At 47.1% G+C, this 57,671-nt stretch carries 57 protein-coding genes and 1 riboswitch (2 of these 58 cut by a window edge); of the genes, 39 read left to right on the forward strand and 18 right to left on the reverse strand.

What is annotated here, in order from left to right:
• From VJ374_RS01215 to VJ374_RS01235, 5 genes are all read left to right on the forward strand, one after another.
• On the forward strand, window positions 1–135 hold the 3' portion of the coding sequence (locus tag VJ374_RS01215) for a solute:sodium symporter family transporter (RefSeq protein WP_308102241.1). Its footprint begins 1,626 nt before the window's first position; 135 of the gene's 1,761 nt are visible here — the last part of the coding sequence; its start codon lies beyond the left edge, outside the window; it ends in the stop codon at window positions 133–135.
• A gap of 60 nt (window positions 136–195) precedes the next feature.
• Window positions 196–378, forward strand: a complete 183-nt coding sequence (locus VJ374_RS01220; protein ID WP_035411695.1) for a hypothetical protein — start codon at window positions 196–198, stop codon at window positions 376–378.
• A 69-nt stretch (window positions 379–447) separates the two neighbouring features.
• A complete protein-coding gene (gene msrA, locus VJ374_RS01225; RefSeq protein ID WP_056064465.1) occupies window positions 448–1,395 on the forward strand; it encodes a peptide-methionine (S)-S-oxide reductase MsrA in 948 nt (315 codons plus the stop codon).
• 68 nt (window positions 1,396–1,463) lie between these two features.
• Window positions 1,464–2,759 (forward strand): DUF2252 domain-containing protein, encoded by a 1,296-nt coding sequence (locus tag VJ374_RS01230; protein ID WP_290748398.1) that lies wholly within the window; start codon window positions 1,464–1,466, stop codon window positions 2,757–2,759.
• Between the two features lie 225 nt (window positions 2,760–2,984).
• A complete protein-coding gene (locus VJ374_RS01235) occupies window positions 2,985–4,421 on the forward strand; it encodes a branched-chain amino acid transporter BcaP (protein ID WP_035411480.1) in 1,437 nt (478 codons plus the stop codon).
• Between the two features lie 47 nt (window positions 4,422–4,468).
• On the opposite strand, the gene VJ374_RS01240 is transcribed toward VJ374_RS01235, so the two are convergent.
• Window positions 4,469–6,130: a glycerol-3-phosphate dehydrogenase/oxidase gene (locus VJ374_RS01240; RefSeq protein WP_035411477.1), complete on the reverse strand. Its 1,662-nt coding sequence runs from the start codon at window positions 6,128–6,130 to the stop codon at window positions 4,469–4,471.
• 33 nt (window positions 6,131–6,163) lie between these two features.
• Window positions 6,164–7,132 carry a Gfo/Idh/MocA family oxidoreductase gene (locus VJ374_RS01245; protein WP_035411475.1) on the reverse strand — a complete coding sequence of 323 codons (969 nt, stop codon included), beginning with the start codon at window positions 7,130–7,132 and terminating at the stop codon, window positions 6,164–6,166.
• A gap of 57 nt (window positions 7,133–7,189) precedes the next feature.
• On the opposite strand from VJ374_RS01245, the gene VJ374_RS01250 reads away from it, so the two are divergent.
• The 3 genes from VJ374_RS01250 to VJ374_RS01260 all read left to right on the forward strand — a co-directional run bounded on the left by VJ374_RS01250 (window position 7,190) and on the right by VJ374_RS01260 (window position 8,953).
• Window positions 7,190–7,456, forward strand: a complete 267-nt coding sequence (locus VJ374_RS01250; RefSeq protein ID WP_035411472.1) for a DUF5327 family protein — start codon at window positions 7,190–7,192, stop codon at window positions 7,454–7,456.
• Between the two features lie 60 nt (window positions 7,457–7,516).
• On the forward strand, window positions 7,517–8,167 hold the full coding sequence (locus VJ374_RS01255; protein ID WP_035411468.1) for an SDR family NAD(P)-dependent oxidoreductase: 651 nt from the start codon (window positions 7,517–7,519) through the stop codon (window positions 8,165–8,167).
• Window positions 8,168–8,242: 75 nt separating this feature from the next.
• Window positions 8,243–8,953: a thermonuclease family protein gene (locus VJ374_RS01260; protein ID WP_214856257.1), complete on the forward strand. Its 711-nt coding sequence runs from the start codon at window positions 8,243–8,245 to the stop codon at window positions 8,951–8,953.
• 41 nt (window positions 8,954–8,994) lie between these two features.
• Here the strand turns inward: VJ374_RS01260 and VJ374_RS01265 are convergent, their stop codons facing one another.
• The 4 genes from VJ374_RS01265 to VJ374_RS01280 form a co-directional block, all read right to left on the reverse strand.
• The gene (locus VJ374_RS01265) at window positions 8,995–9,969 is read right to left on the reverse strand and encodes a cation diffusion facilitator family transporter (protein WP_329469811.1); all 975 of its coding nucleotides are present in this window, start codon (window positions 9,967–9,969) and stop codon (window positions 8,995–8,997) included.
• Between the two features lie 32 nt (window positions 9,970–10,001).
• Window positions 10,002–10,787 (reverse strand): glucose 1-dehydrogenase, encoded by a 786-nt coding sequence (locus tag VJ374_RS01270; protein WP_308102239.1) that lies wholly within the window; start codon window positions 10,785–10,787, stop codon window positions 10,002–10,004.
• 18 nt (window positions 10,788–10,805) lie between these two features.
• Window positions 10,806–11,657, reverse strand: coding sequence for a GRP family sugar transporter (locus VJ374_RS01275; RefSeq protein ID WP_197026242.1), 852 nt, complete (start codon window positions 11,655–11,657; stop codon window positions 10,806–10,808).
• Window positions 11,658–11,798: 141 nt separating this feature from the next.
• Window positions 11,799–13,427, reverse strand: coding sequence for an ABC1 kinase family protein (locus VJ374_RS01280; protein ID WP_035411453.1), 1,629 nt, complete (start codon window positions 13,425–13,427; stop codon window positions 11,799–11,801).
• A 165-nt stretch (window positions 13,428–13,592) separates the two neighbouring features.
• Here VJ374_RS01280 and VJ374_RS01285 point away from each other — a divergent pair, with 165 nt between their 5' ends.
• Window positions 13,593–14,198, forward strand: a complete 606-nt coding sequence (locus VJ374_RS01285; RefSeq protein ID WP_023466752.1) for a trimeric intracellular cation channel family protein — start codon at window positions 13,593–13,595, stop codon at window positions 14,196–14,198.
• Window positions 14,199–14,200: 2 nt separating this feature from the next.
• Complete coding sequence (locus tag VJ374_RS01290) at window positions 14,201–14,569, forward strand: DUF423 domain-containing protein (RefSeq protein WP_023466753.1); 369 nt, start codon at window positions 14,201–14,203, stop codon at window positions 14,567–14,569.
• A 96-nt stretch (window positions 14,570–14,665) separates the two neighbouring features.
• Here the strand turns inward: VJ374_RS01290 and VJ374_RS01295 are convergent, their stop codons facing one another.
• Together VJ374_RS01295 and hemQ are read right to left on the reverse strand one after the other, a co-directional pair.
• Entirely contained in the window at window positions 14,666–14,815 is a 150-nt protein-coding gene (locus tag VJ374_RS01295; protein WP_023466754.1) for a hypothetical protein, read from the reverse strand.
• A 92-nt stretch (window positions 14,816–14,907) separates the two neighbouring features.
• Window positions 14,908–15,684, reverse strand: a complete 777-nt coding sequence (gene hemQ / locus VJ374_RS01300; RefSeq protein ID WP_035411450.1) for a hydrogen peroxide-dependent heme synthase — start codon at window positions 15,682–15,684, stop codon at window positions 14,908–14,910.
• Between the two features lie 344 nt (window positions 15,685–16,028).
• On the opposite strand from hemQ, the gene pta reads away from it, so the two are divergent.
• The 15 genes from pta (at window position 16,029) to VJ374_RS01375 (ending at window position 34,107) form a co-directional block, all read left to right on the forward strand.
• Window positions 16,029–17,015: a phosphate acetyltransferase gene (gene pta / locus VJ374_RS01305; RefSeq protein WP_056064431.1), complete on the forward strand. Its 987-nt coding sequence runs from the start codon at window positions 16,029–16,031 to the stop codon at window positions 17,013–17,015.
• A 70-nt stretch (window positions 17,016–17,085) separates the two neighbouring features.
• A riboswitch (purine riboswitch) is annotated at window positions 17,086–17,185 on the forward strand.
• 76 nt (window positions 17,186–17,261) lie between these two features.
• Window positions 17,262–17,846 (forward strand): xanthine phosphoribosyltransferase, encoded by a 585-nt coding sequence (locus tag VJ374_RS01310; protein ID WP_035411444.1) that lies wholly within the window; start codon window positions 17,262–17,264, stop codon window positions 17,844–17,846.
• On the forward strand, window positions 17,843–19,144 hold the full coding sequence (locus tag VJ374_RS01315; protein WP_056064425.1) for a nucleobase:cation symporter-2 family protein: 1,302 nt from the start codon (window positions 17,843–17,845) through the stop codon (window positions 19,142–19,144). Before VJ374_RS01310 ends, VJ374_RS01315 begins: the two co-directional genes overlap by 4 nt.
• Before the next feature lie 220 nt (window positions 19,145–19,364).
• Entirely contained in the window at window positions 19,365–20,741 is a 1,377-nt protein-coding gene (locus VJ374_RS01320; RefSeq protein WP_056064422.1) for an amino acid permease, read from the forward strand.
• A 294-nt stretch (window positions 20,742–21,035) separates the two neighbouring features.
• Window positions 21,036–21,887 carry a BglG family transcription antiterminator LicT gene (licT, locus tag VJ374_RS01325; RefSeq protein WP_329469820.1) on the forward strand — a complete coding sequence of 284 codons (852 nt, stop codon included), beginning with the start codon at window positions 21,036–21,038 and terminating at the stop codon, window positions 21,885–21,887.
• Window positions 21,888–21,992: 105 nt separating this feature from the next.
• Entirely contained in the window at window positions 21,993–23,822 is a 1,830-nt protein-coding gene (locus VJ374_RS01330; RefSeq protein WP_035411432.1) for a beta-glucoside-specific PTS transporter subunit IIABC, read from the forward strand.
• 24 nt (window positions 23,823–23,846) lie between these two features.
• Entirely contained in the window at window positions 23,847–25,292 is a 1,446-nt protein-coding gene (locus VJ374_RS01335; protein WP_329469822.1) for a glycoside hydrolase family 1 protein, read from the forward strand.
• A gap of 218 nt (window positions 25,293–25,510) precedes the next feature.
• Window positions 25,511–25,810 (forward strand): rhodanese-like domain-containing protein, encoded by a 300-nt coding sequence (locus VJ374_RS01340; protein WP_023466762.1) that lies wholly within the window; start codon window positions 25,511–25,513, stop codon window positions 25,808–25,810.
• 153 nt (window positions 25,811–25,963) lie between these two features.
• A complete protein-coding gene (locus VJ374_RS01345) occupies window positions 25,964–27,943 on the forward strand; it encodes a methyl-accepting chemotaxis protein (protein WP_329469825.1) in 1,980 nt (659 codons plus the stop codon).
• Window positions 27,944–28,111: 168 nt separating this feature from the next.
• Window positions 28,112–29,299: a DUF2157 domain-containing protein gene (locus VJ374_RS01350; RefSeq protein ID WP_308102236.1), complete on the forward strand. Its 1,188-nt coding sequence runs from the start codon at window positions 28,112–28,114 to the stop codon at window positions 29,297–29,299.
• Window positions 29,296–29,739: a GDYXXLXY domain-containing protein gene (locus VJ374_RS01355; RefSeq protein WP_329469827.1), complete on the forward strand. Its 444-nt coding sequence runs from the start codon at window positions 29,296–29,298 to the stop codon at window positions 29,737–29,739. The genes VJ374_RS01350 and VJ374_RS01355 overlap by 4 nt, the downstream gene beginning before the upstream one ends.
• Before the next feature lie 373 nt (window positions 29,740–30,112).
• Entirely contained in the window at window positions 30,113–30,970 is an 858-nt protein-coding gene (locus VJ374_RS01360) for an SAM hydrolase/SAM-dependent halogenase family protein (RefSeq protein WP_329469828.1), read from the forward strand.
• Window positions 30,967–31,518 (forward strand): ECF-type riboflavin transporter substrate-binding protein, encoded by a 552-nt coding sequence (locus VJ374_RS01365; protein ID WP_056064409.1) that lies wholly within the window; start codon window positions 30,967–30,969, stop codon window positions 31,516–31,518. Before VJ374_RS01360 ends, VJ374_RS01365 begins: the two co-directional genes overlap by 4 nt.
• A 70-nt stretch (window positions 31,519–31,588) precedes the next feature.
• The gene (locus VJ374_RS01370; protein ID WP_290773747.1) at window positions 31,589–33,292 is read left to right on the forward strand and encodes an energy-coupling factor transporter ATPase; all 1,704 of its coding nucleotides are present in this window, start codon (window positions 31,589–31,591) and stop codon (window positions 33,290–33,292) included.
• Entirely contained in the window at window positions 33,283–34,107 is an 825-nt protein-coding gene (locus VJ374_RS01375; protein WP_056064403.1) for an energy-coupling factor transporter transmembrane component T family protein, read from the forward strand. Before VJ374_RS01370 ends, VJ374_RS01375 begins: the two co-directional genes overlap by 10 nt.
• A 61-nt stretch (window positions 34,108–34,168) precedes the next feature.
• On the opposite strand, the gene VJ374_RS01380 is transcribed toward VJ374_RS01375, so the two are convergent.
• The 4 genes from VJ374_RS01380 to folE2 all read right to left on the reverse strand — a co-directional run bounded on the left by VJ374_RS01380 (window position 34,169) and on the right by folE2 (window position 39,559).
• The gene (locus VJ374_RS01380; protein ID WP_035411402.1) at window positions 34,169–35,962 is read right to left on the reverse strand and encodes a carbon starvation CstA family protein; all 1,794 of its coding nucleotides are present in this window, start codon (window positions 35,960–35,962) and stop codon (window positions 34,169–34,171) included.
• 139 nt (window positions 35,963–36,101) lie between these two features.
• Entirely contained in the window at window positions 36,102–36,797 is a 696-nt protein-coding gene (locus VJ374_RS01385; RefSeq protein WP_035411399.1) for a LytR/AlgR family response regulator transcription factor, read from the reverse strand.
• Entirely contained in the window at window positions 36,778–38,544 is a 1,767-nt protein-coding gene (locus VJ374_RS01390; protein ID WP_290748314.1) for a LytS/YhcK type 5TM receptor domain-containing protein, read from the reverse strand. Before VJ374_RS01390 ends, VJ374_RS01385 begins: the two co-directional genes overlap by 20 nt.
• Before the next feature lie 109 nt (window positions 38,545–38,653).
• Window positions 38,654–39,559, reverse strand: a complete 906-nt coding sequence (gene folE2, locus VJ374_RS01395) for a GTP cyclohydrolase FolE2 (protein ID WP_035411393.1) — start codon at window positions 39,557–39,559, stop codon at window positions 38,654–38,656.
• Between the two features lie 324 nt (window positions 39,560–39,883).
• Here folE2 and VJ374_RS01400 point away from each other — a divergent pair, with 324 nt between their 5' ends.
• The 8 genes from VJ374_RS01400 to VJ374_RS01435 all read left to right on the forward strand — a co-directional run bounded on the left by VJ374_RS01400 (window position 39,884) and on the right by VJ374_RS01435 (window position 46,726).
• The gene (locus tag VJ374_RS01400) at window positions 39,884–40,741 is read left to right on the forward strand and encodes a TerC family protein (protein WP_035411391.1); all 858 of its coding nucleotides are present in this window, start codon (window positions 39,884–39,886) and stop codon (window positions 40,739–40,741) included.
• Window positions 40,742–40,905: 164 nt separating this feature from the next.
• Complete coding sequence (locus tag VJ374_RS01405; RefSeq protein ID WP_035411388.1) at window positions 40,906–41,670, forward strand: TerC family protein; 765 nt, start codon at window positions 40,906–40,908, stop codon at window positions 41,668–41,670.
• A gap of 51 nt (window positions 41,671–41,721) precedes the next feature.
• The gene (locus tag VJ374_RS01410) at window positions 41,722–42,855 is read left to right on the forward strand and encodes a YfbR-like 5'-deoxynucleotidase (RefSeq protein ID WP_308102233.1); all 1,134 of its coding nucleotides are present in this window, start codon (window positions 41,722–41,724) and stop codon (window positions 42,853–42,855) included.
• Window positions 42,852–44,054 (forward strand): multidrug effflux MFS transporter, encoded by a 1,203-nt coding sequence (locus VJ374_RS01415; protein ID WP_035411382.1) that lies wholly within the window; start codon window positions 42,852–42,854, stop codon window positions 44,052–44,054. The genes VJ374_RS01410 and VJ374_RS01415 overlap by 4 nt, the downstream gene beginning before the upstream one ends.
• 151 nt (window positions 44,055–44,205) lie before the next feature.
• On the forward strand, window positions 44,206–44,433 hold the full coding sequence (locus VJ374_RS01420) for a hypothetical protein (RefSeq protein ID WP_035411379.1): 228 nt from the start codon (window positions 44,206–44,208) through the stop codon (window positions 44,431–44,433).
• On the forward strand, window positions 44,423–44,944 hold the full coding sequence (locus tag VJ374_RS01425; protein ID WP_035411376.1) for an NfeD family membrane protein: 522 nt from the start codon (window positions 44,423–44,425) through the stop codon (window positions 44,942–44,944). The genes VJ374_RS01420 and VJ374_RS01425 overlap by 11 nt, the downstream gene beginning before the upstream one ends.
• The gene (locus VJ374_RS01430) at window positions 44,941–46,461 is read left to right on the forward strand and encodes a flotillin lipid rafts scaffold protein FloT (protein WP_029343201.1); all 1,521 of its coding nucleotides are present in this window, start codon (window positions 44,941–44,943) and stop codon (window positions 46,459–46,461) included. Before VJ374_RS01425 ends, VJ374_RS01430 begins: the two co-directional genes overlap by 4 nt.
• 49 nt (window positions 46,462–46,510) lie before the next feature.
• Entirely contained in the window at window positions 46,511–46,726 is a 216-nt protein-coding gene (locus tag VJ374_RS01435) for a hypothetical protein (protein ID WP_290773752.1), read from the forward strand.
• Window positions 46,727–46,788: 62 nt separating this feature from the next.
• Here VJ374_RS01435 and VJ374_RS01440 read toward each other — a convergent pair whose 3' ends face one another.
• Together VJ374_RS01440 and VJ374_RS01445 are read right to left on the reverse strand one after the other, a co-directional pair.
• The gene (locus VJ374_RS01440; RefSeq protein WP_056064391.1) at window positions 46,789–47,637 is read right to left on the reverse strand and encodes a DegV family protein; all 849 of its coding nucleotides are present in this window, start codon (window positions 47,635–47,637) and stop codon (window positions 46,789–46,791) included.
• A 16-nt stretch (window positions 47,638–47,653) separates the two neighbouring features.
• The gene (locus VJ374_RS01445) at window positions 47,654–48,475 is read right to left on the reverse strand and encodes an octanoyl-[GcvH]:protein N-octanoyltransferase (RefSeq protein WP_329469843.1); all 822 of its coding nucleotides are present in this window, start codon (window positions 48,473–48,475) and stop codon (window positions 47,654–47,656) included.
• A gap of 145 nt (window positions 48,476–48,620) precedes the next feature.
• Between VJ374_RS01445 and VJ374_RS01450 the strand changes: the two genes are divergently transcribed.
• The 3 genes from VJ374_RS01450 to VJ374_RS01460 all read left to right on the forward strand — a co-directional run bounded on the left by VJ374_RS01450 (window position 48,621) and on the right by VJ374_RS01460 (window position 52,083).
• A complete protein-coding gene (locus tag VJ374_RS01450) occupies window positions 48,621–49,928 on the forward strand; it encodes an HD domain-containing protein (protein ID WP_308102231.1) in 1,308 nt (435 codons plus the stop codon).
• Window positions 49,925–50,782 carry a phosphotransferase family protein gene (locus VJ374_RS01455; protein WP_329469845.1) on the forward strand — a complete coding sequence of 286 codons (858 nt, stop codon included), beginning with the start codon at window positions 49,925–49,927 and terminating at the stop codon, window positions 50,780–50,782. The genes VJ374_RS01450 and VJ374_RS01455 overlap by 4 nt, the downstream gene beginning before the upstream one ends.
• A gap of 122 nt (window positions 50,783–50,904) precedes the next feature.
• Complete coding sequence (locus VJ374_RS01460) at window positions 50,905–52,083, forward strand: NupC/NupG family nucleoside CNT transporter (protein ID WP_035411361.1); 1,179 nt, start codon at window positions 50,905–50,907, stop codon at window positions 52,081–52,083.
• A 55-nt stretch (window positions 52,084–52,138) separates the two neighbouring features.
• On the opposite strand, the gene VJ374_RS01465 is transcribed toward VJ374_RS01460, so the two are convergent.
• Window positions 52,139–52,783 carry an NAD(P)-dependent oxidoreductase gene (locus VJ374_RS01465; protein WP_329469846.1) on the reverse strand — a complete coding sequence of 215 codons (645 nt, stop codon included), beginning with the start codon at window positions 52,781–52,783 and terminating at the stop codon, window positions 52,139–52,141.
• 72 nt (window positions 52,784–52,855) lie between these two features.
• On the reverse strand, window positions 52,856–53,041 hold the full coding sequence (locus VJ374_RS01470) for a 2-hydroxymuconate tautomerase (RefSeq protein ID WP_023466792.1): 186 nt from the start codon (window positions 53,039–53,041) through the stop codon (window positions 52,856–52,858).
• A 169-nt stretch (window positions 53,042–53,210) separates the two neighbouring features.
• On the opposite strand from VJ374_RS01470, the gene VJ374_RS01475 reads away from it, so the two are divergent.
• Together VJ374_RS01475 and VJ374_RS01480 are read left to right on the forward strand one after the other, a co-directional pair.
• Entirely contained in the window at window positions 53,211–53,735 is a 525-nt protein-coding gene (locus VJ374_RS01475) for a hypothetical protein (RefSeq protein ID WP_329469847.1), read from the forward strand.
• A gap of 65 nt (window positions 53,736–53,800) precedes the next feature.
• On the forward strand, window positions 53,801–54,295 hold the full coding sequence (locus tag VJ374_RS01480) for a YwhD family protein (RefSeq protein WP_308102229.1): 495 nt from the start codon (window positions 53,801–53,803) through the stop codon (window positions 54,293–54,295).
• 35 nt (window positions 54,296–54,330) lie between these two features.
• Here VJ374_RS01480 and VJ374_RS01485 read toward each other — a convergent pair whose 3' ends face one another.
• Together VJ374_RS01485 and VJ374_RS01490 are read right to left on the reverse strand one after the other, a co-directional pair.
• Complete coding sequence (locus VJ374_RS01485; protein WP_329469848.1) at window positions 54,331–55,176, reverse strand: metallophosphoesterase; 846 nt, start codon at window positions 55,174–55,176, stop codon at window positions 54,331–54,333.
• Window positions 55,177–55,266: 90 nt separating this feature from the next.
• The gene (locus VJ374_RS01490) at window positions 55,267–56,823 is read right to left on the reverse strand and encodes a BCCT family transporter (protein ID WP_329469849.1); all 1,557 of its coding nucleotides are present in this window, start codon (window positions 56,821–56,823) and stop codon (window positions 55,267–55,269) included.
• A 376-nt stretch (window positions 56,824–57,199) separates the two neighbouring features.
• Here VJ374_RS01490 and VJ374_RS01495 point away from each other — a divergent pair, with 376 nt between their 5' ends.
• A protein-coding gene (locus tag VJ374_RS01495) for an NAD(P)H-dependent oxidoreductase (RefSeq protein WP_290773765.1) crosses the window boundary here: on the forward strand, window positions 57,200–57,671 show its 5' portion. Its footprint extends 200 nt past the window's final position; the window shows 472 of its 672 coding nt (coding positions 1–472); the start codon lies at window positions 57,200–57,202; the stop codon falls past the right edge of the window.

Below are 57,671 nucleotides of genomic sequence, written 5' to 3' on the forward strand. Positions count from 1 at the left end.
ATCGTATCAACTTGGTTTTGGCCGGTTACGTTGGGGCTTGCTATTGCAACGATCATATTATGGCGTGTGTCGCTAAATGCTTGGGAAGCGAAGTACCGGACCTATCTCGAAGAAGAGTACCGTCAAGCTGAATAATCCTCTCGCAGAAGGTATGACATATCGGGTAAGATGAAAGAAAAACAGGAGGCGATCTTCGTGAATTACTGGTACCACTTTAAGCGTGCCTTCTTACCGATCGCATTATTGCTTGTGACGCTTGCCTTGTACCAAATGATTTATCGTTTGAATAACATCTGGTACTCGCTTGGAGGACTTCTTCTTGTCTTCGCGGCAATTTACTTCGTCATGCGTCGCCTAAAAACGAATCCAGAGGATTGAATGAGCAGGAAAGTCGAGTCCATTCTCTGAACGCGGTAAAATAGAGACATACAGAGGAGGGGAAGATAGATGGCAAAAGCAATATTTGCAGGTGGTTGTTTCTGGTGCATGGTCAAGCCATTCCATAAATATGATGGGGTAGAGCAGGTCATTTCAGGATATACCGGTGGTCATACAGAGAACCCGACTTATAAAGAGGTCTGTTCGGAAACGACAGGTCACTTGGAGGCGGTTGAAGTCACGTACGATCCGTCCGTCATTACGTATGAAGAATTACTCGATATCTTCTGGCGTCAAATCGACCCGACAGATGGCGGTGGTCAATTCAATGACCGTGGTGAATCATATCAGCCGGCCATTTTTTATGTCGATGAAGCGCAGCGTGAAGCAGCTGAACGTTCGAAAGCAGAGCTTGACGCATCAGGACGTTTCTCGCGTCCGGTCGCAGTAGAGATTCGTCCGGAAAAGCCGTTTTGGCCAGCAGAAGAATATCACCAAGATTATTATAAAAAGAATCCGTTCCGTTATCAGATGTATAGCGTCGGCTCAGGTCGCGCGAAATTCGTTAAGGAAGCGTGGAAGGATCATGGTAAGGAAAAAGAACTAAAAGAGCGCCTGACACCGATTCAGTATAAAGTCACACAAGAGAACGGGACAGAACCCGCTTTTCGTAACGAGTACTGGGATGAAGAACGTCCAGGTCTTTATGTCGATATCGTCGATGGTACACCACTCTTCACATCAAAAGATAAATTCCAGTCAAACTGCGGTTGGCCGAGCTTCGCTAAACCGATCTCAGAAGACAAGATGGAAGTCGAACTCGACACGAGTCATGGGATGACGCGGACGGAAGTACGCTCTGCGAATGCAGATAGTCATCTTGGTCACATTTTCGATGATGGTCCGACAGAGCTTGGTGGTCTACGCTATTGTATCAACTCAGCAGCGTTACGATTTATTCCGGTAGAAGAGCTTGATTCGGCAGGATACGGGGAATATAAAAAACATTTCGAGTAACATGTAGGGAGCAGTCAAACGATTTCGTTTTGACTGCTCTTTTTTTCAAATGGAAAGGAGAGGATCAGATGTTTCAGTCCGTGTATGAAGAGATTCGACAGATGACGATTGCAAAGGTACTTGATTTCTATGATCATGAAATCCGTCAGCTCGATGAGAAAGCACGTCAAGAAAAGTACGACAAGATGAGTTTGAGTCCATTTCGTTTTTTTCGGGGGAGTTCGCATCTTTTTTATTACGATGTGACCCGGATTCCGCTTGGTTTTGACACACCTCGTGATAAGCCAACTTGGATCCAAGGTGATCTTCACTTTGAGAACTTCGGTGTCCATGGCAATGCAAAAGGAGAAATCATCTACGACGTCAACGACTTTGATGAAGGATACTTAGGATCGTATTTATACGATTTGATTCGCATGGCAGTCTCTGTGCGATTATTCGCTGAAGAGGCAGGATATGATTCAGTCCCTGCAATTCGTAATTATGTTCTTGAATACTTACATGATTTAAAAAAGTATGCACTTGGAAAAGATCCAAGTGATGTTTGTTTTACAAGAGATAATACAAAAGGGCCAATCAAGAAATTAATCAAGAAAGCAGAAAAAAAACGTGAAGAATTAATGGGGGAGCGAACGGAACTGGTAGATGGCGTGAGACGATTTTGTACACTCCCGGATATGGAAGTAGTAGATGATGCGACACGAGCAGCAATTGAGTCTGCCTGGCCTTCCTACATCGAGACAATCGACACCGAGGATCGCCGTGAGGAATCGTTCTATACGATCAAGGATATCGTTCGTAAGCTAGACAGCGGAACAGCATCCATTGGTCTCGAGCGCTATTACATCTTGATTGAGGGCGAAGGGGGAGAAGAAGATTTGATTCTTGAGATGAAACAAGCGCAAACGTCTGTCCCTTCGTTATTCCTGCCCGTTTATCGTCCAGAAGCAGAAACCGTTCATCAAGGGAGACGGGTCATCACGTCGCAAAAGGCGATGCAGGCACATGAAGATCCATATCTTGGTTATCTGACGATTGAAAAAAAGGAATATTATGTACGCGAGCGCTCACCGTACAAGAAAAAACTAAAGGCGAAGCATATAAAAAGTCAGGAAGACCTTGAGAACGTGTTATGTATTCAAGGTCAAATTACCGCGAAAATCCATGCGCGGGCAGATCAAGATGCGGGAATTCAAGAAAAAATATTAACCCATCATGCGGATGTTGAAATCATTCGAGCTATCGGTGTTTCCGATACCGCTTTTTTGGAGCAGATCGAGCGTTGGTCAGAAGCTTATGTCATGCGAACAAAGCTGGATTACCAAGTGTTTTTAGAATGGATGAAGACGCGGAAAACGACTTAAAACGTGGACTGAAAAAGGAGAAAAATATCGGTATGTAACAGATGTTACATGCCGATATTTTTGAAGTGATTTTTATTCTTTAATAGATGAAAGCGTCACGCAAAAAACAAATAGGTATAATGACCTATATCAATTTATCTGAAAACTTCGTAAATTTTTGATTAAGTTCTTACGAACGACTCGCTTCGTAAGACAAATCACAACGGATATAGGGGGAAGTACATCATGAGTTTGACGCGGAAAAAAGATGTTTCCGCTATGATTGCTGCAAGTAAACGCAACAGTGGACTTGCTCGAAATCTTGGCGCGATGGATTTAACGTTTTTAGGAATTGGCGCCATCATCGGTACCGGAATCTTCGTTTTGACGGGAACAGGAGCGTTGACTGCAGGACCAGGACTTATCGTATCATTCATTCTATCTGCCATCGCCTGTGGTCTAGCTGCTCTTGCTTACGCTGAATTTGCATCAACGATTCCGGTCAGTGGATCCGTCTATACGTATACGTATGCAACGATGGGAGAGATCTTCGCTTGGATCATCGGTTGGAACTTGATTCTCGAATATGGACTCGCCTCCAGTGCCGTAGCAGCCGGTTGGTCAGGTTACTTCCAGTCTTTACTCGCAGGATTTAATATCCATGTGCCAACAGCTCTCTCAGCAGCTCCAGGAGCAGTAGAAGGAGCCAAGACATACTTCAACCTTCCAGCCTTCCTGATCCTCTTTGCCATTACGGCATTGTTGTCGATGGGAATCAAGGAAACGAAACGTGTCAACAACATCATGGTCGTCATCAAATTAGCAGTCGTCGTGTTGTTCATCGTCGTCGGTGTTGGCTACGTTGAACCATCAAACTGGACACCATTCACTCCATTTGGTTGGGGAGGCGTCTTCTCGGGTGCTGCGATCGTCTTCTTCGCGTACATCGGTTTTGATGCTGTTACATCAGCAGCGGAAGAAGTCCGTGATCCACAAAAGAACTTACCACGTGGTATCATCGGTTCACTTGCTGTCTGTACAATTCTTTACGTCATCGTCGCAGCCATCATGACAGGGATCGTCCCTTACAAACAATTCGCTGGTATCGATCACCCGGTCTCACTTGCGATTCAAATGGCAGGTCAAAACTGGGTCGCTGGTTTCATCGATCTCGGTGCGATTCTCGGGATCACAACGGTTATTCTCGTCATGACATACGGAATGGTGCGTCTCGCGTTTGCGATCTCGCGTGACGGGATGTTCCCTAAAGTATTCTCCGAAGTGCATCCGAAATACCAAACACCATTCAAGGCGACTTGGATGATCGGACTTGGTAGTTCACTCGTCGCTGGATTCGTTCCACTCGATGTCATCGCGAACCTCGTCAACATGGGTACACTCGCAGCATTCGTCTTAATCTCTGTCGCTGTCTTGATTCTTCGTAAAACACAGCCGGATCTCCCACGTGCATTCAAATGTCCGGGTATGCCATATGTGCCAATCGCAGCGATCGCTGCATGTCTCTTCTTGATGTTCAACTTGAAACTCGAGACATGGATTGCTTTCGGAATCTGGCTTGCAATCGGTTTAGTGCTTTACTTTACGTTTGCGCGTAAGCGTTCAAATCTACACCCAGGAAACATGCCGGCAGCGGAACTTGCTGCTTCAAAAGAAGAAGAGTAAACACATCAAAAGACCCAGTCGCCTTCAGGCGATCGGGTCTTCTTGTGTTAGGAAAGTGGAACAGGACCTTTGACGCGAACCGCATCAAATTCACGACGAATGCTTTCATTGGCTTTCGCTTCATCTTCTGCCGACCAGCCGAGTTCGCTACGCATCAGGGCAAGAACACCGTCTGCGTATTGTTCAGCATGTGGGAAATCAAAGAAGACGGCTGAAGCACGACGGTTCAAGAAGTCACCGGGTTGCATGACGAGCTCTGCTTCTAGACCATACAGAAGGGCACCGAACCAGTGTAACGGTAATTGATAACGAGCGGCTTCGTCACCGCGTGTCCGAATCAATTCGAAGACACGTTCGACATTCGTACCGTAGCGCTGGATGAGCCATGTCGTCTCATTCGGTGACAACCCAAGTGCTTCGCCTTTTGGTTGTTGTTCCTTCATGTAACGCGCGAATCCTTTACTTCCTTGTGGATGACCACCACCAAGCAAGATATCGTGCGTACGGGAAGCAAGATAAATTCGATTTTCTTCTGTCTTGAATTGCTCCGCGACCATATCGATGATTCGTTCTGCCATCTTCCGGTACCCAGTCAACTTACCACCGGCGATTGACATCAGACCGGATTTCGAAACGAAGATTTCGTCTTTTCGGGACAGTTCACTTGGATCTTTTCCATCTTCATGAATGAGTGGACGTAGTCCAGACCACGTTGATTCGACATGCTCAGGTCGTAACTCGACGTTGAACATTTGATTCGTCGCCTCTAGGATGTAATCCTGATCCTCGACGGTGACACCAGGCTCAAGAATATCTCCTTTATAGTTCGTATCCGTTGTTCCGACATACGTTTTCCCTTCACGTGGAATCGCAAAGATCATCCGACCGTCTGGAACATCGAAGTAAACGGCTTGTTGCAACGGGAAATGTACTTGATCGATGACGAGATGAATCCCTTTTGTCAGGTGTAATGACTTTCCAGACTTCGAACCGTCTTTTTCGCGCAGTTCATCGACCCAAGGACCCGTCGCATTAATGATCTTCTTCGCCCGAATCGTATACGTTTTACCACTTAAGACGTCGCGGACTTCGACACCAACGACTTTTCCATTGTGGTAGACAAGCGATTCCGCTTTCGTATAATTGACGGCACGTCCGCCGTAACCGATGGCTGCTTTTAAGACTTCGACCGTCAGTCGAGCGTCATCCGTTTTATATTCGACATACCGACCACCACCGACTAAGTGTTCCGAGCGTAGCAGTGGTTCGTAACGTAATGTTTCTTCTTTGCTAAGCATCGTCCGACGTTCATGGCGTTTGACACCAGCGAGTTGGTCATAGACACGTAAGCCGATCGAGGTCGAGAAGCTACCGAATGTACCACCTTCGACAAGTGGAAGCATCATCCACTCCGGTGTCGTCACATGCGGTGCGTTCTCATACACGATGGCACGTTCTTTCCCGACTTCGGCGACGAGTTTAATCTCGAACTGCTTCAGATAACGCAATCCACCATGGACAAGTTTCGTCGATCGGCTCGATGTCCCTTCGGCGAAGTCCTGCATTTCAATCAAGCCTGTTCGCATGCCGCGACTTTGTGCGTCAAGCAGAATACCAGCTCCCGTGATACCGCCCCCGATGACGAGGACGTCTAGAAGTTCTTGTCCCATCTCTTCTAACCATGCTGTCCGTTCCGTACTTGAAAACATCTTGTCTTCCCCCTGTTCGTCTGAAATGAATAGTTAGTCTACTTCTATCCATGTACCCACTTTTGCACTCTTTTGAGCACGATCAATGATTTTCATGACGAGTTCAGCCTGTTTCGCAGAGACAGGTGGTGTGGTTCGCTTACGGATGGCTGGAGCGAGATCCGTATAATAATCCCCAAAATGACCGGAAACAAAAGGGAAGTCTTGCAGAGGTCCATTTGCTTCAGCCAATTGATAGGTCGTCCGTTTTGTATCGACTTCATCAACGAAGTAACTCGCCTGTGTTCCGTGCACCATCAGGGAGGGACCAACAGCTGGAACGATGGAACCGATATGCAAAATAGCGCGTCGCGTGCCAAAGGCTAAAATTAGATGTGTATAGTCATCAACGATCCCATCTTGTCGTTGAATCGTTTGATCACAAAAGACACGGTCTGGAATTTCATCGAAGGCGACGAGTGCTTGATCGATCAAGTGTGAACCAAGGTCGTACAATAGTCCGGCACCAGGAACGTCCTGTTCGCGCCAACGCTCCTGCACATCGGGACGGTAACGGTCATAATGCGCTTCGAACGTCTGGAGCGTACCGAGTCGTCCAGATTTCAATAAGGTCATCAGCGTCCGAAAGTCCTTCGTGTACCGCCGATTATGATAAACTGTCAGTAACCGACCGTATGTCCGTGCTAGTTCTGTCAACGTTTCGGCTTCTTCGAGCGTGACGGTGAACGGTTTCTCGACAAGTACATCACAGCCCGAGAGCAAGGCGAGACGCGCGAGTGGATAATGCAGATCATTTGCCGTCGCGATGACGACTAAATCGATTTGTTCCGCTTCAAGTAATGCTTCAAGTGTCGGATAGACAGGGAGCGTCGCGTCGTACGCAGCGACCGCTTCCGGGCGACTCGACTGAACAGCGACCAACTGATAATCAGGTGCGTGTAAATAAGGCGCATGCAAATGTTCACCGGCAAGACCAAAACCAACTAATGCGGTACGAATCATAGAAAACACATCCTTTTCAAGTTCATACCCTCAATCTACCATAAGGAGGAATACAAGATGATTACCGAGCAACACATCATCGAAAAGATGCGCCAAGCGATGCAACGTATTGACCAAACAACAGGAGCTGCGCAGAAAGAACAGATTGCAGCGATGAAGGTTTACTGTGAACTACTGCTCGAATCCGATTCGACGTCGAGTTCGACAATATCGCTTCCTACGTCAACGCCTCAGGCAACCCCAGCGGTCGATCCGATGTTAGCGCGTTTCATGGGTGTTTCGCAGGAAAAAGAAGAAAAAGGCACTTCATTGCTCGATTTTTGAATGAAATGACGCAATTCAGGGAATAACCATCACAGTTAAAATGAGAAAGGGAGATACGTCATGAAAACAGTCATCGTCATTGGAGCAGGACCAGGAAACGGATATGAAATCAGTAAACGATTCGGGCAAGAAGGGTTTCAAGTCGTTTGTGCGGCGCGGACACAAGAAACGCTTGCAGCCGTCATCACGGAACTAAAAGAAGAAGGTGTAGAGGCGGTGGGGGTAGAATGTGATGCTTCTCGAAAAGCCGATATCGCATCACTCATCGAATGGACAGAGGAGCAGTATGGACAAATCGATGTCTTAGTCTATAATGCTTCGATTTTACATCAAGCATCTGTCCTTGAAGTCTCGGCAGAACAGATTACGAAAGAGTTCGAGATCGATGTTCTCGGTGCACTGCATGCCGCACAACTCGTTGCTCCTTCGATGCAGGAACGAAAAGACGGCGCCATCCTGATTACAGGAGGTGGCGCTGCGATGCAAGCAATCAAATCGTTACCAGGGCTTTCGATTGGCAAGGCAGGCGTTCGTCAAGTGACGCACATGCTCCATGATACGTTGAAGGAAGACGGTGTCTACGTCGGAACCGTCACGATTGCCGGAGAAGTGAAGCGTGGAACGGCACTTGATCCGAAAAACGTAGCGGAAGCGTTCTATACACTCTATACAAACCGTAACGAAGTAGAGACAGTTCTATCAGCAGACTAACTTATGAACAAGGTGACGTATGCGGGTTCGGACATTGACCGAATCCGTATTTTCATGGAAAGGAGAGAAATAGAAATGAGACGATCTGTATTCATAAGTCTACTTTTTTTATTCGTCCTCATCGGTTGTGCACCAGAAGAAACCGATCTGCTTGGCATCAAGCAACCAGACGATGAAAAGATTACGAAAGCGACAGTGCAACGCGTCATCGATGGGGATACATTAAAAGTGAGGCTAGCAGACGGCAAAACGGAGGATGTTCGTTTGTTGCTCGTCGATACACCGGAAACTGTTAAACCGGATACGCCGGTTCAACCTTATGGAACGGAAGCTTCAGCGTTTACAAAAGAGACATTACCGAGCGGGACAGCTATTCGGTTAGAGCGTGATCATTCCCGGGCTGACCGATACGGACGACTGCTCGCATATGTCTGGTACGGCGATAAAATGTTGAATCAAGAGTTACTCCGAAAAGGTCTTGCGCGTGTGGCGTTCGTCTATGAACCAGACACACGTTATGTCGATGTGTTTGAACAGATCGAACAGGAAGCCAAGCAGGCAAAGAAGAAAATCTGGAAGCACGATGGCTACGTCACGAATCGCGGATTCAATGTTCAAGCGATTACAGAAACGAAATCCTGCGATATCAAAGGTAATATCAATCGGTCAGGTAAAAAAATTTACCATGTCCCGGGTGGTCAGTCTTACAATGAAGTGAAGCCGGAGCAACGGTTCTGTACGGAGAAAGAAGCACAAGAAGCCGGATTCGTCCGAGCAACACGCTGATAAACGCAAAAAAAGCCATCGCTAGCGATGGCTTTTATCTATCATACAGGTGGTGGCGGTGGTTGATACTGCTGTACGTTATCATCTTCATCAAAGGAGATCGTGACATCGGTGATTCCTTTAAGGATGCGAATTTGCAATTCGAGTCGATCTTTAATGTCGTCCGCTTGCGCAATTGTCAAGTTGGGATCAACTTCAATCTCCGTTTCGACATGGAAGTGATCTCCTTCCTTGATGACTTCAAGTTTTTCGATGTCCCGAACCGCTTCATCACGTAACAAGATTTCACCGATTTTGGCTGTCAGTACTTCATCAACCTCACCGAGCGCACCGGCAGCATTTTGAATAAAGACGTTGTAGACGACATAAAACATCATGAGTCCAATCAAGATGGATGCAATGCCTTCTGCTTGATAAAACGATGTATAATGCGAAATCAGGACAGCGATAATGGCGATGACGCCACCAAGAGTTGCGACAAGATCTTCCATGAAGACAAGACGTGTCGCCGGTTTGGCTTGTCCAAGATGGGCGAAGCTTTGACCAACAAGTGTCAGTCCGCTCGATTTGAGTCCCGTCTCATGCGCGATTTCTTTCATCGCTTTATAGAACACCCCGACTTCCAGTACAACACCAATGCTAAGTGCCGTCAGGATGATCCACAAACCACTTGTCTTTTCTCCAGGACCGTGCGTGATATGCAAGATGCCTTCCCGAATCGTCTCGTAAGCAAGGAGAGCGACGACAATGATTGCAGCAAGTAAGACGAGATTAACGAGCCGACCAAAACCGTTCGGAAACCGTTTCGTTGGTGCTTTTTTACTGAGAGCAGAACCGATGTAGACGAAGAACTGGTTCGCTGCGTCACCGATCGTATGCATCATTTCAGCGAACATCGCTACATTCCCAGTTAAGATATAGGCGACGAACTTGATCGCGGCAATGATCGTATTGACGATGGCGGCAGCAAGGGCTGACTTATTTCCGCGACGGATCAATGAGAAAAAAGTGGTCATGAGCGGTCCTCTCCTTGTCTACTCAAAATAGGTTAACCGCGTCCTGCTTGGAAAGAAGGATAAAGTGTCATGCCGCCGTCCGCAAAGAGCGTGATCCCTGTAACATAACTTGCTTCATCCGACGCAAGCCATGCAGCAACGGCAGAAATCTCTTCTGGTTTCCCGATGTTGCCCATTGGAATCATACTCTCGACTTCTTTGCGTTGTTCTGGATCTTCGAATTTTTCAGCGTTGATCGGCGTATTGATCGCACCAGGTCCAATTGCATTAACCCGGATTCCTTTCGGTGCATACTCCATCGCAAGGGTTTGTGTCATCAATTTGACGCCACCTTTACTCGCGGCGTAGTGGACGAATGTCGGCCATGGAATGATTTCATGCACACTCGACAGATTGATGATACTACCTTTGACATCATGTTCGACGAAGTACTTCAGTGCTTCTCGTGCCCCGAGGAAAGCTCCTGTCAAGTTGACATCAATGACTTTTTGCCAGTCTTCGAGCGACATCTCATGGGAGGCTGACGGCATCTCGATTCCCGCGTTATTGACGAAAACGTCTAATTGACCAAAGCGATCGACAGTCTCTTTCACAAGGTTGATCATGTCGTCTTCCTTCGAGACATCTCCTTGGATCGTAATAGCTTCGCCACCCTTATCTTGAATCGATTCGGCAATTTTTTTTGCTTCTTCCGGGTGACTGCGATAGTTAATGACGACACGCATGCCTTCTTCTGCATAACGGCGAATGATTGCTTCACCGATTCCCATCGATCCACCTGTTACGATGGCAACTTTTCCTTTTAAACTTTCATACATGATGCTTCACTCCTTCATTTATTGTTTCGTAAATCCAATCATGATTCCACCAGCAACGACTAAAATACAACCGATGATGACGAAGGTCATCTCTTTCTTCGTTTTCGTTTCTTTCAGTAAGAGGACGCCACCGATGGTTGAGATGACGACACCTGTTTGAGAAAGGGAGAAGCTTGTTGCGACCCCGACTTTTGCCGTAGCAAACAGTAAAGCGACGTTCCCGACAGCCCACATGAGTCCGCCGATGGTATTGCCAGCTGTTTTCTTTGTGAAGAGGTCTCCTTCTCGTAAAGAAAGAAGAATTGCGCTAACGACCATCCCGATCGCTTGCGGTAATACGGCTTCCCAGCCATTAATATCGAACCAGCGGGCGATGACGACATATCCGACATATCCGACAGTCGAGATGAGGAGGAGCGTCAATCCTTTGCCGATATTCTCATCTTCTTTACTCTTATCTTCCTTATAAGACGTGAAAGCTGCTCCGGCAATGATCAATACAAGCGCACTGATTCCGAGAATCAAGGCAGTTGTCGTTGACCACTCGCCAAAAGCAAGAACACCGAACAACGATGTTCCGACGAGTTGCATCCCTGTTGAAATTGGCATCGTTTTTGAGACACCCATTTGACGAAATGCGGCAAATTGATTTTTTTGACCAAGTGCCCAAAAGGCACCAGAAAAGAATCCGGCAACCCAAGCGGTCGTCGACATCTCTGGGCTGACAAAAAAGAAGGTGACGATCGCGAAAAGTAACGCACCCAGAGTCGTACCGATGATTTGTTGCGCCGTTGAACCTCCGATTTTCGAAACGACAAGCGGCAACGATCCCCACATCAATGCGGGAACGATGGCAATTAGAATATCAATCAAGTGTTTCACCTCTCCTTACTATTATCTCTCTACTTGAAGCTGTACCCCGCAAGGCGATAGGAAAAACCTTATGGTGCGAAGATGAATTATTCTGAAATAAAAAACGTCCACCGAGGTGGACGTCTGCTCATGTGTTATTTAACGGAATGGTTCATCGGCGATCCGGACGATTTGTCGTCCGATCCGGCGACCGTTCCATAAAGCGATGACAGCGATCGTCAAGGAAATGCCCATGACGTCGTACTGCGTAAAATAATAGCCGAGATAACTAAAAGGCAGGCTGATGATCCCGACGAGCGAACTCGTCCACTGTCGGATTTTGAGTGACTCGATGTTCGCAACACGAGAGAACTTTTGTTGCTCCATGATCCGCCAACGTGTCGGTTCGCTTAAGGCATCGTTAACAAGACGCGGGAAGGCGAGCAATCGCGCGCCGTAAGAACCAGCAATCTGTAGGTAACGGTTTTGATTTTTCCCTTCGTCATCGAGCCAGCGTCGAACCATTGGTTTAGCGAGTTCCAGCAGGTTGATTTGCGGTGAAAGAATCTGAAGGATTCCAAGAATCGTTGATGCGGCACGTCCAAAGAAAGCAAACTCAGCAGGAAGCTGGATCGGTTCATTTCGGACGAGCAATTCGATATCGGATAAGACCTTCTCGATCAGTTTTGTATCCACGTTTTCCATATCACTTTCGAGATAGAACGTGACTGCTTTTTCAATTGCTTGTCGGATATTTTGCTTATTCGCATTTGGCAATAAGAATCGTAGATCTTCTAAACCATCGACGATTGCATCGTAATCCAATGTGACGAAGGACTGAAGAATCCGCTGGATCGCTCGCATATCATCGGGCGTCGTCGCTCCGATCATCCCAAAATCAAGCAAGACGATTTTGCCATCGGACTGGACGAGGACATTGCCTGGGTGCGGATCGGCGTGGAATTTCCCGCCGAACAATAATTGTTCTCCAGCGTTCAAAAATAAATTACGTGCTAGTTCTTCACGGTCAATCTGATGTTCGGCTAGATAATCCAGATCCGTGATGCGTGTTCCTTCAATCCATTCCATGACAAGCACCCGATTTGTACAATGTTCTTCATAATAGCTCGGGATATAAATGACAGGGTTTGTTTCATACATCTTTTTAAAGTAGAGACCGTTTTTTAATTCGGTACGGTAATTCAATTCATCACCGATTACGAAGACCATTTGGCGATATAAGCTTTGCAAATCAGTCGATTTGTTTAACGACGTCCGGCGCAACATGGCAATGACGATACGCATGGCACGGAAATCGGTTTTGATGATTTGTTCGATATTTGGTCGCTGGACTTTGATCGCGACTTTTTTACCGTTTGATTTTAAGGTTCCGCTGTACACCTCACCAATCGAGGCAGAAGCGACAGGACGGGAACTGATATCCGAGATGATTTCTTCGATCGGCATACCCCAATCCTCTTCGATGATCTTTCGTGACTCTCCAAGTTTACTTGAAGGAACTTTATCGACCAGTTCGGTCAGTTCCATCAAGACGGACGGAGGAAACAGGTCGGCTCGAATTGATAAGAACTGACCGAGCTTGATCAATAATCCTTCTAACCGTAATGCTTTTTTCTTATAGTCACGCGCAATTCGGATCATGATGCGCTCAAACTCTTCGTTGTTCGTACCTGGCCGGTTTTTCCGGGTGAATCGATAGATCGTAAAGATGTAACGTGCGAACATCGTCACGATGACGACGATGCGATAAAGCGCCCAACGTTTCATACGGTCACCTAGCTTCCTGTACAGTTTGTTTCAGTATAGGTTACTTTACCTAAAAACGTCACTCGCAAACGGTCGAAACGGTGACAGAAAATTAATGCTTTACGGAAACTAAAAAGAGAGTATAGTAAGTATTGGAATTTCTTTGTAGAAAGGTGAAATGTGCGCATGTCCTGGGACTTATTGAATATCATCGGCACGGTCGCTTTTGCGATGAGTGGTGCGATCGTCGCGATGGAAGAAAAATATGATTTATTCGGCGTTTGGTTACTTGCTTTGATCACAGCATTTGGTGGCGGTGCCATTCGTAATCTATTGATTGGTGTACCAGTATCTGCTCTCTGGTCGCAAGGTGGTCTCTTTTTAGTCGCGATTCTCGTTGCGTTGTTGATTTTCATGTTACCCCAGTTATTCTTGCCGCACTGGACACGTTGGGGTGTCCTCGCGGATGCGCTCGGATTGTCTGCGTTTGCGATTCAAGGTGCCCTGATGGCGACAGCAAAAGGACTGCCGTTGTCAGCAACAATTTCAGCGGCTGTACTGACCGGTGTTGGTGGCGGAGTGATTCGCGATTTACTCGCTGGTCGGAAACCACTCGTCTTGCATAAAGAGATCTATGCGATGTGGGCTGTCATGGCAGCACTCGTGATTGATCGCTTCCAATTGACGAATCCTCTACATTTGTTCACATTGCTCGGACTCATCACCGTTTTACGTATGCTATCGTATTATTATGAATGGAATTTACCAGCACGACGGTTAGGGGGAGAATAACTATGAAAGTATTCATTATGATTGGCGCGATCTCGATGATGCTATCGGTCGCACTAGGTGCATTCGGTGCACACGCCTTAAAAGATATGTTGACGGAGCGGATGCTCGCGAACTGGCAGACAGGCGTACTTTACCAGATGGTACACTCGCTCGGCATCCTAGCACTCGGAGGACTCTTATTAAAGGCATCGATCCCACAATGGTCATTGGCTGCATGGCTGATGCTCGCCGGAATCGTCTTCTTCTCAGGTAGTCTGTACGTCATGGCATTGACGAATGTAACGAAACTGGGTGCCATCACACCGATCGGTGGCGTCTTGTTCATCGCGGCGTGGATCTTTGTCGCAATTGGTGCCTATAAAGGATTATGAGAACGGACCGTGTTTCTTCAGTCATGGAGAAAGACGGTCTTTTTCATATGAAAAACGCCTACTCATGATAGAGTAGGCGTAGGTATCAAAACGGATTCACCGCTTTGTGGTTTGTGTTTTGTTTAGCTTCGATAATGCTTGCTCATAGCGATCCAGTACACGATCTGCAACCGGTTTCAGCTCTTTTGAAAGCACAGCGAATTGCAATTCACGCGATCGTGTCGATCGGTTCATAGCATTCCCCATGGTAATTCCTCCTTACGTCATTCAACTTACTGTTTTATAGCCGCAAGGAGTATATTCCCATGAGATATTTCAATCAAACGTCATTCAACACATTAAAGTGCAAAATGAGTATTTAATTGTTCACTTTCGAGACGGTTACCGATGAAGAATTCACCGAACTCGCCATATTTCGCGCTGACTTCATCAAAACGCATTTCGTAGACGATTTTCTTGAACTGAAGAATGTCATCTGAGAAGAGCGTAACGCCCCATTCCCAATCGTCAAATCCAGTTGATCCACCGATGATTTGCTGAATCTTCCCAGCGTAACTCCGACCGATCATACCGTGACGATACATGAGCTCTTTTCGTTTCTCCATTGAGAGTGTATACCAGTTATCGCCATCGCGACGTGACTTGCTCATTGGATAGAAGCAGATGTGCTTCGCTTGTGGCAGGATCGGATAGAGGCGGTCACGCACATATGGATTCTCGTATGGGTTTCCTTCGCCTGAACCACGGTACGTACCAAGTTCGACGACAGAGACATAAGAATATGTTGGAACCAAATAATCATATAGATCGAGTTTCTGCATCTTGACTTCGACGTCTTGGATTTGTTCCATCGTAGGACGAAGAACCATCAAGACGAGATCTGCTTTTTGACCAATGATCGTATAAAGTGCGTGGCTTCCGTCTTTAGCTTCTTCCACACCAGAAAGCTCTGCGAGGAAGGCTTGGAACTCTTCAATCATGCGCGCGCGCTCTGTCGCGTCGACTTGTTTTAAGCGTGACCAATCGATCCGGCGAAAATCATGTAATGTATACCAGCCGTCGAGTGTTTCAGCGGCTTGTTGCGTAGCAGTCGGTTCAGATGTTTGGTGTTGCATGAGATGACCTCCTGAGTCTGAAATAAATTGTCTTTTTCCATATCCTATCTTATCACATTCTATTAAAAGGCTTCGTCTTAAAAGGTTTTGTCCATGAGATCGTAACACATGAAAAAAGCAGAGAGTGGGTAAAAGGGATAGGGGGTCCTGTTTTTCTCGAAAACGGCTTCTGTACTATTTTATAAAAAAGCTGTAGTAGTCGATGAATATGGCTTCAGTGCTTTTGTTAGATAACTTTTTTGCAAATTGTTTTAACAACGATTGAGAACTGTGTATAATAAACGGTGGAAAAGAAAATGGATCAAATCGACGTCGTCGTGTTTACCTAAAAAGGAGAGAAACTCATGCAATTATTCGATATGTTAGAACAAAAGATTAAAGCGCACCAACCGAAAATCGTCTTCCCAGAAGGAATTGACGCGCGTGTTCTCGGCGCAGCTGTCCGTTTGAAGAAAGACGGTCTTGTCACACCGGTCGTCATCGGACCGCGTGCACAAATTGAAGAAACAGCAACAGCGAACGGCATCGATGTAACTGGACTTGATACAATTGATCCTGCTTCTTACGCTGGCATTGATGAGCTCGTCGCATCGTTCGTTGAGCGTCGTAAAGGGAAAGCAACAGAAGAACAAGCACGTGCTGTCATCTTAAAAGATGTGAACACGTTCGGTACAATGCTTGTTCACACTGGACAAGCAGAAGGTCTCGTATCGGGTGCGATGCACGCGACAGGTGATACAGTTCGCCCGGCACTTCAAATCATCAAAATGCAAGAAGGCTATAAAAAAACATCTGGCGTCTTCATCATGGTTCGTGACGATGAGCAATACGTCTTCGCAGACTGCGCGATCAACATCGCACCGGATGCGAACGATCTAGCAGAGAACGCGATCGCATCTGCGAAAACAGCGAAAACATTCGGGATCGATCCGAAAGTCGCATTGCTCAGCTTCTCAACAAAAGGTTCAGCAAAATCACCAGAGACAGAGCGTGTCGTTGAAGCAACGCGTATCGCAAAAGAACGCGCACCAGAACTTGCGATCGATGGCGAACTTCAATTTGATGCTGCTTTCGTTCCAAGTGTCGCAAAATCAAAAGCACCAGAATCAGATGTCGCGGGTCAAGCGAACGTCTTCATCTTTCCAAGTCTTGAAGCTGGAAACATTGGCTACAAAATCGCACAACGTCTTGGTGGCTTCGAAGCAATCGGTCCGATCCTTCAAGGTTTGAACAAACCGGTCAACGATCTTTCACGCGGTTGTAACGAAGAAGATGTCTACAAACTCGCGATCATCACGGCGGCACAAGCGGTCGAAGAACGCCAAGCCTAAGCACAGTGTGAAAAAGTCTTTACTTTTTCGCTAAACCCCGTACAATGGTACACATCACGAAAATCACGAAACGTAAACGTATAGCAACGCTCGTATAATAGTGGGAATTGGCCCACGAGTCTCTACCGGATCGCCGTAACGATCCGACTACGGGTGGTGAGTTACTGCTCTCTTTTTTGGCGTACAGTGGCTGCCCCCGGGTAGCGGCTGTACGTTTTTTCGTTTTTTAAAGAGGAGAATGCATGTATGAAACGTCTACACGACATGATTAATCAAGAGGGAATCGTCTTATCGGATCAAGTATTGAAAGTGGATGCTTTTTTAAATCATCAGGTTGATCCGACGTTGATGTGGGAAATCGCCTATGAGTTCATGGAACGCTTTCAAGATGCTGGCATCACGCGGATTTTGACAATCGAAGCGGGAGGTATTGCCCCGGCAATGATGACAGCACTTCGTCTTGGCGTACCAATGGTCTATGCTCGTAAGACGAAATCGGTCACATTGAACGAAGGAACGATTTCAGCTGAAGTTTTCTCATTTACGAAACAACAGACGAATACAATCACGGTCGCAGAGAAATACCTGCAACCGGGTGAACGTGTTCTGATCATTGATGACTTCCTCGCAAACGGAGAAGCAGCATTTGGTCTCGCTCGTCTCGTTGAACAGGCAGGGGCAGAAGTCGCTGGATTTGGAATCGTCATTGAAAAGTCGTTCCAACCGGGACGTCAAAAACTGATCGAAGCTGGATTCCGTGTCGAGTCACTCGCGCGTGTCGAGTCATTGAAGGACGGAAAAGCGACATTCGTCGACTCGGTGACCGTATGAGACTATCAAACTTCAAAGCAGCCAGTCTCGGACTTCAGCATGTGCTTGCGATGTACACGGGAGCAGCTGTTGTTCCACTGATCGTCGGGAGTGCGATCGGATTGTCAGGAGAAGAACTTGCTTATTTAGTGGCGATTGATCTTTTCATGTGTGGCGTTGCGACCTTATTACAAGTACTCGTCACGAAATACACAGGTGTTGGTCTTCCAGTCGTACTTGGTTGTACCTTTACAGCAGTCGGTCCAATGATTGCGATTGGAAGTCTTCAAGGCATTACAGCGATTTACGGTGCTTTGATTGCCAGTGGGCTGATCATTCTCGTCATTTCAGGTTGGTTTAGTAAGATCGCGGTCCTGTTCCCACCGGTTGTCCTTGGTTCCGTCGTGACGATCATCGGGATTTCCTTGATTCCGGCTGCGATCAACGATATCGGAGGCGGACAGGGAGCGAAAGACTTTGGTGACTTACGTTACCTCGGACTCGCCGGATTAACGATCGTCTTGATTTTAATCTTGAATCGCTACGGTACGGTCTTCTCAAAAGCGGCAGCTGTCTTAATTGCTGTGATGATCAGTACACTCGTTGCATTTGGCATGGGAATGATCGACTTCAGTCCGGTGGCAGAAGCATCATGGTTCCAAATGGTGACACCATTTTACTTCGGTGTACCGACATTCAATGCAACTGCCATCTTGACAATGACGCTCGTTGGTCTCGTCTCGATGGTTGAATCGACAGGTGTGTTCTTGACACTTGGTGAAATCACGGACCGTCGTTTGACGGATAAGGATCTAGCGCGTGGTTACCGAGCAGAGGGTGTCGCGACGATCGTTGGTGGTATCTTCAATAGTTTCCCTTACACGACCTATAGCCAAAACGTCGGTCTAGTTCAGTTGACTGGCGTAAAGACACGCAAAGTCATTTTATTTGCGGGTGGATTTTTGATCTTGCTCGGTTTCTTACCAAAAGTAGCGACGTTTACGACATTGATTCCAAAACCTGTTCTTGGTGGAGCGATGTTGATCATGTTCGGAACGGTCGCGGCAAGCGGGATCCGTATCCTCTCACGGGTCGATTTTTCGAAGAACGAGCACGTCATCACGGTGGCACTCGCGCTCGGAATTGGTCTAGGAATTAGCATGAATCCTGAAATCGTAGCAGGTCTCCCATCACAAATTCGCGTTTTGACGGATAGCCCGATCGTCGCTGGTTCACTAACAGCATTACTATTGAACGGGATCTTCCGATTGACCGGGAAGTCCGAAACAGCAGATGTGCCACTTGCTAAAGTTGAATAACAATTGTAACTTTCCGAAAGGAGCTATCCTGTATACTACATAGTAGCAGGTAGTTCCTTTTTTATACTGCTAACGTAATCAGAATATTCCGAGTATGTGGATTTAGTGAAAAATATACATTGAAAACGTTTACAAAATCGACACATCTTCTTTATACTGACAACGTAGCGGTACGGGGAACTGCTAAGAAACAAACAGAGACTGGAAGGACGTCGTAAAAATGAAACAACAGACAGAGTTGAATCGGGGACTGGAAGAACGTCACATTACACTCATGTCGCTGGGGGCGGCAATCGGTGTTGGACTCTTCCTCGGATCAGCGAAAGCGATCCAATTGGCAGGTCCAGGGATCTTACTTGGTTATCTTATCGGTGGTGTCATCATTTTCATTATCATGCGAGCACTTGGGGAGCTTGCAGTGCGGGAGCCGATCGCTGGTAGTTTTGCGGAATATGCCCGAAAGTATGTCAGTCCATTAGCTGGTTTTTTAACGGGTTGGAATTATTGGTTACTCTGGATTTTTACGTGTATGGCGGAAATCACAGCAGTCGGTATTTACATGAAAGTATGGTTCCCGGATTCCCAGGGGTGGGTATGGGCGCTAGCAGCACTTGTCTTGATGACAAGCATCAACTTCATTGCTGTTAAATTTTATGGTGAATTCGAATTTTGGTTTGCGTTGATTAAAATCGTCGCGATCGTCGCCATGATCATCTTAGGAACTTTGACGATCGTCATTGGTCTTGGAAACGGCGGCACACCGGTTGGGATTTCGAACCTTTGGTCACATGGTGGATTCCTGCCGAACGGATTCGGTGGAGTACTCCTTGCCATGCAGATGGTCATGTTTGCCTTCTTAGGAATTGAAGTGATTGGGGTCACAGCAGGGGAAGCGAAGAACCCGAAAAAAACGATTCGAAAAGCTGTTAACAACGTCTTCCTTCGAATCTTAGTATTCTACATCGGGGCGCTCTTCGTCATTTTATCGATTTATCCATGGGATCAAGTCGGTGCGAACAACAGCAGTCCGTTCGTATTATTATTTGATTCACTTGGCATTCCGGCAGCAGCCGGCATCATTAACTTCGTTGTCTTAACGGCAGCACTCTCGTCATGTAACTCGGGTATCTTCTCGACAGCCCGGATGATGATGAACTTATCCGAGAACAGTGAAGCACCACGTCGTTTCTCGAAAATCTCGAAAAACGGTGTTCCGGCACTGGCGACGATTCTTTCAGGTGTCGCATTGCTCGTCGGTGTCGCTTTGAACTATTTCTTACCGGAAGACGTCTTTGCGATCGTTACGAGTATTGCGACGTTTGGCGCCGTCTGGACGTGGGCAATGATTCTAATCGCTCAGATGCGAGCACGGAAAGTACACGGTTCAGCAGAATTTGGTGTTCCGTTCTTCCCGATTGCGAACTATATCGCCCTCGCGGCGCTTGCCGGTGTCATCGTCTTGATGGCATTTGACGCAAGTACACGGATCGCTCTGGTCGTTGGACCACTCTGGTATGCGATTCTGATTGCTGTCTATTATGCACGGGGAATGCATAAGGAGACACGTCAGTCGACGCGTCAGGCATCAGGAGAATAAGCGTATAGATGAATGGAATGGAAACGAGATACGAGATGATCTCGATAAACTGAGTCCGGTAAATACTGGACTCAGTTTTTTAGCATTAAAATATATTTTGAAAGCGCTTCATAAATGAGTTGACGCCACACTGATTCCGTCGTATTCTAATAGGGAAAAGAATAAACCATTCAGGATTGTTACTGCAAAAGCAGGCAAAACCTAAATTGATATCTGTTGCGTGTTGCGGCGATGGATATGAATTTAGGTTTTTTCTTTTCAATTCGATGCTCAAGGGTGGAGGTGAAAGATTCCATGCAGATCGTGAAAGTGTTTAATAATAACGTGGTGGCGATTGAATCGAATGGGCAAGAACACGTCGTCATGGGGCGAGGAATCGCGTTTCAAAAACGAATGGGTGATGTGATTGACGAATCACGGATTGAAAAAACCTTTACGCTCGAGAGTAAAGAGAGTCGAGAACGATTTATCGATTTTTTAAATGAGATGCCACAAGCTGAAATCGAAACAGTCAAGGAAATCGTTAAGATGGCAGAAGCGAGGCTCAACAAATCGCTTCATGACACGATTTACGTAACGCTAGCCGACCACATTCATTATGCGCTATCACGATATGCGGAGGGAATTGTGATTCGAAATCCGCTCGTCTGGGAAGTCAAACGATTTTATGGTCCGGAATTTGCCGCTGGAAAAGAGGCAGTTCGACTCGTCAATGAACGGCATGCAGTTCACTTGGAAGAAGAAGAAGCGGTCTCGATTGCGTTGCACTTCGTCAATGCGTCGATGTCTGGAGTCAAGGGGGAGAGCCTGCATATCGTTACGGAAATGACGAAAGCGACACAGGCGATCATGACGATCATCACGTATCACTTCCAAGTAGAATTGGATGAGGAATCTCACGCATACGCTCGCTTTTTAACGCATTTGAAATTTTTTGTACAACGGATTGTTTCAAAAACGATGCTAAAAGTTGGTGGAGACGAGGAATTATATGAAATGGTCAAATCGCGTTATCCACTCGCATTTAATTGCGTCGAGAAAATTGCTAATTTGATTACAGGCAAGTATGACTATGAAGTATCGAAAGATGAGCGACTCTATTTAATGATTCATATCGAAAATTTGATGAAACAGAATCAATCCTAAGGATGGTTACCGCATCGACGGGCCAAACCTAAATGATTGCAGGTGTTTTTCCACTTGCCGTCGTTTAGGTTTTTTTATTCCAAAAATACGAATGGAGTGAGTCATATGGGGAAGTATCAAGCTCTTGCGCAAGACATTGTGCGTTTGGTTGGTGGCGAAGACAACGTCAAAACAGTCTTCCACTGCGCAACCCGGTTACGCTTCAAATTAAAAGACGAACAACAGGCAGATGCTGAAGCGCTAAAACAAGTCGATGGTGTTATTACTGTCGTAAAGAGTGGTGGTCAGTTTCAGGTCGTCATTGGCAACCACGTCGGTGATGTCTACAACGAACTAAACGGCATTGGTCAGGAGACGTCGGAAGAAGCAGAAAAAACGAGTTTATTTAACCGTTTCATCGATACGATTGCCGGCATCTTCACACCAATCCTTGGTCCGATGGCAGGAAGCGGCCTATTAAAAGGCTTACTTGCAATCCTTGTAGCGACGGGGCTGTTGACACCGACGATGGGGACGTACATCGTTTTAAATGCAACTGCGGACGCTTTGTTTTACTTCCTACCGGTCGTTCTCGGTCATTCAGCAGCGAAAAAGTTCGGTGGTAATCCATATATCGGGATGATTATCGGAGGAGCGTTAGTTTATCCGTCGATTGTCGCCTTGCAGGCTTCTGGTGATAGCTTAACGTTCTTGACGATTCCGGTCGTCCTGATGAGTTACGCTTCGTCCGTCATTCCGATCATCTTGGCAACATTCGTTTCATCAAAACTTGAAAAGTTTTTCAATCGTCATTCGCATGAAGCAGTCAAAAACTTCACGACACCGATGCTCGTCATCATGTTGGTTGTCCCGCTGACTTTCCTTGCGATTGGTCCGCTTGCAACGTATGCCAGCCAAGGACTGGCAGCTGGTTACTCGTTCATCTATAACTTAAGTCCAGTCATTGCGATTGCTTTCATCGGTGCGTTTTGGCAAATCTTCGTCATGTTCGGTCTGCACTGGGGACTCGTACCAATCATTATCAATAACTTGTCTGTCAATGGATTTGATACCATCACAGTCGGTGTATTAATGGCAACTTTTGGTCAAGTGGGTGCGGTTTTCGCGATCACAATGCGAGCGAAGGATCCAAAAATCAAAGGACTTGGTACTTCTTCGACGATTGCCGGTATCTTTGGTATTACGGAACCCGCGATGTATGGTTTGACACTACCACGTAAAAAGCCATTCATCTTCGGTGTTGTTGGTGGTGCCGTAGGCGGATTAGTAGGTGGTGCGCTGGGAACAGCTTCCTATGCACTTGGTGGACTTGGAATTTTCGGGGTACCTGTCATGATTCCGCAAGATGGTATCAACCTCTCATTCTGGGGAGCACTTATCGGACTAGCTGTTGCTACAATAGTCTCGTTTGGATTGACATATTTCTTTGCACGTGACAAGCAACAAATCACGGAAGAAGTACCGACGATTAGTGAACAAGTAGGTTTACCAGTACTTGCGCCGGTCAAAGGGCAAATTATTTCGTTGGATGAAGTGAACGATACCGTCTTTTCAAGCGGTGCGATGGGGAAAGGACTCGCGATCATTCCGGATGAAGGTGTCGTCTACGCACCATTTGACGGAGAAGTCGTGACCGTCTATCCGTCAAAACATGCGATTGGTTTGCGATCTGACACCGGTGTTGAGATTTTAGTTCATATCGGTCTTGATACGGTTCAGTTGAACGGTCAATACTTCGAGTCGCTCGTTGAGAGTGGGAAGGCGATTAAGGTGGGAGATCCACTGATTCGCTTCGATATTGAACGAATCAAACAGGCAGGTTATGACGTTATTACACCAGTCATCGTCACGAATACGGCAAGTTATCTCGATGTATTGCCGACGTATCAAGGTACAGTCGAACCGTCGCGTGATGTTTTGCGTATCTTAGTCTAAACCAAATTAGAGGAGGAATTTTTCATGAAACAGATCAAATCCGATTTTTTATGGGGTGGCGCAACAGCGGCCAATCAACTAGAGGGTGCGTATGCGACAGATGGAAAAGGATTATCAATTGCTGACGTCATGCCAGGCGGAAAACATCGAATGAACGTCATCCACGATCCGCGATTCGATTTTGAATTGAAAGAAGAATACACGTATCCGAATCATGACGGAATCGATTTTTACCAGCATTATAAAGAAGATATCGCTTTGTTCGCTGAAATGGGTTTCAAGACATACCGGATGTCGATTGCTTGGAGTCGAATCTTCCCGAACGGGGATGAGACAGAACCGAATGAAGCAGGATTGCAGTTCTACGATAATGTCTTTGACGAGTTGTTGAAATATGGTATCGAGCCGCTCGTGACGATTTCGCATTACGAACTACCGCTTCATCTAGCAAAAGAATACGGAGGATGGCGTGATCGCCGACTCGTAACGTTTTTTGAACGATACAGCCGGGTATTATTTGAACGCTATCAAGGGAAAGTCAAGTACTGGTTAACGTTTAATGAAATCAATGGTGCCCAGTTCATGCCGATGCTCAGTCTTGGGATGGCAGTGCGTGAAGACGAAAACATGTTACAGTCGACATACCAAGGTCTACATCATCAATTCGTCGCAAGTAGTCTAGCAACGAAAGCGGCTCGCCAAATCGATCCATCGATGCAAATCGGATGTATGCTGATCGCTGCACCCGTATATGCGTACAGTTCGAATCCGGTCGATGTTCAGTTTGCGCTAGAGGAAGAACGGATGATGAACTATTTCTGCGGGGACGTCCATGTCCGTGGTGCTTATCCGGCATTTGCTGACCGTTTCTTTGCAGAAAACGGAATCGAGCTAGCGATCGAAGACGGTGATCTTGATCTGTTACGCGACTATACGGTCGACTTCTTCTCGCTCAGTTATTATATGTCGCGGACGGAAAAAGCAGAAAAAGATGGAGACGAAGCAGGCGGAAATATCATGAGCGGGGTCAAGAATCCGTATCTGAAAGCGAGTGATTGGGGCTGGGAAATCGACCCGGATGGCTTACGTATCATCTTAAATAAATTGTATGATCGTTATCAGGTTCCGTTGTTCATTGTCGAAAATGGACTTGGTGCTTACGACGAAGTGGAGCCGGATGGTACGATTCATGACTCTTACCGGATTGCGTATCTTGAAGGTCACTTAAAGGCCATGATGGAGGCGATTCAAGACGGCGTTGAGATGATGGGGTATACGAGCTGGGGTTGTATCGATCTTGTCAGTGCGTCGACTGGTGAATACAGTAAACGATACGGTTTCATTTACGTTGATAAACACGATGATGGTTCGGGAACACTTGCCCGTTCACGGAAAGATTCATTCTATTGGTACAAAGAGATCATTGCTACGAATGGTGCTGCATTAACGCAGACTTCCATCTCAAAATAAAAAGATAAAGCCCTAAAAGCGGACTAGAAGCGTCTGCTTTTAGGGCTTTAATATGTAATGTGGAATTGAACTTAAATGAATCTATATCTTTGTTGTCGATCTCCGAACCATTTGGATTCTGCTTTATAAAATAAGAGGATTCCTATAATACGGTTTCGTTTTGTTTTAACGATAGATTTGCTACACTTACGACAGAACCATACAGGAGGTCATACGAGATGAAAACGATTCATGTAGATGAATTACAAGAGCGATTAGAGGCAGGTGAGGCGTTGCATGTCGTCGACGTCCGTGAGCAGGATGAATACGATGCAGGACATATTCCGAACGTCCGCTTCCTTCCGATGTCTGAGATCGGCGAACGCTATACGGAATTGCAAGAAGGCGAAACCTACTACTTGATCTGTAAAGCGGGTGCGCGGAGCGAAAACGTCGGTCGTTTCCTCGAGCAATATGGATACGACATCGTCAACGTCGAAGGCGGTATGATGAACTGGAAGGGCGATCAAGAAGCATAAGGTAAGCGTTACCAAGGAAGACGACTCGAACTGAGTCGTCTTTTTTCATGTGAACTAGTACACGTTTATCGATTTTTCTATGAACATTTTTCGTTATTCTTCCGATAGAGAAGGTAGAATAGCGAGTCCTTGCACTCGAGAATGGAGTGACACATGGAACAAAAGATCAAACGAACAATGAGCATCAAACAAAAATTAATCGTGACATCCATTCTACTTTTGATGATTCCTGCATTAGTAATCGGCTTTGTCGCATATGACCTCGCGAAACAAAAGATGACGGAACAGATTCTTCAATCTGCTCATAGTGGAGTCGACCGGATGAATGATGAGATTCAAAACATCATTGATCCGATGCGGCGCGATGTCGCCTTTTTTGCGGACCGAATTGACGGAACGCTCTATCAAAAAGGAAAACAAAATGCTGCGTTAAAGGAAAAAATGACTGAATATCTCGATATGCATCCGCAGGCGGCGAACATCTATTTCGCGACGACGGACGGGGATATGAATATTTTCCCGGAACAGGTCATGCCAGATGATTATGATCCACGGGAACGCTCGTGGTATCAATCGGCAGAAGCAGCAGGTGGCAAGGTCGTCATCACGGATCCGTACGTCGATGCTGCCTCGAACAAGATGATGGTCACGCTCTCGCAGACGACTGGTAACGGAAAAGGTGTCGTGGCGATTGATGTCGATGTCGACCGGATCGCGGAAATCGCGAAAAAGATCAAAATCGGAAAAGAAGGATACGTAATGATTCTTGATTCTACGAAAAAAATCGTTACGCATCCGACATTAAAACCAGGTGAGAAAGCGACAGGCAAATGGGTGTCATCACTTTACGCTAACCCAGCAGGGCAATTTGGCTATGAGTTTGAAAACAAAGGCAAACAGATGGACTTCATGACGAACGACCTGACGAAGTGGAAGGTTGCCGGAACACTGTACGATCATGAAATCACGGATGCGACATCGAGTATTCTTTGGACGACGCTTGTTGTCATCGGCGGGATGTTGCTCGTCGCAGCCATCTTCATCTACTTCATTCTTCGCTCGATTCTTCGCCCACTCGGTCATTTAACACGTGGAGCAGAACGGATTCAATCTGGTGATTTGACGGAGCCCGTCATCGTTGAATCAAATGATGAAGTGGGGAAAGTGGCGCAAAGCTTTAACGTCATGGTTGACTCACTCCGTTCGATCATCATTAATCTCGATCAGTCGATTACACAAGTAGCTGGCTCTTCTCAGGAATTGATGGCGAACTCAGCTCAGACGACATCGGCATCGGAACAGATCGCGGGATCGATTCAACAGGTCGCAGCAGGGGCGGATCAATCGAAACGCCAACTCGATGCGAATGCTGTTTCGCTCCAATCGATTACAGCAGGCATCATGCGAATCGCTGAGAGCTCAACCGATGTCTCGGAATTGTCACGTTCAACGGCAACAGAAGCCGAGAATGGAACAGTTGCTGTGCTGAAGAACGTTGAGCAGATGAAAGAAATCGATGCTTCTGTTCAGAACTTCGGTGGTGTCATCAGCTCACTCGCCCATCGTTCGAATGAAATCGGAAAAATCGTCGATGTCATCAACGGTATCGCTGAGCAAACGAACTTGTTAGCACTGAACGCAGCGATCGAAGCAGCACGCGCAGGCGAAAATGGAAAAGGATTCGCTGTCGTCGCGAGTGAAGTGCGTAAACTAGCAGAGCAATCACAGGATTCAACGAAACAGATTGCACAGCTGATTCAAAACATTAAACAGGAGACGGATCAGTCGGTCACGATGATGAAGGAAGTCTCAGGACAGACGAAAGCCGGTTTGTCGACGACAGAAGCATCAGCAGAGCGTTTCCAAAAGATTCTCGAACGAACGCAGGAAATGACGCCACGGATCGAAGACGTGACGGCGACTGTCGAAGAAATTGCAGCGAACGTCCAAGAAGTATCTGCGTCAGCGACGGAAATCGCACATATCGCGCAAGAGAATTCGTCCGCTTCGAAACAAGTCGCAGCGACGACGGAAGAACAGTTGAGTGCGATGGAAGAGATTTCGCAATCCGCCAAAGTATTATCCGATATGGCGGAAGAACTACAGGTACTCGTTGCCCGTTTCCGTGTTTAAATGATCAAATCAAAAAAAGGCAAGGAAGCCCGTCTTCCTTGCTTTTTTGTCTGTCAACATTCGGTGACAAACGGAACAAATAGCTTATAATCCCTGTGAATCCGGGCTTGAGACAGTGTTAAATCGGGAATTTAATTAGTATCTAACACTTCGAAGGAGGTGGGTACGGTGAAGCAGTTTCGTAAAATAAGAGAGTGGCAAGATGCAGGTCTTTTGGATGAAGCAACTGTTGAACGAATTCTGAACTATGAAAATCAACGTTCAACAAAACAACGTCTGCCTTTGTTATTAATCATTGGAGGTACCTTCGTCGTATTGGCTGTATTCAGCTTTTTGGCTGCTAATTGGCAAGCGATGCCAGTCGGCTGGAAAATCGGACTCGTCGTAGTACTCATGTGGAGCTGTTACATCGTGGCAGATCTTTCGGAACGTCGTCATATTCTTCATCCGATTGTCTTTCGAATCGGTGGAATCCTAGCATTTGGTGCCTCAATTCTCGTCGTGGTTCAAAGTTTTCATTTGCCGATGGAAGGATCATTACTCGGTTGGTGTGTGTTTGTCGCCGCGTTAGTACATTATGTACTTTGGCGTCATGAGGCATACGGTGTCGTCGCCTTTCTTTCCGGATGGACGATCTTCACGAGTCTTGGGGGATTTGGTCAGGAGCAGGCGAGTTATCTTGACTGGACGTCCTTTAGTCTTATGATTATACTTTCGTTCAGCTGGTTTTACTTCAGTCAACAGCTGCCGTCGCTTTTATTTAGCTGGCTGTTTCTTTTTTTCAGCGGTCTATCCTTGTTTCTCCTCGTATCATATGACGGATTCCTGTGGCCGATTTGGACGCTATTTTTGCTTGTTCCAGTTCTCTGGCTTGTTCGTGAGGAATCCAATCGCCGTATCGTCGAGATGGTCTATCTGGTCGTCGCTGCTATCAGTTCGATCATCTATTTATCCGTTCGTGCGGAATCAAACGTCGTATTACCCTCCGTGACAGAAGCGGTACTGTTAGCTATCGTCTCCACCGGTCTAGGAATCTTTCTCTATCAAAAACGTCGTGGATTGTTGTTCATCGTACCGCTTGGATTCGTCGGAGTACTCTGGATTGATGAACAGGCAATTCTACTTGCCATTCTCTTTGAATTATCCGCGCTACTGTATCTGTTATATCAAGAACGCCGTCATGCAGTCGTCTGGCCAGCCTTTCTCTATTTCATTCTCGTTCAAATTGCGATATATGTCATATATGCATGGGATCGTTTAAACATGTCCTTATTTTTCCTCATTGGTGCGCTACTCATCTTCTTATTGTCCGGTGTCTTATGGTGGTTACGCCGTAAAGGAGGTGTGGCGTCATGAAGCGTTATCTGATACCAGTATTGCAGACATGCGCCGTCGGTCTGTTGATCGTCAGCTTTTTTGCGACCTCCTGGTTCGGGACATCGTACCGTTTTCGGGCAGAACCGTTTGATCCGTTTGATCCCGTTTACGGCGAATACGTGATGCTTCAGTACCCAGATTTAAAACCTGGTCCGAGGATTCAAAACGGACGTGTCTATGTCAGCTTCAAGACGGATGCTTCCGGTTATGCTCAAATCGATCGGATTTCGAATGAACGATTCTTCGGAAGTATCGCCGGCGATTATTACGAGCAATATGTATCGATTCCGCAGTTGACGCAGTATTATGTCGAACAGGGAAGCGGAAAACAATACGAAAAAGCAAAAGCACTGGAAGTCCGAGCGGATGTGTCACCATGGGGAACGATCCGGACGACGAATTTAAAGATTTCTGAGTAAAAAACCTTGCGCCAGGAATAAAACGGTTGTACTATTAATTTAAATTTTCAGACAACTGAATCTGCATGTGTAGATGGGAAGAGTAAAGTGATTGGAAATCGATAGAGAGTCTCTGTTGCTGGAAATGAGACGATTTCGATACTTGAAGATGGTCCCGGAGCAGTCGGAAGAACGTGAACCGTGTTCATCAGTAGAACCGACCGGTAGGAAGGATACCGTTAGCATTCCATGGAGTCTCGTACTCCTAGAGGTGGCTGAGCGTGAGTTGAGTCATGAACGAAGGTGGTACCACGTGATCAGACATCACGTCCTGAGAAATAAGGGCGTGGTGTCTTTTTTTGTGGAGACGTTCCCGCAGGAGGAGGATGACGAGATGGCAGAAGCATTGGTATTGCAATCAGACTTTGGCGTGAGTGATGGGGCAGTGAGTGCGATGTATGGGGTGGCCCATAGCATCAATCCGGAGATTCGGATTTTTGATTTAACGCATGACATTCCGCCATTCCACATTTGGGAAGCGTCCTATCGGTTACTGCAGACGGTGCCGTACTGGACGGAGCAAACGGTGTTCGTTTCTATCGTCGATCCGGGTGTCGGGTCGAGGCGAAAGAGTGTCGTCGCGCGAACACGGACCAATCAATACATCATTACACCGGATAATGGGACGTTGACGCATCTTTGGCAAGCCGGATACATTGCGGAAGTGAGACAACTCGATGATCGCCGGCATCGTCTGCCTCGGATGGGAGAATCGTACACGTTTCACGGACGAGATATCTTTGCCTTCACGGGTGCGCGATTATCGAGCCACGTCATCACGTTCGAAGAGATGGGACCGCTTTTACCTACTGAAGAACTCGTCTTACTCGACCGGACACCTGCCTCGTCGTCGGATATCGGTGTCACGGGTATCGTCGAGATTCTCGATGTCCGCTTCGGAAACGTCTGGACGAACATTCCCGTCGCACTCGTCCGTCAGACAGGTCTCGATATCGGGAGCCACGTCAAGGTAAGGGTTTCGTACCGAGACCGGATCGTCTACGAACAAACACTGCTCTTCGGTCATTCGTTCGCAGATGTGCCGGTCGGTTCAGGAGTTGTCTACATCAATTCGCTGGATCAGATTGCTCTTGCCTTGAATCAAGGTTCGTTTGCACATGCATTTGAAGTTGGAATCGGAAATGATTGGAGTGTTAGCGTACAACACATTAAAGGAGGAGATCGAACATGAAAGGATTTACGACAAAACAAATCGTCGCAACTGGGATCGGAGCAGCTGTATTCATCATTTTAAGTCGATTCGCTGCGATTCCGACAGGCGTACCGAACACGTCAATCGAGACAGCCTATGCATTTCTCGCATTCATGGCGGTCTTGTTCGGACCGGTTACAGCCGGCTTGATCGGTCTGATCGGTCATGGCTTAAAAGATGCGATTTTATACGGTTCCCCGTGGTGGAGTTGGGTCATCGTCTCCGGGTTCGTCGGGTTTGGTATCGGATTGATTGCTAACCGAATTCGTTTAGAAGAAGGCGGATTGACGACTCGTAAAATCGTTTTATTCAACGCCACACAAGCCATCGTGCAAGCGATTGGTTGGATCATCATCGCACCTGTACTCGATATTTTAATTTACACGGAGCCGGCGAATAAAGTCTTCGTTCAAGGTGCGGTCGCTGCGACATCAAACATCTTGACAGTCGGTGTCATCGGAACGTTATTACTCGTCACGTATGCCAAAACAAGAAGTAAAGCAGGCAGCTTGAAACGCGAAGTTTGACCGAATGAGCTATGATCCTGTGCGAAGAAACGGCAGGGACATAGCTCATTTAGCTTGGGGGGAGAAAGACATGACAAACGTGATTGAATTTCAGGATTTTTCATTTACATATCGGAGTCAGTCGGAACCGACACTCCGGCAGATTCAGTTAACGATTCAAGCAGGCGAACGCATCTTAATTGTTGGACCTTCGGGTTCAGGAAAAAGTACGCTTGCTCAGTGCATCAATGGGTTGATTCCATTCTCGTACCCGGGAACGTGGAAAGGACAGGTTCTGATCAAAGGGCAGGATGCCCGGACGTTATCGTTATTTGATCGTTCGCTGCATATTGGCACGGTGTTACAGGATCCAGATGCGCAGTTCGTTGGTTTATCGGTTGGCGAAGACATTGCCTTTGCGCTCGAGAACAAACAGACAGGGCGACCGGAAATGCACGAGATCGTCGAACGCGTCGCACGGATGACGGACGTCGAGACGCTTTTGCAAGCGCGATTAAATGATTTATCAGGAGGTCAGCGACAACGGGCGGCATTGGCTGGAGTTCTCGTCGAAGATGCGGATATCTTATTGTTTGATGAACCACTCGCAAATCTCGATCCGGTAGCGGGTCAAGAAGCGATGATGTTAATGGATCGACTGCAACGCGATACGAACCGAACACTGATCGTCGTTGAACACCGAATCGAGGATGTACTGGTCATTCCATTTGATCGCATCATCGTCATGGTCGACGGAGAAATTATCGCCGATCATCATCCTGACGTCATCTTAAGTAACGGAAAACTGCAACAAGCAATATTGCGTGAACCCCTCTATGTCAGTGCCGCACGCTGGGCTGGCATGACCGTGGAGTCTGTAGATCAGCCGAGCCGCATCGATCCTTTTTTAGAGCAGTTCAACCAGAAAGACGTGTTAGAACGTTTAGAAGAAGCTCCTCAAAAAGAGGCTGCAATCTCTGATTCATTGCTTGAACTTGAGCAGTTGGCGTTTCATTATCATCAAGGAACGCCAGTGCTTGAAGATGTGACGGCGACTTTTCAAAAAGGAACACTGACAACGATCGTCGGTCAGAATGGTGCAGGGAAATCAACGCTTGCGAAAGTGTTGAGTGGTTATCAACGGTCAACGAGTGGCCGAATCCTACTTAACGGGACCGACATTACGCACCAACCGATCGCCGAGCGGGCAGGGTCAATCGGATTCGTCCTGCAAAATCCGAATCATATGATTTCGAAGCACCTCGTGCAGGAGGAAATTCGCTACGGGATGCAGACACTCGGATTGAGTGAAGCGGAAGAAAACGAGCGTCTCGAGCAGACGTTACGTCGCTGCGGATTATATCCGTTTCGCAATTGGCCGATCCAAGCACTAAGTTTTGGTCAGAAGAAACGGGTGACGATTGCTTCGATTCTCGTTCGACGACCGGATATCTTGATTCTCGATGAACCGACAGCTGGTCAAGATTACCGGCATTATTCGGATATGATGGGCTTTTTAGAAGGATTGAAACAAGAGGGGATGACGTTACTCATCATCACGCATGATATGCATCTCGTCTTAGAGTACAGCGATCAAGTCTGCCTGGTGCAAGCTGGACGCATCCGTTACGCCGGAACGTCATTTGGACTGCTAAATCAAGAACAGTTGCTGCATCATGCCCATTTAAAGCAAACATCGCTCTTTACGATAGCGAAACATCTCGACATCGATGCGGAACGATTCGTCGAGTCCGTGATTACGGCGGAGCGAAAGGAGCGGGAACAATGGCTGTAGAAATGCTTGGCTATATTGAAAAAGCGTCACCGATTCATCGATTGACGGGAACGACGAAACTGATCGGATTCTTGTTATTTACGACAGCAACGATGTTTACCTATGATACGCGTGTCTTACTTGTTCTTGGTTTAGTCAGCATCGTGTTATTCCGATTGTCACGTATTCAGTTTCGGGAAGTCCGATTCGTTTTGATCTTTACAGCAATATTTGTCCTGATTAATGCACTCGCCGTTTATCTATTCGAACCAGAGCAGGGCGTTGAAATCTACGGTTCGCGTCACGTTTTATTTGAAGGCGTTGGTCGCTTTACGATAACATCAGAACAATTGTTTTATCTGTTTAATCTCATCTTAAAATACAGTGTGATCGTTCCGATTGCTGTGTTGTTTCTCGTCACGACCCATCCGACAGAATTCGCGTCCTCGTTGAACCGGATTGGTGTACCGTATAAAATCGCCTTCGCTGTCTCATTAGCGCTCCGTTACATTCCAGACGTACAAGCGGACTTTCGGACGATTGCGAACGCTCAGGAAGCGCGGGGAATTGCCGTCTCGCATGGTTCGCTTTGGCAACGGGCGCGTAATAGCATCCAGATTTTACTTCCGTTGCTGTTTACGAGTCTCGAACGAATTGAAACCGTCAGCAATGCGATGGATCTCCGTGGATTTGGTGCGGGACGAAAGCGGACGTGGTACAACCAACAGACGATGACACGCATCGATTATGTCGCCATCAGTTGTGTAGTACTTTTGACAATTTTCTCGTTTGTCGTCACTTTCCATGACGGCAATCGATTTTATAATCCGTTCTAAGCATGAGATACGAAAAAGGCAGTGGATGCGTCCACTGCCTTTTATCATATAACTAATCCGCTTACGCAGAACGTTTTTGATTTTCCCAACGTGGTGAGTTCAATAGTTCAATCCATTTCTTGACGGCTGAGATCGTAATGACGATCGCGAGCAGTCCCATCGTTACGGATAAGACGGTATTCAAGACGCTAAATCCTGGAGAATCTGGATTTGCATAAACGTTTGCGACCATCCAGATATCAGCAAATGTTACTGTGATCAGGAGGTAGACGAGCGGGATGAACGTCGTCAGGGCATAGACTTTTTTATCGGCGATTTTCAAGATGATCGTCGTTCCGATGATCAAGCCGATTGAAGCCATCAGCTGATTTGATACCCCGAATAATGCCCAAATCGAACCGATGTCACCTGAGAACAGGAGATAGCCCCAGAAGAACGTACCGAGTGCTGAAGCAAAGATTGCACCTGGAATCCAGTCGACGCGTTTGAGTGGTTTATAGAATTCACCGAAGAAATCTTGAATCAAGTAACGGGCGACACGTGTTCCTGCGTCGATTGCAGTTAAAATGAAGACCGCTTCGAACAGAATGACGAATTGGAAGAAGAAACCGGCAATCTCTTTGAACCATGGGATGGCGCGGAAGATGAACGTCATACCGACGGCGAGTGAAACGGCACCACCCGTTCGACCTGCAAGGTCGAGTCCGATTTCACGAGATAAATCATCCAAGTAGACCGTGCTCATACCTAGAGTTGCGAATACTTCTGGTGTTGAGTTGATGGCAAAGTAATCACCGACTTCAAGAGATGTCGCAGCAATCAATGCCATGACGGCAACAAGACATTCAACAAGCATGGCACCAAAAGCAACCGGTTTGATGTCACTCCACCGATTGATCATCTTCGGTGTCGTACCAGAACCAACGAAAGCGTGGAAACCAGAGATTGCACCACAGGCAATCGTGATCGAGATGAATGGCCAGACTGGACCAGCGATGATTGGACCACCGCCATCAACGAACTTCGTGAATGCTGGGAATCGAATGTCCGGGTTGATGATGAAGACACCAACGATTAAGGCAAGGAAAACACCGATCTTCATGAAACTTGATAGATAGTCGCGTGGTGCGAGCAAGAGCCATACAGGCAGTGCCGCAGCGAAGAATGCATAAATCGGTAGAGCGATTGCGAGCTGACGAGAGGACAGGTCGAACCAGTCACCGATGAATGTTTCCGTCAACTGAGGACCAAAACCAATCGCAGCTAAGATGAGTAGAAAACCGACTGTTGAAGCAAGGGCTAGGTTACCACCTTTACGTAAGTAAATCCCAACGAGCATCGCGATCGGAATCGTCGAGAAGACAGCGAATGTGCCCCATGGATTATGTTCAAGTGCGTGCAGGACGACCATCGATAGTCCCGCCATCGTAATCGTGATGATGAAGAGCATCGCAAGACCGGCACAAAAACCAGCGACGGGACCTAATTCTTTTTTAGCGACTTCGGACAACGATTGACCATCTTGACGCATCGAGGCAAACAGGACGACCATATCATGGACCGCTCCCCCGATGACGGCACCGATCAAGAGCCACAGTAAGCCGGGTAGGTAGCCGAACTGAGCAGCAAGGACAGGTCCGACGAGTGGACCAGCAGCAGCGATTGCCGCAAAATGGTGTCCGAATGAGACCCATTTGTTCGTTGGAACGTAATCTTTTCCGTCCGCTAGTTTATGAGCAGGCGTTTCGCGATCATCTTTGATTTTTAAGACTTTCGCAGCCATGAATGTACCGTAGAGACGATACGCGATTAATAAGATACAGATGACAGCAATGACGATGGGAGTAGCGCTCATCTAAAATTCCTCCTCTTGAATGAACTATGATGGATTTAGTATACAAGTTGTGGAAGCGCTTTCTTTAATTTTTAGATGAGTTGTCGATTTTGTACGACGAAAGGTTGAAAAAGGACCTTGAATCACAAAAAAGAAGCACTCAAATACCGAGCGCTTCTTTCAATAGTTTGACATACGTCCGACTGACCGGCACATCGATTTGGTGAATCTTTAAGTTGTAAGCCCCGTTAAACCAAGGTTCAATCGCGTCAATCGCTGATAAGTTCACGAGATACGAGCGATGAACCCGTAAAAACCGATGATCTTGAAGCTTTCGTTCAAGTTCGAGTAAGGTCTCGTTTGAAGGATACGCTTCATGTTCCGTTACGATTTTCGTTTTCCCGTTTTCAGCGACGATGTAATCAATATCTTGCGGAGATAAGAGTTTGAGTCGATCTCCCGTTTCGACAGCTAAACGTTCAAGTCGAGGTGCTTTTTTCGGAAGCGGTCGTGCGACTTTTTCGATGGCGCGCACGATCCGTGCCGGATCATACGGTTTCAAGATGTAGTCATAGGCATTGAGTTCAAAGGCTTCAAGTGCATGAGCATCATATGCCGTTACAAACAAAAGAGCCGGAGGACGTGGCATCGACTTCAATCGTTTGGCGACTTCAAGACCGCTTCCGTCCGTCAGCTCGATATCAAGAAAGACTAAGTCGGGTTGAAGGGAGCGGACGAGTCGTTCCGCTTCTTCGACACTACCGGTTTCTCCGACGACTTCAAGACCGGCTGCGGTCACGTGATAACGGAGCTCGTCACGTGCGAGCGGTTCATCTTCAATCAACAAGGTGCGCATGCTGGTTCTCCTTTCTGACTTCAATGGGAAGGCGAATTGTAATCGTCGTTCCGTTTTGACCGTCACTCGTGATCGTAAACTGTCCTTTTTCACCGTACAGGCTTCGAATCCGTTCTGCCGTATTGAATAACGCGGTACCGGTACCAGAAGATGGAACGACTTCTCGACCGAGACGAGCAAGGCGAGAGGCTTCAATCCCGCGTCCGTTATCGACGACTTCGAGGTAAAGTTGATCTGCCTCACACCATGCCGTCACCCCGACATATCCCGTCTGCTCATTCAAAAAAGCATGAAGGAACGCATTCTCGATCAACGGTTGTAAGATAAACGGTGGAACGAGTAAAGACGTCGTCTCTTCCGCTAAATCGATATCGAGGAACGGTCGATTTGGAAAACGAGCAGCTTCAAGGGATGTATACGCTTCGATATGCTCGAGTTCCTTTTGGAGCGGAATTTTCGTCGAGCGTGCTCCTTGGAGGTTACTACGGAAAAACGTTGATAATTCGAGCAACAATGTCCGTGCCTGTTCGACATCCGTTCGGCACAGTGCATAAATCGTATTGATGGCATTGAACAGGAAGTGTGGATGAATTTGTGCTTCGAGTGCCCGGATCTCGGCATCCTTCAGTAAATCAGCTTGGCGCTGTGCGTTCCCGAGTGCCAGTTGTGTAGAAAACAGTTTTGCTAATCCTTCAATGAGTTCGACTTCCACGGCGTCGAGCAATTCGGCGTGGGGATAGTAGACTTTTAACGTCCCGATCGTCGTTTCCCCGACGATGAGCGGAGCGATGATGCCCGCTTGAAGTGGGCAATCCGTTACGGGACAGCCGATATCGAGTCGTTCCGTCACAAGACGAACTTGTCCATCCTGTAAGACATGTTCGGTTGGTTTTGTCGTCCAGTGACTACCTGCTTGATGGTGATCACTTCCGATGCCAAGGTGAGCAAGGATAACGGATTGATCCGTCAAAGAGACGGCTTCGGCTCGTGTTTGCTGCAACAGAATTTCCGCGACAGCTTCTGCCGTATGGATATGTAGACCACGCGTCAGGTGCGGAAGCGTCAAATCGGCGATATGCAACGACCGTTCTGCTTCTCGTGCACGGACGGTTTCTTCTTCTCGCGCAGCAAGGCGGATGATCGATAAAAATAACCAGACGCCAAGGACGTTAATGAGTGTCATCGGCAAGAAGATAAACTGGACGAGTTCAACAGCCGCGTCAAAGGGGCGGGCGAACAGTAAAATCAATGACATTTCAAATAGCATCAAAAAAGCGGTCAGACAAACAGGTAACAATGCTTGGCTGCCGAGTCGGTCACGCCAGTAAGGGCGAAGTAATCCACTGACACCACCGGCAATGACGGTCGAAAGCGTACAAGCAAATGCTGTGAACCCGCCGAGGGAATACCGATGAATCCCGACGATCAGTCCAGTCATCAATCCACCAAGCGGACCAGCGAGTAACCCACTGATGACAACGATCATCGTTCGTGTATTCGCGATTGCCGATGTTCCGTCGACCTCTTCGAGCCAAGCATGGGGCAAGAATTCTGCTAAGTCGACTTTGACCCCTGTATAGTTACTTAAGATCCCATACGTCGCAAAAAACAGGACGAGGACACGGAATTGCCAACCTGCTTCCGGTTGACGCAACAAGCGTCGCGTTGGTCCCCACTGGGCGAGGATGAACGCTAAGATGATCATGATACCAAGTCGCTCGAGTAAAAAAGGAATCAGTTCCAACATATGTATTCCTCCATTCGAGTTAAGTGTAAACGCTCGCAAAACGAAGGGCAATGCTGATAAACAAAAAAGCCGTACTCCCTCTAGTGGAGAGGAAGTACGGCGAGCTTGCTTATTGTGCGTCTTTATCGAACGTGATGCGTGCGATTGCATCATGTTGATGAATCGTTTCTTCGTTGCGACATTCGACGTAGAACGAAGCAATTGGATCCATTTCGTATAGGTCAGCAGCAATCAAGCGCACCATGTCTTCTACGAAACGTGGATTTTCGTATGCCATCTCTGTCACGCGTTTTTCATCCGGACGTTTGAGTACCGGGTGAAGTGGGGCAGAAGCATTTGATTCAGCCGCATCAAGCAATGATTGTTTCCAGTCAAAGTCTTCTGCTTCATCACGTAACGAAGCTTCCATCGTGACGTAGCCACGTTGGTTGTGGGCACTGTACTCGCTGATTTCTTTCGAACATGGGCAAAGTGTCGTGACGTTGATCGTCAAGCCGACAGATAATGTCGCTTCATTCGTTTCCGTGTTGACGCTGACCGTTTGCCATACTTCGGCATTCATCAACCCACTAAGTCCCGTTGCAGGTGCTTTACGTGTAAAGAACCATGGGTAACGGATCGTCAATTGACCTTCTGTTTGTTCCATACGGTCCGCTAAATCACGCGCGAATTGAATAAGTGATTCATTCGTAACTGTCCAACCTTCGTTATGGTATTGATCAAGTTGTTCCGTTAAGCGACTCATGTTGATCCCTTTACGGTCTTGTACGAGTGACGTCGACAACTCGAACGTTGCGACTGTCGCTTGTGTTTTGTCCCCGTCTTGGATGACGACAGGATGTTTAACGTTTGAGATTCCAACAGCGTCAAGTGCGAACAGGAAGTTCTTCGGTGTATTTTGCAAGTCGACCATTTTATCTTTTTCAGTCGGTTTTGTTCCTTTGATTGGTGGTACCGAACCGAACAGCTTATGGCGCTCTTCTTTCGTTGGTAACGTAATCGGGTAGGTAGACATATTTATGGGCCCCTTTGTCCTTTTGTAGTGTTTCAATAGTAATAACATGACAGGAATGCTAGAGACGAGCAAGTCTGATGATTCCGCAAATGTGTTTCATCGTTTCATTACTAAAGTGTTGTCTTGAATTTTATCACGAACGTTCGATAAACGAAACTCGCACGACTTAAAATCGACACATTCCATAGCCGGAGGAATAACATGCTTGCAATCGGGTACATTATCCTATAGTATATGTTCAGGTGAACGTGTAATTATTGTTTTTGTCATAGTCATACAATGTATTTTTGATTTTACAGATAGTCAGAGAAAGGGATGACAGAGATGGATTGGCAGTTATTACTTCAATATGCCTGGGTCGTACTCGTCTTGATCGCGCTTGAAGGATTACTTTCGGCAGATAATGCACTCGTACTCGCGGTCATGGTTAAGCACTTACCAGGAGAACAACAAAAGAAAGCACTTTTTTATGGATTAGCTGGAGCATTCGTTTTACGGTTCGCGGCACTGTTCGCGATTTCATTCCTCGTCGATATTTGGCAAATCCAAGCACTTGGAGCAGCGTACTTGCTCATCATGGGATTACGGCATATTTATAAGACCGCTAAGGCAAGGAAACTCGGTGAGAATCATGGCGCCGAAAATGAACTCGATGCAGAGCCGAAGTCGGAAGAGCCAGTTTCAAAAGGTGAATTCTGGCGGACAGTCGCGAAGATTGAATTCGCTGACTTAGCATTTGCTGTCGATTCGATTCTTGCTGCAGTTGCTTTAGCAGTCGCACTTCCGAACTGGGGATCGGGCGAAATCGGTGGTTTGAACACCGGTCACTTCATCGTCATCTTAACGGGTGGTTTAATGGGTGTTGTCCTCATGCGTTTCGCGGCCCGTGTCTTCGTGAAATTACTTGCAGAACGTCCAGGTCTTGAAACAGCAGCCTTTGCAATCGTTGCCTGGGTCGGTGTGAAGCTAGCTGTTCTTGCGCTCGAACATCCGAAATACCATGCATCAATCGAAGGAACAGTCTTCGAAGCCTTAAAACTTCCGGAAGGATTTGCTCACAGTACACCGTGGCAAGCATTCTTCTGGACGGTCATGGTCGGTCTTGCCCTTTGGGGTTGGTTCTCTTCACCAAAAACGAAAGCAAATCCAGATGCTGAAAAGAAAGTTGATCAAAACTTATAAGAAATGGAACGATCCGTCGATGACGGGTCGTTTTTTGGTGTTAGGTTTTCTTAAACAATGGGAATAAAACACAAGGTTAAGTACTTCAGTCGAGCTTTCATCTTTTTCTTTCCGATCGACCGGCATATAATGAATAGACTGAACAAAAAAGGGGATTCGTTAGTATGGATATTGGATTAATTACACAGTATGCGACCGTCGGGCTCGTACTGATTATTTTGCAAGGGTTATTATCTGCCGACAATGCGATGGTCATGGCTGTCCTAGTCCGACCGTTACCAGACGATCAGCGTAAAAAAGCACTTTTCTATGGTCTCGTCGGGGCACTCGTCTTACGTTTCGTCGCAATCTTCTTTGCCTCGTACCTAGCGACGATTTGGGAGCTTCAGGCACTCGGAGCGATATACCTCTTTTACGTGGCGTTTAAAGGAATCGTTGAGGCACGATCGAATAAACACCAAGTACCGGACTCGATTGCTTCACAAAAAGCCTCACCGAATTTTTGGTGGACGGTTGTTAAAGTCGAATTCTCTGATTTAGCGTTCGCTGTCGACTCGACACTTGCCGCTGTCGCCATGGCAACGACACTGCCGATGATCGGAGGAACGATTGGTGGTCTGAATACAGGTCAATTCTGGGTCGTCTTCTTCAGTGGGATCATTGGTCTCGTCATTATGCGTTACTTTGCGAGTTGGTTCGTTGTCTTGCTCCAAAAGCGACCAGGTATCGAAGAAGCAGCGTTTTGGCTTGTCGCTTGGGTTGGCGTAAAACTCGTCGTCATGACACTTGCGCATCCGTCAATCGACGTCTTGCCGCATGAGTTTCCAGAGAGTACACTATGGCAAACGATCTTCTGGGTCGTACTTGCCCTGATTTTAATCATTGGTTGGTTCCGTAGCGGAAGTAGTTCAACCAAATCAGCAAAATAATACAATGGCGGGCAGGGTACTCTCTGTCCGTCTTTCGTTAGGAGAGATTTTATGCAAAACGGTAATTTCATTCGGATGCTGACGCGGATGCAAAACGTTCCACGGTGGGATGAATATGCACCACGTTTTCCGGATAACGCAGCCAGTCATAGCTTTCGTGTTGCCTTATTCAGTTTGATGGCAAGCTATTTAGAAGAAGCAGACGGACAAACACCAGTCGACCGCCTGACATTGCTCGGAAAAGCCCTATTCCATGACATGAACGAGGTCATCACCGGACCAATCAAACACCGGACGAAAAAAGAGCCAACGCTACATGCACACATTCAGGCAATGGAACAACAGGCGAGTGAACAGCTCGTCGCCTTACTCTCGAAGTCGCTTCAACCAGCCTTTACGACGTATCTTGTTCATGCAGAAGATGATTCACCGGAAGGACGAATCGTTGAAGCCATCGATACGTTTGATGCGATGTTATATGCACGCCGGGAAGCACGGATGACAGAGTCCGTCTTTTTCGAACAAAAAGCAGCGGAATTACAGGCTGTTCTGGAACGACACCCACTCGTTTCAATCCGTCGCTTGACACAATCCGTCATGGAAGAGGACGAGATGTCTCATTTTATCGAAAACGTCTTGATGATGGATACGATTCGGCGCTGGAAAGGACGTTTTAATACGATTGATGATAACGACGCGACACATGCGTTTCGAGCAGCTTCGCTTGGTATCTTCAATGGATTGATTGAATCAGAAAAATACGGCGTCACGATCGACATTGAAGAAGTCGTCTCTCGTCTCTTGTGCCATGATCTCGTTGAAGGAACGACAGGAGATGTTCTTGGACCTGTCAAACATGCGACGCCGGTCACGGCAGCAGCCTTCGAAGCTTATGAACGGGCAGAAGGAGAGACGTTGATCAACAATTTACCAGAAGACATCCGAGCACCGTTCCGTCGATTCGTCGTTGAAGCAAAAGACGAGACGTACGAAGGGCAAATGGTCGATGTGATCGATAAACTCGATGCGTTGATCAAAATGAACATGGAACGAAAGTTAAATGGTGTCGAGTATGAGACCGGTTATCGGGCCCAACTCAAAAAGGTACAGATGACATATGAAAATCCATCGGTCGTCTTTTTCCTCGCTTATGTCTTGCATGATTTGGATTACGTGACGTCATGACAAAGACGACGATGACACCAGGCCGCTTGACGTTGATCTTGATCCTCGGTTCACTCGCTGCACTAGGACCGCTCTCGATCGACATGTATCTACCTGCTTTTCCGGATATGTCACGCTCGTTTGATGCGAGTGCGTCACTGATCCAATTGAGTTTGACGGCTTGTATGCTCGGAATGGCGCTCGGACAATTGATCGTTGGTCCGCTCAGTGATGTTCGTGGACGTAAGCGTCCGTTAATGATTGCTTTACTTGCGTATCTGCTCGCTTCTCTTGCGTGTGCGATGGCACCAACGATTGAAGTGTTGATTGCGCTGCGCTTCATCCAAGGGGCAGCCGGAGCGTCAGGAATTGTCATTTCCCGGGCAATCGTTCGTGATCTATTCGAAGGACCGGAATTAACGCGGTTCTTTGCTGCCTTGTCCCTCGTCAACGGAACGGCACCGATTCTAGCACCCGTCATCGGGGGACAGTTGCTTCGGTTCGGTGACTGGCATTTTGTCTTTTACTTGCTGGCGATTTTAAGTACGTTGATGTTGCTCGCTGTTGCACTGCGTTTGCCGGAAACACTTCCACTCGAAAGACGCGTTGAAGGGAATTTGACGACGACGTTGAAGACATTCGGACGTTTGTTGACGGACCGTGTCTTCATCGGCTATGCGTTTGCGCAAGCATTCGTCATGGGCGCGATGTTTGCCTACATCTCCGGTTCACCGTTCGTCTTACAAAATATTTATGGCGCTTCGCCGCAACAGTTCAGTTTTTTGTTCGGCTTAAACGGAATCGGAATCATTTTAGCGGCTCAAATCGCTGGACGTCTTGCTGGTCGAGTTGATTCAGAACGTCTGATGCGAATCAGCTTGACGGTTGTTGCGAGTGCAAGTATCTTTTTGTTCCTCGCTTTAACGTTAACGGACCAATTGATTTTCGTCATGATTCCACTTTTCTTCGTCGTCTCAAGCGTTGGTTTGATCTCAACGCTCGGTTTTACCTTAGCGATGCAAAACTACGGAGCAACGGCTGGAAGTGCCTCGGCACTTCTTGGTTTACTCCCGATGCTCGTCGGTTCGCTCGTGTCACCACTCGTCGGCATCATGGGGGAGCAATCGGCCGTTCCGATGGGGCTGATTATCATGACGCTTGATTGTTTGGCACTCGTCCTTTATTACGGACTAATCGTCCGACGTCCCGACCGCTCATAAATACTTGTTAGTCAAAAACGTTTGTCCTATTTATGGGACGAACGTTTTTTTATTTAATGAAAGGAAAAGAAATGGAATTCATTTTGAAACATTTTCTAGATGGTTTGCGTAGAAGAGGGAGAAAGCCAGTACTTCAGAAAGGAGTGGAGCGATGAAACAGGAGTTGCCGCGTGAACGAGAACCGTCGATTGAGGCAAGATTAGCACGTCATTTTGCCGCGCAAAAAAAATACTTACGTCGTCAAGAAGAGGCGATTGATCAGCGAGACAAAGAGTTGGCTCGTTTATTGTATGAAGAAAACCGGACTGCGTATCAGCGGGCTTATCACGAACTGTATGGTTCACATCCTTACATCGAGGTGAACGAAAATGGACGTTAGTACACTTTATTTATATGCGTTAGCGGCCGCTGCTTGTGGTGTGTTTGTGTCCATCCTATTCTCAGACGTCATTCCGGGTGTCGATCAAATTTTCCATCCTACGTTGATCTTATCTTTCGTCATCATCACGTCAGCGATCGGCTTCGGACTCGAACAACTGAGTCCGCTTGGTTCAATTTTGATTTTGATCATCAGCAGTGTCATCGCGTTGTTGGTGACGACGCTGATGCATATTTTTTTGTTCGTTCCGATGGCACAAGCCGAACAGTCGCTTGGATTTTCGGAACAGATGCTAGAAGGGCGTAGCGCAACCGTCATCGTGCCGATTCCGACTGAAGGATATGGTGAAATTTTACTTGATGACGTCTCAGGACGTGTATCGAAGTCAGCCGTCCTGTTTGAAGGTCCTGCCTTACCACAAGGAACAAAAGTACTTGTTATCGAGATTAAACAAGGCGTCGCGTCTGTCGTGACGTACCCCCAACAATGGAAAAAGGAGATGTTTACATGAATCCAGTGTTAATCGTATCGATCGTTGCAGTCGCATTGATCGTTGCATTGATTGTCCTATTCATCACGAAGTACCGAACGGTTGGTCCGGAAGAAGCATTAATCGTATCCGGTAGTTATCTTGGAGGACGCAACGTTAATACCGATGAGTCCGGCAACCGGGTGAAGATTATTCGCGGCGGCGGAACATTCGTGTTACCTGTCTTCCAACAAGCAACACCACTTAGCTTGTTATCGAGTAAACTCGAAGTCACAACACCAGAAGTGTACACGGAGCAGGGTGTACCGGTCATGGCGGACGGAACAGCGATCATCAAGATCGGCAGCTCGATTTCTGAGATTGCAACAGCAGCAGAGCAGTTCCTCGGAAAATCAAAAGAAGAGCGCGAAGGGGAAGCGCGTGAAGTTCTTGAAGGGCACTTGCGTTCGATCCTCGGTTCGATGACTGTCGAAGAAATTTATAAGAACCGCGATAAGTTCTCGCAAGAAGTCCAGCGGGTCGCATCACAAGATCTGGCGAAGATGGGACTCGTCATCGTTTCGTTTACGATCAAAGACGTCCGAGATAAAAATGGATACTTAGAATCCCTCGGTAAACCACGGATTGCACAGGTGCGCCGTGATGCGGACATCGCAACAGCAGACGCGGAAAAAGAGACACGCATCAAACGAGCGGAAGCTTCAAAAGATGCGAAAAAAGCAGAACTCGAACGTGCAACGGAAATCGCTGAAGCGGAAAAAGAAAATCAGTTGAAGATGGCAGACTACCGCCGCGAACAAGATATCGCGAAGGCGAAAGCCGACCAAGCGTATGATCTTGAGAATGCACGTGCACAACAAGAAGTCACCGAGCAACAGATGCAAATCAAAATCATTGAGCGTCAAAAACAAATCGAGCTCGAAGAACGAGAAATCCTCCGTCGTGAGAAACAATACGATGCGGAAGTCAAAAAACGTGCCGATGCCGATCGTTACTCGATTGAGCAAGCTGCCCAAGCGGACCGTGCGAAGCAATATGCGGAAGCAGATGCAACGAAATACCGGATTGAAGCATCGGCAAAAGCGGATGCAGAACGAATTCGTCTGGATGGTCTTGCGAAAGCGGACGCTGAGCGAGCACAGGGGGAAACAGAAGCAGACATCATTCGTTTGAAAGGTCTTGCCGAAGCGGAAGCGAAAGAAAAAATCGCGCAGGCGTTCGAACAATTCGGACAAGCAGCAATCCTTGACATGGTCATTCGGATGATGCCAGAGTACGCGAAAGAGATTGCAGCACCACTCGGTAACATCGATAAGATCACGGTCGTCGATACAGGTAGTGGTGAAGGTGGCGGTGCGAACCGTGTCACAGGGTACGCAACGGATTTGATGGCGTCACTGCAAGAGACGTTAAAAGCGTCGTCAGGATTAGATGTCAAAGAGTTGATCGAGAACTTCTCTGGTAAAGGAACAGCAAAGCCGTTAACGGTCAACTTGAATTCTCATGATGCGGTGGCAGCGTCGAAAACAGAAGACTGATATCATTACTATGTACTAGTAGAAGTAGTTTCTGAAAGGATATCTCATCATGGATGGTTTAGCGTTACTGCAAGAGCGTTGGATGTTGTTGCTCCCGTTCGTTGTCGTCTTCTTGATCAACGTCGGGTTATTGACAGCCCTTCTAAAGAAGCGAAATGATTTACCGAAGATGCTGGTCTTTGGAATGGGTGGGATGGCGATCGTATTCATCGTCTCCTCGCTCGGCTTAAGCGTAGCACTGCTATTCTTCGGCTATAATTCCTAAAAAAACGGGACAGACTCGATTAAGAGTCTGTCCCGTTTTAAATGAAGTAAGAATGAATGCTGTTAACGTGGAAGGTCGTAACCAATGACGACGAGTCCCGGTCCAGTATGTGAACCGATGGCTGCGCCGGCGATCGTCAAGATGACTTCGCTTGGTGAGAATTGTGCTTCAATCGATTGTTTTAACTGTTCTGCCCGTTCGATCGAATCCCCGTGACCAATCATGATTCGGTGTCCGTCAATCGCAGGACGTGCTTCTTCCATCCACTCGACGATCCGGTTCATGACCTTTTTCTGACCTCGGATTTTTTCTTTCGGAATCAGCTTCCCATCTTCGACGGTCAACAGTGGCAAGATCGATAGGAGACCACCAATGAAGGCGCTAGCTCGCGAAACGCGTCCACCGCGCATCAAATATTCGAGTGATTCGACTGTAAACAGATGACGAATCGTATTCACCTTGGCTTCAGCGTAAACCACTGTTTCTTCAAACGAATGCGTTTGTGCATACTCTGCAACGTCGAGAACGAATAGTCCTTGTCCCGTTGAAGCGGTTTTCGTATCGAGCACGAGATAGGGGACGTTCGGATATTTTTCGGCGAGTTCATCTGCGAGCATCTTCGCGGTTTGGTATGTTCCAGATAACTCACTTGAAAAAGCGAGATAGAGGAAGGGATCACCTTGTTCGAAGTGACGCGTGAACACCTCGACCATCCGGCTGACTTCTACTTGGAATGTCTTTGGTGCTGCGCCATCGCGCATCTTATCATACAGTTGTTTTGGAGATATCGATTCTCCGTCGAAGAACGTGTCTTCGTCGATCAATACGCCGAACGGCATGATCGTAAAATCATAAGCATCTAACATGTCTTTTGGTGCATCAGCACCACTGTCTGTGATCAATCGGATCATCACGTTCTCTCCTTTCTTAACCTAGGGCTTTTTCATTTCGATCAAGCATTCGACTCAAGTTGACACCGAACCGCTCGTTCTCGAGTTCCGTCAAAGCCGCTGGTGTTAAATCAGCGCCGAGCGCAAGTAATGCCTCATAGGCACGACGTAAACATTCCTCAATCGTCAATGAGGTACCGAGTAATTCTTCAAGCGAAGCCATCGTTTCCGGGACAATGGTTGGATAGACGAATTTCGTCGCCTCGCCTTGAAGCGCTGCCGCGTAAAAGTCGCGGACTAAAGCGGCGCGCTGACTCCCGCTTCCGTTAACACAGAGGTAGATTTGGACGGCAACGCCACCGCGGACACGGCGCTGCGAGATACCGGCGAACTTTTTACCGGCGATCGACAGGTCGTAAGAACCGGGACAATACGATCCAACGACTTCACCGGCGACGATCGCGTCTGTTTCTTGCGCGAACATGCCACGGACGAGCGCAAGCATCGCTTCGTAACCACTGTCGATATCGATCCCACCGCGTTCCGGTAAGACTAGCGAAATATTCAAGACACCAGCGTCAAGGACGACGGCAAGACCGCCTGAGTTACGGACGACGGGCGAGAAACCATGTTCGTGCAAAACAGCTACGCCGTCTGCGAGGTGAGGAAGGCGGGCATCCTGGATGCCGAGGACGACAGTTTCGTGGTGAATCCAAGAGCGGAGTGCAGCTCCTTCTGTTGCAACGGAAGCGCATAATGTGTCGTCTATCGCAAACGATTGTGTCGCATGAAAAGCAGTTCCGAGTGACGTTTGATCAAAAATACGATAATGTTCTTGTTTTAAGAGTTCGATTCCCATAGGCTCGTTCCTTTATTGTAGATTTGCGACATCATTATAGCACAGGGTGTATAAAGTTTCTGTGCGAAGCGCCGCAGGAGACAGGAATCCTTGGAGACAAAACCGAACAACAACGACATAGACACGATTTAAAGGAGAGAAACATATGTATCAATCATTAGGTCAATTAAAGGAAACGAAGGTCTTTAAAGATCCTGTTCATCGGTATATCTATGTCAGTGATCAGTTGATTTGGCAATTGATCGGTACACGTGAGTTTCAACGACTACGTCGAATCAAACAACTGGGAACATCCTTTTTGACGTTTCATGGGGCGGAACACACGCGATTCCATCATTCACTCGGCGTCTATGAGATCACGCGCCAACTGATCGACGTCTTCAATGGTCGCGCCGATTGGGATGATCAGTACCGAGAGTTGACGCTGGCTGCGGCACTCTTACACGATGTCGGTCATGGTCCGTTTTCGCACGCATTCGAGAATGTTTTTGGTGTCAATCATGAAACATGGACAGAGCGAATCATCCTCGGGAATACGGAAATCAAGAAAGTTCTCGACCAAGTGGGAGAGGGATTCGCGGAAGAAGTGGCGTCGATCATCAATAAAACGCACCCGAATCAACTGCTCGTCACGATGATCAGCTCTCAACTCGACGTTGATCGAATGGATTATTTATTACGCGATGCGCACTTTGCTGGCGTCAGCTACGGAAAATTTGATCTTGAGCGAATGCTTCGGGTATTGCGTCCGGCGCCGAATCAAATGGTCGTCAAGCAGTCCGGGATGCATTCGATTGAAGACTACATCATGCGTCGGTATCAGATGTATTGGCAAGTCTACCTGCATCCGGTGACACGATCGAGTGATTACCTATTAAAAGCCATTCTCGAACGAGCACAGGAGCTGTACCTTTCCGGTTATCCGTTTGCGATTGCACCGATTCATTTAATGCCGCTGTTTGATCAGAAGATGGAGTTGCGTGATTTCCTTGGACTCGATGAGACGATCGTCTACTTCTATTTTCAGCAGTGGGCGAACGAACAGGATCCGATCCTTTCTGATTTATCAGAAAGATTCGTTGACCGAAAGTTGTTCAAGTATGTTGATTACCCTGCTGAAAAACGTGAACTCGTCCATGAAAAATTATGCGAGCTGTTTGACGCGATCGGCTTGAATCCGACGTATTATCTGCTAGAAGATAAACTCAGTCGTCTTCCTTACGATTTATATGGAGATAATGGTGAAATCAGCAAACAACCGATCATGCTACAGATGAAGGGTGGGCAGATGAAAGAGATTTCGCAAGTTTCACCGCTCGTTCAAGCCATCGCGACGTCACGCCAAACGGATGAGAAGCTGTTCTTCCCGCAAGAAATTTTGCACGACTTGCGCGAACATGCGAATGAGAAGATGCAAATCGACCAGTTATTGATTGGTAATGTGACATCATGATATCGTCCGCTGTCCTTACGAAAATCTTACAACAGTTTGGACAGGAGGGAGGAGAGGTCGAAGTCTTAAAAGGTGCGACATCCTCCCTTGTTTTTCGGGTCGGTGAGGGAATTCTTCGCGTCCATACGAATCAGGACTGGCTACATGAGGAGCCTGATCTTGTCTTGCACGAGGTGTTTGCGTTACGAGCAGCAGGTGACTTAGCACCAGATGTGTTGGACTATCAAACAGATGTTAGGGACGAAATACCGCCTTGGTTATATATGACGCGTTCACCGGGAGAGATCCGGCTTGATCAGGTGGATGAGCAATATGTCGAACGACTAGCACAGATGCTTGCGGCAATCCATACAATACCGGTACCAGAATCTCTTTATGTCTATCAGCCGTATGCGACGGAACGTTACGTTCCGACGTGGACGCAGCATCCGGAGAGATGGCGTCAGCTACTGGCGGTCGAACCGATCGAAAGTCAAACAATCCGATTTATTCATCGGGATTTCCATCCGGTCAATGTGTTATACGAAATGGACAGAACGTGTCATACGATTGATTGGATTAATGCATGTGTAGGTCCCATTGAAGTCGACCTTGCGCATTGTCGTTTGAATCTTGCCTTGCTCGAATCCGTCGAGATGGCGGATCATTTTTTAAAAAGTTACCTTAAACAGACGAACCGTTTGTACGATCACGCGTGGGATATTCGGGCTGTTTTTGATTTTGGACCTGAAACAATTGACGTCTATTCGGGGTGGAAAGCATATGGAAGGCAAAACCTCAGTCAGGACAATGTTCGGGAACGCTTGGAAAAGTTTGTCTTGAAAGTCTATGAAAATAACGAAAGCGGTTACTAAATGAACTTTTTCTCTTGTAGTTCTTCGAAATATTGATTATTCTATTACTTGGAAAGAGATTAAACGTCAGACATCGTACGAATGTACAACTGATAAACAACTAATAGATAGAGGGGTACTTCATGAAATATCTTATCGCACTACTCGGACTGGCTATCGTTTTCGGCTTGGCACTCCTTGTCAGCAGCAATCGTAAAGGCATCAAATTGAAACCGCTTGCGGTCATGCTAGTTCTTCAGCTCGTACTTGGGTTCATTTTACTCAATACATCGTTCGGATATATCGTCATTCGTGGCGTCGCGAAAGTCTTTGAAAAACTGCTGAGTTATGCGGCAATCGGGATTGATTTCGTCTTTGGTGGACTAGCGAACGAAGGTGCACAACCGTTCTTCATTAACGTCTTGCTACCAATCGTTTTCATCTCTGCCTTGATCGGAATTTTGCAATTCACAAAGATTTTACCGATCTTGATGCGCGGGATTGGTTTCGTCTTGTCGAAAATCAACGGGATGGGGCGTCTCGAGTCTTACAACGCGGTTGCTTCAGCTGCGATCGGACAATCAGAAGTATTCATCACAGTAAAAAAACAAATTGGTCAATTACCAGCAAACCGTCTTTACACATTGTGTGCATCAGCAATGTCGACGGTTTCGATGTCAATCGTCGGTGCGTACATGACGATGGTAGAACCAAAATATGTCGTTACAGCAATCGTCTTGAACTTGTTCGGTGGTTTCATGATCGTCTCAATCATCAACCCATACACGGTTGACCCGGAAGAAGATATTCTTGAAATCGTCGAAGAGAAGCAAACGTTCTTCGAAATGCTCGGCGAATACATCATGGATGGATTCAAAGTCGCAATCATCGTTGGTGCGATGTTGATCGGTTATAATGCTTTGATCGGAATGGTCAACGATATCTTCCTGATGGTTCTCGATATCTCGTTCCAAGAAATTCTCGGATACATCTTTGCACCATTCGCATTCATCATGGGTGTTCCATGGGCGGAAGCCGTCAGTGCCGGTAGTGTCATGGCCACGAAATTGATCACGAATGAATTTGTCGCGATGTTAAGCCTTCCTGAGTACACGAAAGAGTTCTCGGAACGTACACTCGGAATCGTTTCTGTCTTCTTGATCTCGTTCGCGAACTTCTCGTCGATCGGAATCATCGCTGGTGCGGTTAAAGGATTGAATGATCGCCAAGGAAGCGTTGCAGCTAGTTTTGGTTTGAAATTACTGTATGGTGCAACTCTCGTCAGCGTCTTGACGTCAATCGTCGTCAGCGTCTTGCTGTAATCGTTACACATGTAAAAGAGCAATGGATCAGCAGATCCATTGCTCTTTTTGTCTATTATTTCGTTTCACCGTGCGAAGCAATTCCGACACGGACGCGATGGTGGGTTCCGTCACGGTAGACTTCGTAAGCGAACTGCGCAACGTTCTCCCGGGGAACCGGTCCTGTCGATGCAGTGAAGCGTGTCGTCTCAATCAACAAGTCGTCAGCATCAAGTGCTTTATCTTCTGTCAATTGTGTTGGGCAGATGACGGTGAAGTCGACGTCTGCATCTTTTAAAGTTAAATAAGCTTTCAGGTGATCCTCTGCTGCGATTGTCGAGCGGCGACGGGATTCACTCGATTGGAAACGATACTTTCCAGGTTCTTCTGACGCATCGAGAATGCCTGCTGTACCAATGAAGACGATCCGTTCGATGCCTGCTTCCTTCATCTTGGTGACGAGATGTGGAATTGCTGTCGAGAGAACCTGCTGTTGATCGGTACCGAGACAACTGAAGACAGCGGTACTTCCTGCGAGTGCTTGTTCAAGATCGTCCGGGTTTGTCGCGTCTCCCGTCAGGATATGAAGGCGATCGTGAACTGGTAAGTCCGATGACGCGGAACGCACGAGTGCTTGGACATCGTAGCCATCTTTTAATAAACGATCGATTAGAGGGCGACCCGTTCGACCGGTCGCGCCAAATACAGTAACAGTAGTCATAAGAATTCCTCCTTGGAGATCAAGTAGATGGGAAAAAGAGACGTGCGGTAACGACCGGACGTCTCTTGTTGATTATTTATCTGCAAACATGACGCCAGCTTGACCATAATCTGTTTTTTCCATCTCTTCGATGAAGACCGTGATGTTTTCTTTTGGAGCATTTGTCGTTTCCGATACCGCTTCCGTGACTTTTTCAATCAAGGCGCGTTTTTGTTCGACTGTACGACCCGATAACATTTTAACCGTGACATATGGCATGACTTCATTTCCCCCTCTAGCATGATGACGATACGCCATCAGTATAGCGCATTCGATAGGGGATTCGTCAATTCGAACATCGTTTTCGAAAAAGAAGGGTATAAGGTAGGAGCTATTCTTGTCGGAAGCGAAGGTAGTCATACACATACGGCAGAAAAGGAGAGACATAATGGACGCGATCATACGAAAAAAAATTCATACGCTACTGATTTTTGATCGGACGTTACCAGAAGATACAGCTTATCCATTGTCTGGCCCTAAAGGACTCGAGGTTGCAGATATCGTCTTTGAACAGAACATCCCGTTCGGTCGACTCGTAACGGATAAAGAACTCGCTCAACTGCTGAATCAAAAAGAAGCGAAGCGATACGGGATGCTGACATTGCTTGAAGATGATGTACGTTTCAAACCGTTGTTTCAAAATCGAAAACCGACAGCCGACATGGAAGAAGAGGTTGAGGCAAAGGTGCGAGAACTGGCGCATCAGTTACGTGCGATTCGGTCGCGGTGTTCTTCGCTGGAACGTCTCTTTTTATTCGGTCGTGCAGCGCAAACCCTGTTTGATCGTGCTTTGCTTCATCTCGAAGAGGTCAATCCCCCAGCCCACGAGGAGATTGCATCCATGACGTGTTATCGTCTCCCGACGATTCGCCGAGCGACAGAGGAACAATTACAGCTCCTCCGTTACGAGTGACTGGTTGCAGACACCTCGGAATGCGGTATGATAGAAGCAACAGGAATAAAAGGGGACAAAACACGATGGAAAAAAAGATTAACTTCAATATCATTTCAGATAACTCTACAGACGGTCACGGAGGATTCGGTGTCGGAACACTCAGTTTAAATAGTATGTCACCAGTCATCATTTCTCCGGAAGACGGCGAAGCTTACATTGATATGGGTGCGATGCACGCAAAAGCAGCAATCGAGAAACGCGTCAAGTTCACGACGGATAAAGCCGATACGCCAAACGGTAAACTGTACTGGATCGTCTGGGTGACGGTCGGCCGTAAGCCAGAAGGCTTCTATTACGGTGGTGTGGCTGCTTGTGACCTGCTAGTCGATGCAGAAGCACGGCGCGGATTCAAGATTCTCGCCGACCACGTCAATAAGATGGATAAATCCCTTAAAGGACGGATCGTCGTCGATCACATGGATGAGCGTTCAAAGGAATTGTTACGTGATTTCTTACAGACTCATAAACCTGAGATGTGGGAAAATGCTGACACTGCTTTACATGAAGCGTTGGTCTAAACAAAAGAACGTGTGCCGCGGCACACGTTCTTTTTTCATGGTCGTTTCAGCGTCAAGACGACGAGTTCTGGATGATTGAACAGACGAAACGGAAACAGGCTGTTCCCGAGACCACGACTGACGATCAGTTCAGTCTGCTGTTCCTGATAGCGGCCTGCCGTCACGGTTGGAAAGAATCCTTGACCAGGCGCATACAGACCTTCCGTAAAAGGTAAGCGGATCTGTCCGCCGTGGGCGTGACCGGATAAGACGAGATCAACGGAACGCTCTGCATACAAGGATTTATATTCCGGACGATGCGCAAGCAGGAGCTGGAACGCATCAGGCGATACGTCTTGCAGTGCTTGATTGAGACTTTGACGAATCCCATCCGGTTCTGATAGTCCTTCGCGCCAATGTGTCGTCGTCGGATCATCGATACCCAGTAACGAAATCGATTGTCCTTTATACTCGATGACACGCGTTTCATTCCGAAGAACGGTGACACCGAGCTGCTCAAGTTTCGGTAAAATCGTTAAATTTCGTCGGACTTCATGATTCCCGGTGACGAAGTAGACAGGGTATCGATCGACGAGCGCTTTCATAAGTGTAAGGGCAGCTTCTTCTCCGTTTCGCCTCGAGTCAATCAAATCGCCAGTCATGACGACGAGATCTGGTGATTTACGACTAATTTTTTTCAATAGTCGTTGTTGATCCGATCCGAACGCTTTGCCATGTAAGTCGGCGATTTGAACGACGCGATAGCCATCAAATGATTTTGGCAAGCGACCCGACGTCACTGTGATCTCTGAGACGTCGATGACGTTATTTTCACGATATAAAAACCAACTACCTAGGGCGAGAATCCCAAGGGATACGAGCCAACGTGTACGTTTTCGCATGAGTCACCTCATTTCTTTCTGTTCAGCATAATTCAGGATAACAAAAAAGACCTCCTTCCGTATGCGACGGAAGGAGGAGTTCAAAACAATTTAAGCATCTTGCTTCAAATCAGTTACTTCTTTTTGGGCATCAGGTTCATCTGATAACTCCTTAAATAGAGCGATAATCATCATACCGACGACGAAGATGAACGGAAAGGCGGCAAGAACTGAAGCAGCCTGCAAGGCGCTCAATCCTCCGGCATAAAGTAAGACAGCGGCAATCGAAGACTGGAGAACACCCCAAGCGAGCTTAATGCGTAAGCTTGGCATGAGACTACCACCAGACGAAAGCATCCCGAGAACATATGTCGCGGAGTCAGCCGAAGTAATGAAGAACGTCGTGATCAAGAAGACAGCGACGATACTGAGGAATGTGCCTAATCCACCGAATGTCTCAAACAGAGCGAACATGCCGGTTTCGACTCCTTTATCGTTAATCGTCGTGATCAAATTGACGTTTTGGAACAGTTCATTCCAAATTGCTGATCCGCCAAAAACAGAGAACCAAAGCAATCCGAAAATCGTTGGGACGAGCATGATTCCGATGACGAACTCACGAATCGTTCGTCCCTTCGAGACACGAGCAATAAACGTACCGACGAATGGTGACCATGAAATCCACCACGCCCAGTAGAAGATCGTCCAATCGTTGATCCAGCCGCGTTCCTCTGGATTAAAAGCAGATGCGCGGAAGCTCATGACTGGTAAATTTTGCAGATAAGCTCCTGTCGTTTGGACGAAGAGGTCCATGATGAAACTAAACGGTCCGAGGAAAAGGACGGCGACCATCAATAGAACAGCAAGAACAATGTTGGCGTTACTGAGACGAACGATTCCTTTATCAAGACCAGATGCGGCACTCATCATATAAAGGACCGAGACGATCACGATAATGATCATTTGTGTAGCAAATGAGTTCGGAATACTACTTGTCAAGAAGTTCAATCCACCTGAGATTTGTTGCGCACCGAGACCAAGTGACGTCGCGACACCGAACGCCGTTGCGACGATGGCGAGTACTTCGACGGTACCTTTACCGGCTGAAGCGAACTGAGGCTTCATCAATGAAGCGACCGTGTCGCCAATCGTAGCAGGACGTCCTTTTCGGAATGTCGAGTACGCGATGGCAAGTCCGACGATCGCATACAAGGCCCACGGATGTAATCCCCAGTGGAAGAACGAATAGCGCATCGCGAGTCGTGCCGCTTCCGTCGGATCATCCGTTGCGACCGGCGGTGTATGGAAATGCGTCAAAGGCTCTGAGACACCCCAGAAGACAAGACCGATCCCCATACCGGCACTAAAGAGCATGGCAAACCAAGAAATGAGACCATATTCAGGTCGGTCCGAATCCTTACCGAGTCGGATGGAACCGAAGCGGGAAAAGATTAAAAAGATAGCAATGATTAAAAAAGCACTCATGCCGAGAAGATAAAGCCAGCCAAATCCGTCAGAGACAAAGGATTGTGCTTGAGCTGTGACATTTCCGAGACTAGCTGCACCGATTAGGGATTCCGGTAAGATTCCCCATATGGTAAAGAGCACACAGAAAATGACGGATACCATAAAGACTTTTGTAATCTTACTTTTTCGATTATTTTCCATCGTGTTCCACACCTTCTTTCGAATTTTACATGGTTGTTCTGTATCAATTGATGACAACGACATTATCATTACCCCGTGCATCCGATAACAAAACCTAATCACGCAGGGTACTACCGTAACAAACATTTTGGTAAAAAAGCAAATTAACCGGGAAATGAAAACAAAGAAACCATTAGTTTACAGGAAGGGATTCTAAAAAAAAGGCGGTGTTTAAACGCTCTTAAAAAATTAGAAATAAAGAAAGAGAAAACGTTAATCTGTTATTTCCCGTTTCGTCTTAAATCTAACGTGAAGCTTGATCTGAGCAAATCAGAGGCGGTCCGAAATTGGATTTGATATAACAAAAGCAGTCATCATTTTAAAGGAGGCATTTCTTATGGAAAAACAACAACAAAAACAAGCGATTCTCGAAGCATTTCAATCTCGTCATGCCACAAAGGCATTTAACGGTCAAATGATCCCAGAAGAGGATTTCCGTTTTATCTTGGAAACGGCGCGTCTGTCACCAAGCTCGTTCGGTTATGAGCCATGGAACATGCTCGTCATTCAAAATCCAGAAATCCGTGAAGCGCTTAAAGAAATTTCTTGGGGCGCACAAGGACAATTACCGACAGCGAGTCATTTCGTCTTGTTCCTCGCTCGGACAGGAGAACAAATGCAGATAGATGGACCGCATGTTACGCAGATGATGGATTTCCTTGGTTTATCTGAAGAAGCGAAAGCCGGACGGACGAAGCGATACGGTCTGTTTTTAAAGGAGGATTTCGCGATCGGTCATAACCCGAAAGCGATGGAAGACTGGGCAGCGAAACAAGCCTATATTGCACTCGGAAACATGATGTCGACGG

The sequence above is a fragment of the Exiguobacterium sp. 9-2 genome, assembly GCF_036287235.1.
In the GTDB taxonomy this organism is placed as follows: domain Bacteria; phylum Bacillota; class Bacilli; order Exiguobacteriales; family Exiguobacteriaceae; genus Exiguobacterium_A.

Coding starts and splice junctions, on each gene's coding strand:
- VJ374_RS01410 (WP_308102233.1), top strand. CDS start 41,722: ATGCAAAACGGTAATTTCATTCGGATGCTGACGCGGATGCAAAACGTT.
- VJ374_RS01330 (WP_035411432.1), top strand. CDS start 21,993: ATGGGGAAGTATCAAGCTCTTGCGCAAGACATTGTGCGTTTGGTTGGT.
- VJ374_RS01475 (WP_329469847.1), top strand. CDS start 53,211: ATGGACGCGATCATACGAAAAAAAATTCATACGCTACTGATTTTTGAT.
- licT (WP_329469820.1), top strand. CDS start 21,036: ATGCAGATCGTGAAAGTGTTTAATAATAACGTGGTGGCGATTGAATCG.
- pta (WP_056064431.1), top strand. CDS start 16,029: ATGCAATTATTCGATATGTTAGAACAAAAGATTAAAGCGCACCAACCG.
- VJ374_RS01310 (WP_035411444.1), top strand. CDS start 17,262: ATGAAACGTCTACACGACATGATTAATCAAGAGGGAATCGTCTTATCG.
- VJ374_RS01315 (WP_056064425.1), top strand. CDS start 17,843: ATGAGACTATCAAACTTCAAAGCAGCCAGTCTCGGACTTCAGCATGTG.
- VJ374_RS01490 (WP_329469849.1), bottom strand. CDS start 56,823: ATGGAAAATAATCGAAAAAGTAAGATTACAAAAGTCTTTATGGTATCC.
- VJ374_RS01260 (WP_214856257.1), top strand. CDS start 8,243: ATGAGACGATCTGTATTCATAAGTCTACTTTTTTTATTCGTCCTCATC.
- VJ374_RS01385 (WP_035411399.1), bottom strand. CDS start 36,797: ATGCGCACCTTGTTGATTGAAGATGAACCGCTCGCACGTGACGAGCTC.
- VJ374_RS01400 (WP_035411391.1), top strand. CDS start 39,884: ATGGATTGGCAGTTATTACTTCAATATGCCTGGGTCGTACTCGTCTTG.
- VJ374_RS01430 (WP_029343201.1), top strand. CDS start 44,941: ATGAATCCAGTGTTAATCGTATCGATCGTTGCAGTCGCATTGATCGTT.
- VJ374_RS01425 (WP_035411376.1), top strand. CDS start 44,423: ATGGACGTTAGTACACTTTATTTATATGCGTTAGCGGCCGCTGCTTGT.
- VJ374_RS01405 (WP_035411388.1), top strand. CDS start 40,906: ATGGATATTGGATTAATTACACAGTATGCGACCGTCGGGCTCGTACTG.
- folE2 (WP_035411393.1), bottom strand. CDS start 39,559: ATGTCTACCTACCCGATTACGTTACCAACGAAAGAAGAGCGCCATAAG.
- VJ374_RS01445 (WP_329469843.1), bottom strand. CDS start 48,475: ATGGGAATCGAACTCTTAAAACAAGAACATTATCGTATTTTTGATCAA.
- VJ374_RS01270 (WP_308102239.1), bottom strand. CDS start 10,787: ATGTATGAAAGTTTAAAAGGAAAAGTTGCCATCGTAACAGGTGGATCG.
- VJ374_RS01250 (WP_035411472.1), top strand. CDS start 7,190: ATGATTACCGAGCAACACATCATCGAAAAGATGCGCCAAGCGATGCAA.
- hemQ (WP_035411450.1), bottom strand. CDS start 15,684: ATGCAACACCAAACATCTGAACCGACTGCTACGCAACAAGCCGCTGAA.
- VJ374_RS01415 (WP_035411382.1), top strand. CDS start 42,852: ATGACAAAGACGACGATGACACCAGGCCGCTTGACGTTGATCTTGATC.
- VJ374_RS01380 (WP_035411402.1), bottom strand. CDS start 35,962: ATGAGCGCTACTCCCATCGTCATTGCTGTCATCTGTATCTTATTAATC.
- VJ374_RS01360 (WP_329469828.1), top strand. CDS start 30,113: ATGGCAGAAGCATTGGTATTGCAATCAGACTTTGGCGTGAGTGATGGG.
- VJ374_RS01255 (WP_035411468.1), top strand. CDS start 7,517: ATGAAAACAGTCATCGTCATTGGAGCAGGACCAGGAAACGGATATGAA.
- VJ374_RS01245 (WP_035411475.1), bottom strand. CDS start 7,132: ATGATTCGTACCGCATTAGTTGGTTTTGGTCTTGCCGGTGAACATTTG.
- VJ374_RS01265 (WP_329469811.1), bottom strand. CDS start 9,969: ATGACCACTTTTTTCTCATTGATCCGTCGCGGAAATAAGTCAGCCCTT.
- VJ374_RS01450 (WP_308102231.1), top strand. CDS start 48,621: ATGTATCAATCATTAGGTCAATTAAAGGAAACGAAGGTCTTTAAAGAT.
- VJ374_RS01390 (WP_290748314.1), bottom strand. CDS start 38,544: ATGTTGGAACTGATTCCTTTTTTACTCGAGCGACTTGGTATCATGATC.
- VJ374_RS01485 (WP_329469848.1), bottom strand. CDS start 55,176: ATGCGAAAACGTACACGTTGGCTCGTATCCCTTGGGATTCTCGCCCTA.
- VJ374_RS01365 (WP_056064409.1), top strand. CDS start 30,967: ATGAAAGGATTTACGACAAAACAAATCGTCGCAACTGGGATCGGAGCA.
- VJ374_RS01440 (WP_056064391.1), bottom strand. CDS start 47,637: ATGATCCGATTGATCACAGACAGTGGTGCTGATGCACCAAAAGACATG.
- VJ374_RS01285 (WP_023466752.1), top strand. CDS start 13,593: ATGTCCTGGGACTTATTGAATATCATCGGCACGGTCGCTTTTGCGATG.
- VJ374_RS01295 (WP_023466754.1), bottom strand. CDS start 14,815: ATGGGGAATGCTATGAACCGATCGACACGATCGCGTGAATTGCAATTC.
- VJ374_RS01345 (WP_329469825.1), top strand. CDS start 25,964: ATGGAACAAAAGATCAAACGAACAATGAGCATCAAACAAAAATTAATC.
- VJ374_RS01375 (WP_056064403.1), top strand. CDS start 33,283: ATGGCTGTAGAAATGCTTGGCTATATTGAAAAAGCGTCACCGATTCAT.
- VJ374_RS01455 (WP_329469845.1), top strand. CDS start 49,925: ATGATATCGTCCGCTGTCCTTACGAAAATCTTACAACAGTTTGGACAG.
- VJ374_RS01370 (WP_290773747.1), top strand. CDS start 31,589: ATGACAAACGTGATTGAATTTCAGGATTTTTCATTTACATATCGGAGT.
- VJ374_RS01280 (WP_035411453.1), bottom strand. CDS start 13,427: ATGAAACGTTGGGCGCTTTATCGCATCGTCGTCATCGTGACGATGTTC.
- VJ374_RS01435 (WP_290773752.1), top strand. CDS start 46,511: ATGGATGGTTTAGCGTTACTGCAAGAGCGTTGGATGTTGTTGCTCCCG.
- msrA (WP_056064465.1), top strand. CDS start 448: ATGGCAAAAGCAATATTTGCAGGTGGTTGTTTCTGGTGCATGGTCAAG.
- VJ374_RS01355 (WP_329469827.1), top strand. CDS start 29,296: ATGAAGCGTTATCTGATACCAGTATTGCAGACATGCGCCGTCGGTCTG.
- VJ374_RS01470 (WP_023466792.1), bottom strand. CDS start 53,041: ATGCCATATGTCACGGTTAAAATGTTATCGGGTCGTACAGTCGAACAA.
- VJ374_RS01465 (WP_329469846.1), bottom strand. CDS start 52,783: ATGACTACTGTTACTGTATTTGGCGCGACCGGTCGAACGGGTCGCCCT.
- VJ374_RS01235 (WP_035411480.1), top strand. CDS start 2,985: ATGAGTTTGACGCGGAAAAAAGATGTTTCCGCTATGATTGCTGCAAGT.
- VJ374_RS01420 (WP_035411379.1), top strand. CDS start 44,206: ATGAAACAGGAGTTGCCGCGTGAACGAGAACCGTCGATTGAGGCAAGA.
- VJ374_RS01480 (WP_308102229.1), top strand. CDS start 53,801: ATGGAAAAAAAGATTAACTTCAATATCATTTCAGATAACTCTACAGAC.
- VJ374_RS01320 (WP_056064422.1), top strand. CDS start 19,365: ATGAAACAACAGACAGAGTTGAATCGGGGACTGGAAGAACGTCACATT.
- VJ374_RS01460 (WP_035411361.1), top strand. CDS start 50,905: ATGAAATATCTTATCGCACTACTCGGACTGGCTATCGTTTTCGGCTTG.
- VJ374_RS01240 (WP_035411477.1), bottom strand. CDS start 6,130: ATGTTTTCAAGTACGGAACGGACAGCATGGTTAGAAGAGATGGGACAA.
- VJ374_RS01335 (WP_329469822.1), top strand. CDS start 23,847: ATGAAACAGATCAAATCCGATTTTTTATGGGGTGGCGCAACAGCGGCC.
- VJ374_RS01340 (WP_023466762.1), top strand. CDS start 25,511: ATGAAAACGATTCATGTAGATGAATTACAAGAGCGATTAGAGGCAGGT.
- VJ374_RS01230 (WP_290748398.1), top strand. CDS start 1,464: ATGTTTCAGTCCGTGTATGAAGAGATTCGACAGATGACGATTGCAAAG.
- VJ374_RS01290 (WP_023466753.1), top strand. CDS start 14,201: ATGAAAGTATTCATTATGATTGGCGCGATCTCGATGATGCTATCGGTC.